The sequence below is a fragment of the Leisingera sp. XS_AS12 genome (assembly GCF_041224635.1).
Lineage (GTDB): Bacteria > Pseudomonadota > Alphaproteobacteria > Rhodobacterales > Rhodobacteraceae > Leisingera.
Genome location: NZ_JBGFGM010000093.1, coordinates 1 through 56374 on the forward strand (window position 1 = coordinate 1; position 56374 = coordinate 56374).

At 63.3% G+C, this 56374-nt stretch carries 53 protein-coding genes and 2 pseudogenes (1 of these 55 cut by a window edge); 37 read left to right on the forward strand and 18 right to left on the reverse strand.

Features of this window, described 5'->3' with window-relative positions; genetic code table 11:
* The 6 genes and pseudogenes from AB9K35_RS09530 to AB9K35_RS09555 all read right to left on the reverse strand — a co-directional run.
* Positions 1-291: pseudogene (locus tag AB9K35_RS09530) on the reverse strand (NAD(P)(+) transhydrogenase (Re/Si-specific) subunit alpha); the annotation flags it as partial.
* A gap of 19 nt (positions 292-310) precedes the next feature.
* Positions 311-1075 carry an SDR family NAD(P)-dependent oxidoreductase gene (locus AB9K35_RS09535; protein ID WP_369925595.1) on the reverse strand — a complete coding sequence of 255 codons (765 nt, stop codon included), beginning with the start codon at positions 1073-1075 and terminating at the stop codon, positions 311-313.
* A gap of 90 nt (positions 1076-1165) precedes the next feature.
* Positions 1166-2497, reverse strand: coding sequence for a histidinol dehydrogenase (gene hisD / locus AB9K35_RS09540; protein ID WP_369925596.1), 1332 nt, complete (start codon positions 2495-2497; stop codon positions 1166-1168).
* Positions 2498-2693: 196 nt separating this feature from the next.
* Positions 2694-4592, reverse strand: coding sequence for a TRAP transporter permease (locus tag AB9K35_RS09545; RefSeq protein WP_369925599.1), 1899 nt, complete (start codon positions 4590-4592; stop codon positions 2694-2696).
* A gap of 66 nt (positions 4593-4658) precedes the next feature.
* Positions 4659-5627, reverse strand: a complete 969-nt coding sequence (locus AB9K35_RS09550) for a TAXI family TRAP transporter solute-binding subunit (protein WP_369925601.1) — start codon at positions 5625-5627, stop codon at positions 4659-4661.
* Positions 5628-5737: 110 nt separating this feature from the next.
* On the reverse strand, positions 5738-6718 hold the full coding sequence (locus tag AB9K35_RS09555) for a LacI family DNA-binding transcriptional regulator (RefSeq protein WP_369925603.1): 981 nt from the start codon (positions 6716-6718) through the stop codon (positions 5738-5740).
* Positions 6719-7145: 427 nt separating this feature from the next.
* Between AB9K35_RS09555 and AB9K35_RS09560 the strand changes: the two genes are divergently transcribed.
* Positions 7146-7904 carry an HpcH/HpaI aldolase/citrate lyase family protein gene (locus AB9K35_RS09560; protein WP_369925605.1) on the forward strand — a complete coding sequence of 253 codons (759 nt, stop codon included), beginning with the start codon at positions 7146-7148 and terminating at the stop codon, positions 7902-7904.
* 67 nt (positions 7905-7971) lie between these two features.
* Here the strand turns inward: AB9K35_RS09560 and AB9K35_RS09565 are convergent, their stop codons facing one another.
* Positions 7972-8976 (reverse strand): ester cyclase, encoded by a 1005-nt coding sequence (locus tag AB9K35_RS09565; protein WP_369925607.1) that lies wholly within the window; start codon positions 8974-8976, stop codon positions 7972-7974.
* 115 nt (positions 8977-9091) lie between these two features.
* On the opposite strand from AB9K35_RS09565, the gene AB9K35_RS09570 reads away from it, so the two are divergent.
* The 13 genes from AB9K35_RS09570 to AB9K35_RS09630 all read left to right on the forward strand — a co-directional run bounded on the left by AB9K35_RS09570 (position 9092) and on the right by AB9K35_RS09630 (position 21855).
* Positions 9092-10144: an ABC transporter ATP-binding protein gene (locus tag AB9K35_RS09570; protein ID WP_369925609.1), complete on the forward strand. Its 1053-nt coding sequence runs from the start codon at positions 9092-9094 to the stop codon at positions 10142-10144.
* Positions 10145-10216: 72 nt separating this feature from the next.
* The gene (locus tag AB9K35_RS09575) at positions 10217-11461 is read left to right on the forward strand and encodes an ABC transporter substrate-binding protein (protein WP_369925611.1); all 1245 of its coding nucleotides are present in this window, start codon (positions 10217-10219) and stop codon (positions 11459-11461) included.
* A gap of 66 nt (positions 11462-11527) precedes the next feature.
* Complete coding sequence (locus tag AB9K35_RS09580) at positions 11528-12559, forward strand: carbohydrate ABC transporter permease (RefSeq protein ID WP_369925613.1); 1032 nt, start codon at positions 11528-11530, stop codon at positions 12557-12559.
* Positions 12560-12569: 10 nt separating this feature from the next.
* Positions 12570-13490: a carbohydrate ABC transporter permease gene (locus AB9K35_RS09585; RefSeq protein WP_222455446.1), complete on the forward strand. Its 921-nt coding sequence runs from the start codon at positions 12570-12572 to the stop codon at positions 13488-13490.
* A 136-nt stretch (positions 13491-13626) separates the two neighbouring features.
* Positions 13627-14157, forward strand: a complete 531-nt coding sequence (locus AB9K35_RS09590) for an ester cyclase (protein ID WP_369925615.1) — start codon at positions 13627-13629, stop codon at positions 14155-14157.
* 10 nt (positions 14158-14167) lie between these two features.
* On the forward strand, positions 14168-15481 hold the full coding sequence (hisD, locus tag AB9K35_RS09595) for a histidinol dehydrogenase (protein ID WP_369925617.1): 1314 nt from the start codon (positions 14168-14170) through the stop codon (positions 15479-15481).
* Complete coding sequence (locus AB9K35_RS09600; RefSeq protein ID WP_369925619.1) at positions 15478-16533, forward strand: ester cyclase; 1056 nt, start codon at positions 15478-15480, stop codon at positions 16531-16533. The genes hisD (AB9K35_RS09595) and AB9K35_RS09600 overlap by 4 nt, the downstream gene beginning before the upstream one ends.
* Position 16534: 1 nt before the next feature.
* Entirely contained in the window at positions 16535-17302 is a 768-nt protein-coding gene (locus tag AB9K35_RS09605) for an SDR family NAD(P)-dependent oxidoreductase (RefSeq protein ID WP_369925620.1), read from the forward strand.
* Positions 17302-18321: a LacI family DNA-binding transcriptional regulator gene (locus AB9K35_RS09610; RefSeq protein ID WP_369925622.1), complete on the forward strand. Its 1020-nt coding sequence runs from the start codon at positions 17302-17304 to the stop codon at positions 18319-18321. The genes AB9K35_RS09605 and AB9K35_RS09610 overlap by 1 nt, the downstream gene beginning before the upstream one ends.
* Positions 18318-19292 carry an ester cyclase gene (locus AB9K35_RS09615; RefSeq protein WP_369925624.1) on the forward strand — a complete coding sequence of 325 codons (975 nt, stop codon included), beginning with the start codon at positions 18318-18320 and terminating at the stop codon, positions 19290-19292. The genes AB9K35_RS09610 and AB9K35_RS09615 overlap by 4 nt, the downstream gene beginning before the upstream one ends.
* 157 nt (positions 19293-19449) lie before the next feature.
* Positions 19450-20409 (forward strand): cupin domain-containing protein, encoded by a 960-nt coding sequence (locus AB9K35_RS09620; RefSeq protein ID WP_369925626.1) that lies wholly within the window; start codon positions 19450-19452, stop codon positions 20407-20409.
* Between the two features lie 58 nt (positions 20410-20467).
* Positions 20468-21160 (forward strand): alpha/beta fold hydrolase, encoded by a 693-nt coding sequence (locus tag AB9K35_RS09625; RefSeq protein ID WP_369925628.1) that lies wholly within the window; start codon positions 20468-20470, stop codon positions 21158-21160.
* Complete coding sequence (locus AB9K35_RS09630; RefSeq protein WP_369925629.1) at positions 21160-21855, forward strand: RraA family protein; 696 nt, start codon at positions 21160-21162, stop codon at positions 21853-21855. The genes AB9K35_RS09625 and AB9K35_RS09630 overlap by 1 nt, the downstream gene beginning before the upstream one ends.
* Before the next feature lie 81 nt (positions 21856-21936).
* Here the strand turns inward: AB9K35_RS09630 and hutU are convergent, their stop codons facing one another.
* From hutU to repA, 7 genes are all read right to left on the reverse strand, one after another.
* Positions 21937-23619 carry a urocanate hydratase gene (gene hutU, locus AB9K35_RS09635; RefSeq protein ID WP_369925631.1) on the reverse strand — a complete coding sequence of 561 codons (1683 nt, stop codon included), beginning with the start codon at positions 23617-23619 and terminating at the stop codon, positions 21937-21939.
* Positions 23616-24401 (reverse strand): N-formylglutamate deformylase, encoded by a 786-nt coding sequence (gene hutG / locus AB9K35_RS09640; protein ID WP_369925632.1) that lies wholly within the window; start codon positions 24399-24401, stop codon positions 23616-23618. The genes hutU and hutG overlap by 4 nt, the downstream gene beginning before the upstream one ends.
* On the reverse strand, positions 24398-25921 hold the full coding sequence (gene hutH / locus AB9K35_RS09645; protein ID WP_369925634.1) for a histidine ammonia-lyase: 1524 nt from the start codon (positions 25919-25921) through the stop codon (positions 24398-24400). The genes hutG and hutH overlap by 4 nt, the downstream gene beginning before the upstream one ends.
* Entirely contained in the window at positions 25918-27138 is a 1221-nt protein-coding gene (gene hutI, locus AB9K35_RS09650) for an imidazolonepropionase (RefSeq protein ID WP_369925844.1), read from the reverse strand. Before hutI ends, hutH begins: the two co-directional genes overlap by 4 nt.
* A 311-nt stretch (positions 27139-27449) precedes the next feature.
* Positions 27450-28613 carry a plasmid replication protein RepC gene (gene repC, locus AB9K35_RS09655; RefSeq protein WP_369925636.1) on the reverse strand — a complete coding sequence of 388 codons (1164 nt, stop codon included), beginning with the start codon at positions 28611-28613 and terminating at the stop codon, positions 27450-27452.
* A 192-nt stretch (positions 28614-28805) separates the two neighbouring features.
* Positions 28806-29783 carry a plasmid partitioning protein RepB gene (gene repB, locus AB9K35_RS09660; RefSeq protein WP_222455460.1) on the reverse strand — a complete coding sequence of 326 codons (978 nt, stop codon included), beginning with the start codon at positions 29781-29783 and terminating at the stop codon, positions 28806-28808.
* Complete coding sequence (gene repA, locus AB9K35_RS09665; RefSeq protein ID WP_222455461.1) at positions 29783-30958, reverse strand: plasmid partitioning protein RepA; 1176 nt, start codon at positions 30956-30958, stop codon at positions 29783-29785. The genes repB and repA overlap by 1 nt, the downstream gene beginning before the upstream one ends.
* Positions 30959-31567: 609 nt before the next feature.
* Between repA and AB9K35_RS09670 the strand changes: the two genes are divergently transcribed.
* Genes AB9K35_RS09670 through nqrF form a run of 6 tightly spaced genes read left to right on the forward strand, consistent with a single transcriptional unit; the run spans position 31568 to position 37423 of the window.
* Positions 31568-32911, forward strand: coding sequence for a Na(+)-translocating NADH-quinone reductase subunit A (locus AB9K35_RS09670; protein WP_369925638.1), 1344 nt, complete (start codon positions 31568-31570; stop codon positions 32909-32911).
* A 5-nt stretch (positions 32912-32916) separates the two neighbouring features.
* Positions 32917-34125, forward strand: a complete 1209-nt coding sequence (locus AB9K35_RS09675; RefSeq protein WP_222455463.1) for an NADH:ubiquinone reductase (Na(+)-transporting) subunit B — start codon at positions 32917-32919, stop codon at positions 34123-34125.
* Positions 34118-34921 carry a Na(+)-translocating NADH-quinone reductase subunit C gene (locus tag AB9K35_RS09680; RefSeq protein ID WP_369925640.1) on the forward strand — a complete coding sequence of 268 codons (804 nt, stop codon included), beginning with the start codon at positions 34118-34120 and terminating at the stop codon, positions 34919-34921. The genes AB9K35_RS09675 and AB9K35_RS09680 overlap by 8 nt, the downstream gene beginning before the upstream one ends.
* A 1-nt stretch (position 34922) precedes the next feature.
* Positions 34923-35576, forward strand: a complete 654-nt coding sequence (locus AB9K35_RS09685) for an NADH:ubiquinone reductase (Na(+)-transporting) subunit D (protein ID WP_222455465.1) — start codon at positions 34923-34925, stop codon at positions 35574-35576.
* Positions 35576-36184 (forward strand): NADH:ubiquinone reductase (Na(+)-transporting) subunit E, encoded by a 609-nt coding sequence (gene nqrE, locus AB9K35_RS09690; protein ID WP_024092714.1) that lies wholly within the window; start codon positions 35576-35578, stop codon positions 36182-36184. Before AB9K35_RS09685 ends, nqrE begins: the two co-directional genes overlap by 1 nt.
* A 15-nt stretch (positions 36185-36199) precedes the next feature.
* Positions 36200-37423: an NADH:ubiquinone reductase (Na(+)-transporting) subunit F gene (gene nqrF, locus AB9K35_RS09695; RefSeq protein WP_222455466.1), complete on the forward strand. Its 1224-nt coding sequence runs from the start codon at positions 36200-36202 to the stop codon at positions 37421-37423.
* An 88-nt stretch (positions 37424-37511) separates the two neighbouring features.
* On the opposite strand, the gene AB9K35_RS09700 is transcribed toward nqrF, so the two are convergent.
* The 3 genes from AB9K35_RS09700 to AB9K35_RS09710 all read right to left on the reverse strand — a co-directional run bounded on the left by AB9K35_RS09700 (position 37512) and on the right by AB9K35_RS09710 (position 38830).
* Entirely contained in the window at positions 37512-37877 is a 366-nt protein-coding gene (locus tag AB9K35_RS09700; RefSeq protein WP_369925642.1) for a type II toxin-antitoxin system RelE/ParE family toxin, read from the reverse strand.
* Entirely contained in the window at positions 37867-38136 is a 270-nt protein-coding gene (locus AB9K35_RS09705) for a type II toxin-antitoxin system ParD family antitoxin (protein ID WP_369925644.1), read from the reverse strand. The genes AB9K35_RS09700 and AB9K35_RS09705 overlap by 11 nt, the downstream gene beginning before the upstream one ends.
* A 169-nt stretch (positions 38137-38305) precedes the next feature.
* On the reverse strand, positions 38306-38830 hold the full coding sequence (locus tag AB9K35_RS09710) for a CBS domain-containing protein (protein ID WP_369925646.1): 525 nt from the start codon (positions 38828-38830) through the stop codon (positions 38306-38308).
* Between the two features lie 107 nt (positions 38831-38937).
* On the opposite strand from AB9K35_RS09710, the gene AB9K35_RS09715 reads away from it, so the two are divergent.
* From AB9K35_RS09715 to AB9K35_RS09790, 16 genes and pseudogenes are all read left to right on the forward strand, one after another.
* Positions 38938-39126 carry a hypothetical protein gene (locus AB9K35_RS09715; protein ID WP_369925648.1) on the forward strand — a complete coding sequence of 63 codons (189 nt, stop codon included), beginning with the start codon at positions 38938-38940 and terminating at the stop codon, positions 39124-39126.
* 80 nt (positions 39127-39206) lie between these two features.
* A complete protein-coding gene (locus tag AB9K35_RS09720) occupies positions 39207-40229 on the forward strand; it encodes an FAD:protein FMN transferase (protein ID WP_369925650.1) in 1023 nt (340 codons plus the stop codon).
* Between the two features lie 21 nt (positions 40230-40250).
* Positions 40251-40490 (forward strand): (Na+)-NQR maturation NqrM, encoded by a 240-nt coding sequence (gene nqrM / locus AB9K35_RS09725; RefSeq protein WP_222455472.1) that lies wholly within the window; start codon positions 40251-40253, stop codon positions 40488-40490.
* A gap of 394 nt (positions 40491-40884) precedes the next feature.
* Complete coding sequence (locus AB9K35_RS09730; RefSeq protein ID WP_369925652.1) at positions 40885-41886, forward strand: Gfo/Idh/MocA family protein; 1002 nt, start codon at positions 40885-40887, stop codon at positions 41884-41886.
* A 4-nt stretch (positions 41887-41890) separates the two neighbouring features.
* Entirely contained in the window at positions 41891-43462 is a 1572-nt protein-coding gene (locus tag AB9K35_RS09735) for an acyl CoA:acetate/3-ketoacid CoA transferase (protein WP_369925654.1), read from the forward strand.
* Positions 43459-44226, forward strand: coding sequence for an enoyl-CoA hydratase/isomerase family protein (locus AB9K35_RS09740; protein ID WP_369925656.1), 768 nt, complete (start codon positions 43459-43461; stop codon positions 44224-44226). Before AB9K35_RS09735 ends, AB9K35_RS09740 begins: the two co-directional genes overlap by 4 nt.
* A gap of 2 nt (positions 44227-44228) precedes the next feature.
* Positions 44229-45746, forward strand: a complete 1518-nt coding sequence (locus AB9K35_RS09745) for an aldehyde dehydrogenase family protein (protein ID WP_369925658.1) — start codon at positions 44229-44231, stop codon at positions 45744-45746.
* Between the two features lie 78 nt (positions 45747-45824).
* Positions 45825-47042 (forward strand): ABC transporter substrate-binding protein, encoded by a 1218-nt coding sequence (locus tag AB9K35_RS09750; protein WP_369925846.1) that lies wholly within the window; start codon positions 45825-45827, stop codon positions 47040-47042.
* 75 nt (positions 47043-47117) lie between these two features.
* Entirely contained in the window at positions 47118-48038 is a 921-nt protein-coding gene (locus AB9K35_RS09755) for a carbohydrate ABC transporter permease (RefSeq protein ID WP_369925848.1), read from the forward strand.
* A complete protein-coding gene (locus AB9K35_RS09760) occupies positions 48038-48919 on the forward strand; it encodes a carbohydrate ABC transporter permease (protein WP_369925660.1) in 882 nt (293 codons plus the stop codon). The genes AB9K35_RS09755 and AB9K35_RS09760 overlap by 1 nt, the downstream gene beginning before the upstream one ends.
* A 69-nt stretch (positions 48920-48988) precedes the next feature.
* Positions 48989-50104 (forward strand): ABC transporter ATP-binding protein, encoded by a 1116-nt coding sequence (locus AB9K35_RS09765; RefSeq protein ID WP_369925662.1) that lies wholly within the window; start codon positions 48989-48991, stop codon positions 50102-50104.
* Positions 50104-51606: an FAD-dependent oxidoreductase gene (locus AB9K35_RS09770; protein WP_369925664.1), complete on the forward strand. Its 1503-nt coding sequence runs from the start codon at positions 50104-50106 to the stop codon at positions 51604-51606. The genes AB9K35_RS09765 and AB9K35_RS09770 overlap by 1 nt, the downstream gene beginning before the upstream one ends.
* Positions 51603-52361: a 3-ketoacyl-ACP reductase gene (locus AB9K35_RS09775; RefSeq protein ID WP_369925666.1), complete on the forward strand. Its 759-nt coding sequence runs from the start codon at positions 51603-51605 to the stop codon at positions 52359-52361. The genes AB9K35_RS09770 and AB9K35_RS09775 overlap by 4 nt, the downstream gene beginning before the upstream one ends.
* A 12-nt stretch (positions 52362-52373) precedes the next feature.
* Positions 52374-53966 carry a GMC family oxidoreductase gene (locus AB9K35_RS09780; RefSeq protein WP_369925668.1) on the forward strand — a complete coding sequence of 531 codons (1593 nt, stop codon included), beginning with the start codon at positions 52374-52376 and terminating at the stop codon, positions 53964-53966.
* Complete coding sequence (locus AB9K35_RS09785) at positions 53963-54307, forward strand: Dabb family protein (protein ID WP_369925670.1); 345 nt, start codon at positions 53963-53965, stop codon at positions 54305-54307. Before AB9K35_RS09780 ends, AB9K35_RS09785 begins: the two co-directional genes overlap by 4 nt.
* Positions 54308-54327: 20 nt before the next feature.
* Positions 54328-55494, forward strand: a pseudogene (locus AB9K35_RS09790) (dihydrodipicolinate synthase family protein).
* A gap of 121 nt (positions 55495-55615) precedes the next feature.
* On the opposite strand, the gene AB9K35_RS09795 reads toward AB9K35_RS09790, so the two are convergent.
* Positions 55616-56137, reverse strand: coding sequence for a winged helix DNA-binding protein (locus AB9K35_RS09795; protein WP_369925672.1), 522 nt, complete (start codon positions 56135-56137; stop codon positions 55616-55618).
* A 201-nt stretch (positions 56138-56338) separates the two neighbouring features.
* On the opposite strand from AB9K35_RS09795, the gene AB9K35_RS09800 reads away from it, so the two are divergent.
* Positions 56339-56374, forward strand: partial view of a TRAP transporter substrate-binding protein gene (locus tag AB9K35_RS09800; RefSeq protein WP_222455487.1) — the start only. The gene runs 936 nt beyond the window's last position; 36 of the gene's 972 nt are visible here — the first part of the coding sequence; its start codon is at positions 56339-56341; its stop codon lies beyond the right edge, outside the window.

The following is a 56374-nucleotide window of genomic DNA, read 5'->3' on the forward strand; positions in this document are numbered from 1 at the left end:
GGGATTGAAGAAGGAGATCAGCGTCTTGCCCTTGGTCAGCCGCTTCAGCTCGGTCTCATTGGGCTGGCGCACCTTGGCGATGATGTCGGCCGTCTTCCACAGCTGCGCCGCGGTCTTGACGATCTCGACGCCCGCCTCGGCATAGGCGGCATCCGAAAACCCCGCCGCCGCCCCGGCCCCGGTCTCAATCGCGCAAGCGTAGCCCAGCTTCTGCAACTGACGCGCAGAGTCCGGCGTCATCGCAACCCGGTTCTCGCCCGGAAATGTCTCTTTTGGTGTCCCTAATTTCATCTTTTCTTCCTTGCAGGAGTTACTCGGCGGTCCAACCGCCGTCGATCAGCAAAGAGGTGCCGGTGACCAGCGCCGAAGCATCCGAGGCCAGGTAGACGACAGCGCCCATGATGTCCTCGACCTCTCCGACGCGGCCCAGCTTGATCTTGCTTTCAATCCATTGGCGGTGTTCGGGATCGGCCAGCGTCTGTTCTCCCAGCGGGGTGCGAATGAAGGTCGGGCAGATCGAGTTGATGCGGATCCGGTTCGGGCCCCACTCGATCGCCATCGCTTTGATCATGCCCTCCAGCGCATATTTCGACGCGCAATAGACCGCGCGGTCGATGCCGCCCACATGCCCCATCTGGCTGCTTAGGTGGATGATAGAACCCGGTTTGCCGACTGCCGTCATGCGGCGTGCCGCGGCGGTGGAGAGGAAATAGGCGGCGCGCAGGTTCAGCCCCATCACCGCGTCATAATCTTCAGGGCTGGTGTCCAGCGCGGCACTGTGGCGCGCCATCCCGGCAGAGTTGACCACAACGTCAAAGGCCTCGCGCGCCGCCAGTTCGACCGCAACCGCCTTCACGTCCGTCAGATCCATCGGCAGCGACCGCGCGCTCAACCCCTCTTCGGCAAGTGCGCTGCAGAGCGCGTTGAGCTGGTCGTTGCTGCGCGCAAGACAATGCACCTCTGCCCCGGCCCGCGCCAGAGCAGTGGCAGCCCCCAGACCAATCCCCGAAGTGGCGCCGGTCACCAGCGCGCGTTTCCCGTCCAGCCGCAGGCTTGGCGTTTGCGGTAGTTTCATCTGTCTCTCCGGTTGGCCGCCCCCGGTCCGGAGGCAGAACAGGCCGGACCCTGGGCTCGCGCGGCCTGGGTCCGGCAATGGCAGGCGCGGCTATTCCGCGGCTTCGCGCCAGGCGGCGGCACCGGCGTAGGGCACCTCCACACCGCCATAGCGGCGCACGCGGATGTTGCACTGTTCGGCGTGGCCGACGAAGCCTTCGAGCATGCAGAGCCGCGAGCCGTACTCGCCGATCATGGTGGCGGCTTCGTCGGTGGTGACCTTCTGGTAGCTGTGGGTTTTCAGGAACTTGCCGACCCATAGGCCGCCGGTGTAGCGACCTGCCTTTTTGGTCGGCAGGGTGTGGTTGGTGCCAATCACCTTGTCGCCGTTGGCCACATTGGTGCGGGGCCCGAGGAACAGCGCGCCGTAGCAGGTCATGTTCTCAAGGAACCAGTCGTCGCGGTCCGTCATCACCTGCACGTGCTCGGAGGCGATGTCATCGGCGACCTTCAGCATCTCGTCGTAGGTGTCGCAGACAATCACCTCGCCGTATTCCTCCCAGGACACCTTGGCGGTGCCGGCGGTGGGCAGGATGCCCAGCAGACGGTCGATCTCGCTCAGGGTTTCCTCGGCCAGCTTGCGGGAGTTGGTCAGCAGCACGCACGGAGAATTGTATCCGTGCTCGGCCTGGCCCAGCAGGTCGGTCGCGCAGAGCTCGGCGTCCGCGGCGCTCTCATCCGCGATCACCATGGTCTCGGTCGGGCCTGCGAACAGGTCGATGCCGACGCGGCCGAAGAGTTGGCGCTTGGCCTCCGCCACGAAGGCGTTGCCGGGGCCGACCAGCATGTGTACCGGGTCGATGGTCTCGGTGCCGATGGCCATGGCGCCGATCGCCTGGATACCGCCCATCACGTAGATCTCATGCGCACCACCGAGGTGCATCGCGGCAATCACCGCGGCGTTGGGCTTGCCGTTGAAAGGCGGGGTGCAGGCGATGATGCGCGGCACGCCCGCGACCTTGGCGGTGGCCACCGACATATGCGCCGAGGCGACCATCGGGAACTTGCCGCCCGGCACGTAGCAGCCGACCGACTGCACCGGGATGTTCTTGTGGCCGAGGATCACGCCCGGCAGGGTTTCCACCTCGATGTCCAGCATCGAGTCGCGCTGCGCCTGGGCGAAGTTCATCACCTGCTCTTGCGCAAACTTGATGTCAGCCAGCTCGCGGTCGCTGAGCGAGGCGATCAGCTCGTCGATCTCCTGCTGGCTCAGGCGGAAGCTGGCGGGGCTATAGTTGTCGAACTTCTCGCTCAGCTCGCGCACGGCGGCATCGCCGCGGGTTTCGATGTCCTTCAGCGTGGCTTCCACCACCGCGCGGGTCTTGGCGTCGTCTTCGGCACGGTCCGCGTCAGACTTGCCGCGTTTCAGGTATTCGATGGTCATGGAAATCTCCTTTCAGAGCTTCGGAACTTGGCTTGGCAAAGGTTTCTGAGATCCGTCGACACGCTGCAATATTTTTCACTTTTGGTGAAAAATTTTCATCATGAGCGCTGGCAACACTGGCCCGGCAGGTACTCGAGCAATAAGCGAAGGATCAAAGGCCGGGCGCGTCGCTGCGCACCCGGCCTTTCTGTGATCGTCAGACGGCAGCGACTTGGGGCGACTGATCCAGCTGTCGGCGGGCAATCACCACCAGTGCAGCAAGGACCAGTGCGGCCGCGGCGGCGCTCCACCAGGGGCCGAGCAGTGCGAGGCCAGCGGGCAATGCCCACAGCAACCGCGAGGCACCGCCCCAAGGCAGCCGTGCCCCGCCCAGAAGATGCGCGATGGAGACCGCAAAGACGATGCCCGACAGGGCGGCCAACAGGATACCTTCGGTTCCGCCGCCGCCCAGCATGCCGGGATAGGCCAGGAACAGCATCGGCAGCGCATAGGCGGTGGCACCCAACCGTAGCGTCTCCACCGCCACCTTGAGCCAGGGCGCCTGCGCAATGGTTGCGGCCACGAAAACGCCCAGGCAAACTGGCGGCGTGATCACTGAAAGCGCCGCGTAGTACAGCACGAACATATGCACCACCAAGGGGTCGATGCCCTGCTGGATCAGCGCCGGGGCAAACACCGCGGCGACCATCACATAGGCCGCGGAGGTCGGCAGGCCCATCCCTGCAATCAGGCAGACCACCGCCATCAGCGCGGCGATCAGCCAGATATTGCCCTGACCTATCGCCAGCACCGCCGAGGTGACGGCAACGCCAAAGCCGGTTAGGTTGATCATCGCCACGAACACCTGGGCGCCAACCAGCAGGATGCCGACGATGACCACGCCCTTGCCGCCCGCCTCCAGCGCGCGCAGGATGATCGAGATCACCTCGCGCGGGTTCTCGCCGTTGGCAATGCGCGCCACCAGCACCGCCGCCAGCATTGCCAGCATGCCGTAGCAGGCGGTCAGCTCAACCGAGTTGCCATTCAAAACGCCGAAACCCAGCCCGCCAAGCGCCGCCGCGATGGGGGCAAGGCGGGTAAAATTCATCGCGCCGCGCCAGTCCGGCAGGTCATCGGCCGTCACCGGACGGAAACCCTGACGCCGGGCGATCACATGCACGGTGGAATAAATGCCAAGATAGAACAGCAGCGCAGGCAGCACCCCGGCAAGCGCAATGGACCAGTAGTTCACGCCCACCAGTTCTGCCATCACAAAGGCGGCGGTGCCCATGATCGGCGGCGCCAGCTGGCCGCCGGTGGAGGCAATCGCCTCCACCGCGCCGGCATAGGCGGGCGGGTATTTCAGCCGCTTCATCAGCGGGATGGTAAAATTGCCGGTGGTCGCAACATTGGCCACGGTAGAGCCGTTGATGGCGCCGAAGAAACCGGACGCAAAGGTGGCAATCTTGGCCGCACCGCCGGGGCGCGAGCCGCCAAGACGGGCGGAGAGATCAAAGAAGGTCTCGCCCGCGCCGGTGTGTAGCAGGATCGCGCCGAACAGCACAAAGGCCGCCAGCGTGGTCGAGGCCACATTGACCAGCATCCCCCACAGCCCACGGTCCGACAAGAAGATGATCTCGCTGAGGTAGGCGCTGTCAAAACCGCGGTGGCCGAACTGGCCGGGGATCAGATAGCCGAGGAAGGCATAAGCCACTGCCAGCGCCACGATCATCGGGAACACCCAGTTCGAGGTGCGCCGTGCCAGCTCCAGCACGCTCGCCAGCGTGCCAAAGGCCATGATCATGTCCAACGGCCCCGCCCAGGGCAGGTCGGTCATGATCGTCTCGTAGTTCGAGATGATGTAGCAGCCGGAGACCGTTACCATGGCAACGATGGCGGTATCGATGAGGATGCCCAGCCAGCGCAGCCGCGTGCCGTGCCACAACGGGTGCATCAGCACCGCCAGTGCTGCGATGGTCATCACGAACAGCGCCCGCTGCACCAGCGATTCAAATGGTCCGTTGAAGGAAGTGTAGAAGACAAACAGGCCCAGCATCACGGACAGAACCGCAATGGCCTTCTGGCGCAGGGATGCAAGCGAGGGGAACGCAATCATGGCAAAATCTCAATCGGCAGCGGACTGTGCGGCCGACACCAGACAGGCACCGGCCGCAGCTGCGGGTTACTTCAGGTGGTCCGGCACGGTCAGGCCGATCTCTTCGTAATAGCGCACGGCGCCGGGGTGCAGCGGGCTGGTGGCGTATTGCAGGGTCAGTTCGGGCAGGTTCAGCCCTTTGACCGTCGGGAAGGCCGCGGCCTGCTCATCCATCGATTCCATCACGGCCTTGGTCAGGTCATAGGCGGTCTGCTCATCCATGTCGGGGCGCGCGGAGACGCCGATCATGAAACCCCAGGCGGTGTAGGGGCCGGAGTTTTCCATCTCACCGCCCGGCATTTCCACGATCGACAGCTCCGGCAACTCGGCCCGGATCTTGTCTTCCTGCGCATCATCAATGCCCAGCACCTGCAGCGGGGTGAAGGCGGCGATGTCGGTGGTCAGCGCGTCAAACGAGGTGCCGACGGCGCTTTTGACGAACCCTTGCGAGCGGCCGTCCTTGATCGCGTTGGCCTGCTCGCCGTTAGTGCCGCGCACCCAGTCGGGTTCGATCTCGAGCAGCTTGAACACCTCCAGCGCTGTGGCCTCGGTGGAGGAGCCACGCATGCCGGGGCCAAACTTCTGCCCCGCCAGACCGGCGAGATCGGTGACACCGGAATCGCGCCGCACCACCACGTTCTGCGGTGCCAGCGAATAGGCCCACAGCAGCTTGGATTCGACCGGGCGACCGTCAAATCCTTTCACGCCATTGTAGGCGTGATACAGCGTCGAGGTTGTCACCAGGCCAATGTCCAGTTGTCCACGCGCCATCCGCTTGAGGTTGTCGACGGTGGCGCCGGTCTCTACCACCGACGCCTGATAGGTTTCCGGATAGGTGTCGTTCACGATCTTCGCCAGCGACGCAAAATAGGCGTAATGAGCGCTTTGGGAATTGGTCGCGCCGAACGCCAGCCGGGTTTCAGCCGAGGCGAGGCCACCAGCAACGGCGCCGGTCAGCGCCAAGGCCGCAGTCAGGGCAAGAGATTTGAGCTTCATGGAATATCCTCCCGATATTAAACGCGCTGAAAAAGCAGGCGTGTATCAGGAAGGGATGCGCAAATGCACCTCACCGCGCAATGGTTGCGATATTAAGTGAAATTTTTTCACTAAGCGCTGGCGCGCTGCTTCAGCTCTCCCGGCAGGATCCGGATGTCACCTTCAGCAGGATCGCTGCTGGGATCCGTCAGGATGTCGACCGCGAGGTTCAGCATCCGCCGGAGCGGCTGGCGCACGGTTGTCAACCGATACGCGTCCCAGGAGGCCATGGGGATATCGTCGAAACCGGCCACCGCGATATCTTCCGGCACCCGGATGCCCTGCATTCTGGCCGCATCCAGCAGCGCAATCGCCATGATGTCGTTGGCACAGAATACCGCCTCCGGCAGCGGTCGTTCAGCCAGCAGCATCTGCGCCGCCGCATGCGCCTGCCGATAGCTGTACCCCCCATCCAGCTCCACTGTCGGTCGCACATCATTCGTTGCCAGATGGTCGGTAAACCCGCGCATCCTCTCGAGATGGGTCGAGGTGTCACGCTGACCGCCGATGAAGGCAATCCGACGGCGATCGCTGCGGAGGAAACGATCTGCAATCATCCGCGCGCCCGCATAGTTGTCACAGCACACGGCCTTCATGTGGCTATCCGACTGCACCCGGTTCAGCAGCACGGCCGGGATCCGGTTCTGTCGGCACTTCACCGCCAGTTTGGACCCCATCCGTGAACTGGCGAGGATCACACCTTCGGTCCGGTAATCCAGCACCTGTCGCATCACCAGGTCCACATCCTCCCCGGTGGGCACCGCATGCAGGATCAGGCGCAAACCTCGCTCGGACAGCAGCCGGGCCGCCTCGTCCACGGCGGTCGGATAGAACGGATTGCGCATGTCGCCGACCACCATGGAAATGGTGTTGCTGGACTGGGACGACAGAATATGGTCGACGCGGCTGACGTACCCCAGCTTGGCCGCGGCGGCAAAAACCCGGCGCCGTTTGTCATCTGACAACGGCGCATCCGCCCGGTAGGCCCGCGACACCGCTGATACCGATACGCCCGCGAGCGCCGCGACGTCTTTTGAGGTCACTTTCTTCATGTCGCGATCATAGATCGGAAATTGCCCGCATGTGCAATTCCCCGCATCGCGTTCGCCCGACCATCCTAGTCAGGCGGACCAGAGCGCGAAAAACTGCACAACAACTGGGGCCAGCGCCGCCTGGATCTCCTTCGCGATGTGTCGAGCAGCGGGTGCGAGGCCATCCCCACCCCTTCATGAGTGCCCAACCTGCCGACCAAGATCCGTCGACGGCTCAGAGTGCTGGTGGCGAACGCAGCAACGACTGAAATTTTTCACTCTCATTGCGCGATATTGCGGCGGCGCGGGCGGTTTCCTAAGCAGGTCACCACCTACCGGCAGGCCCGGCAGCGCGGAGGGGCGCAGATATGGAGGGCAGGCCCTGCCCCGGCCCCGATCCACTGTCGTGACCTCCCCTTGCAGGTGAAACGCGATAGCAGAGGCGCAGATGACACTGAACGCAACCTTCAAGACCCGGCTCGCAGGCCGCGAGCAACTGCTCGGCCTGTTTGTGAAAACCCCGCACCCGATAATCACCGAGGTGCTGGGCCACGCTGGCGTCGATTTCGTTATCCTTGATGCCGAACACGCCCCCTTTGACCGCGCCGCCGTCGACACCTGCGCGATCGGGGCACGTGCGACCGGCTGCCCGCTTCTCGTGCGCATTCCCAACGACAATCCCGACACCATCCTGGGCATGCTGGACTGCGGCATCGCAGGCATCGTGGTGCCGCATGTGAAATCGGCGCAACAGGCGGCGGAAATCGTACGCAACACCCGCTACGGCCAGGGCCAGGGGCGCGGCTTCGCCGGTACCACCCGCGCCGCAGACTATGCCCGCCGCAGCCTGACCCAGCATTTCGACCTCGCAAACCGCGAGGTCAGCGTGATCTGCCAGATCGAGGATCCCGAAGGCTATGACGCCTATGAAGACATCGCCGCAGTCGACGGTGTCGATGCACTGTTCGTCGGCCGCGCCGACCTGGCGGTGTCCTATGGAGCCAATGATTTCCACGCGCCGGAAATCGGTCGGAAATGCGCCGAAGTGCTTGGTGCGAAAGACTCCGCCACTGGTCTCTACTGTGCCCCGGGCGAGGATATCAGCCGGTGGCGCGACGCCGGTGCCAGCCTGTTCGTGATCGGCTCCGAACATTCCCTGATGATGCAAGGCATTGCCCGCATCCGGCAGGATTCCTTCGGCGGCTGATCACGGCACGTCGCCGCGCCCGACAGCGGTGCGGCGGCATGGTGCCTTGGATCTCGGCTACATTCGATCAGCTGCGCGGGCCCTCTGCCATGCGAGCCAGGATGTCGACGCCCTGCTGCTTCCAGAAGTGCAAAAGGTCGATAAAGATCCAGTTCTCGGCCAACTTATCCCCCTGACGGCGATAAATGTCGATCACCCGGAACTCCCCAGCCTTGTCGGTTGCCGGCATGCCCATGAAGCCGCCGGTCGGACGGGCAGTGAAGTTCGGCCAGCCGAAGAAGCCGCCGAAATGGCCCTCGGCGAGGCGGCAGATGTGTTTCGTCTTGGATCGATCTGTGAACCCCGCTCGGAAGGGCCCGGAATGCTGCTTGGCATAGCGTTCAATGGTGTAGGTGGCGCCGATCCCGGCCGGTCCCCACCAGATCATGTCTTCTGCCCAGGTCTGACGCAGCTCGTCCTCAAGGGACAGCCCGCTGTTCCACTGGCCCAGGTCGGAGATCATCGCATTGATCGTCGCAAGCGTCTTTTCCCCTTCTTCCGGCGGCTGCGGGTCGTACATGAGACCATCATGGGTCATCGGACCGGGTTGCACGAGATGCGCGGCGGTCTGCGGCGGAAATGGCTGCAACCCTGCCTGCATCATCAGATGCGGGATGTCGAAATACATCGCCGTCTCGGTGATCTTGCCATCTTCGACGCGATTGAACTCGCAGTACCGCAGGAATGCCATCTTGCCGGTGGGGGCGATCCCCAACCAGGACGCGTCGAACAACCCCATCAAGTGACCCATCGACACAACCCATATCGAGGCAAAGCCGTCCATCTCGTTCAAGCCGGCAAAGAACACGTCTTCGCGCCGCTGCAGGTGACGCAAAGCCTTGTGCAAGGGCGTCCAGAACACTGCGGCAACCTCCTCGGCGCCCTGCTGTTCGTTGAAGGGATGGTACCCCCGCCAGATGTGATTCGAGGCATAGTAACGCGACAGAACCTCGGCCGCGCCCGCTCCGCCCGTCGCGTCGAGTTGGGCGTAAAGCTCCCTGACAACTTGTTTTTCCGATGAAAAATCCGGCATTCCAAACGCTCCCTGCATACGTGTGCAAAAAAGTCTTGCCAAAAACTTTGCCCCGAGTCTACCTTATTTGCAATCGTATGCAAAAGCGGCTGACAGCAGCCGGCAGGGAGACGTCATGGCCGAGATTCAACTGCGCAATGTGGGCAAACGCTGGGGGTCGTTCGTCGGTGTCGACAATTTCGACCTCACCATCGCGGACAAGGAATTTCTGGTGCTGTTGGGGCCTTCGGGCTGCGGCAAGACCACCACAATGCGGATGATTGCCGGGCTCGAAGAGGCCAGCGAAGGCGACATTCTGATCGACGGGCAGCGCGTCAACGACATGGAACCCAAGGACCGCGACGTGGCGATGGTGTTCCAGTCCTACGCGCTTTATCCGAACATGAATGTCTACGAGAACATCCGCTTCCCGCTGAAGGTCCGGGGCATCGACCCCAAGACCCACGACGAGAAGGTCCGCCGTGCCTCGGCGATGGTCGAACTCGACGACTTCCTGCACCGCAAGCCGGCCGAATTGTCGGGCGGTCAGCGCCAGCGCGTCGCCCTGGCCCGTGCCATCGTGCGGGAGCCCAACGTCTTCCTGATGGACGAACCGCTGTCGAACCTCGACGCCAAGCTGCGCGTCTCCACCCGCGCCCAGATCAAGAACCTCAGCCACGAGCTGGCGGTGACCACCATCTACGTGACCCACGACCAGATCGAGGCGATGACGCTGGCCGACCGTGTGGTGGTCATGAAGAAGGGCGTGGTGCAACAGGTCGGCAGCCCGACCGAAATCTACGACCGCCCCGCAAATACCTTCGTCGCCAGCTTCATCGGCAACCCGGCGATGAACCTGATGGAGGGCGAGGTCCAGGGCGGCACCTTCCGCGCCAAGAACGTCGAGATCTCCGGCCTGAGCGCCCCCAACGGCCCGCTGACCCTTGGCTTCCGCGCCGAGGATGCCGGCATCGCAGAGCCGGGCCACGGCCAGATCAACGCGCCGATCTACACGATGGAGCTGCTGGGCGACGCCACCATGATCTCGGTCCGCGTCGGCGGCGCGCTGGTCTCGGTCAAGGCGGACAAGACCTTCCGTGCGGAGATCGGCGAGATGGTGTCAATCGCCGTTCCGCAACACATCTGCCACCTCTTCGACGGACAAACCGGCGCGCGGATCGGAGGCTGATCCGCGCGGCACAGAAGGCACAAATGCCCCAGCCCAAGCCTCGGTAAAGCAAAAGCCAACAGGGAGATTACCATGCTACTGAAAAGACTTGCCACAGCGTCACTATTTGCCGGACTGATGAGCTCGGCCGCCTTTGCCGCCGATTGCGGCCCCGAGGGGCAGTCGATCCGCATTCTGGCCAGCGACTTCCCCGCGATTCACGCGGTGGTTGAAGCCGCGCAAGCGAATTGTGCCGCCGCCGCTGCCGAATTCACCGTCAACCACACCACCGAAGCGCGCCAGATCATGAACGCGGCGCTGACGCCGAACCCGGCGGAATACACCTCGGTGATCCTCGCCAACGCGACCCTGACCCAGCTGATGAACGACGGGCTGGTGCGGCCGCTGAACGATCTGGTTGAGAAGTACAAGGACAGCATCCCGCCGAACGTACTGATCACCATCGACGGCAAGGTGATGGCGGTCGCCTTCATGGCCAACTCGCAGCACCTGTTCTCGCGCAAGGACATCCTCGAGCAGGCCGGTGTCGAAGGCATCCCCGCATCCTATGAGGAAGTTCTGGAAGCGGCGGAGAAGATCCGCGCTGCGGGCATCATGGAACATCCCCTGGTGATGAACCTGCAAACCGGCTGGAATGTCGGCGAAGTCTTCAACATGATCTATCTCGGCCACGGCGGTGAGTTCTTCGCGCCCGGCTCTGCCGAGCCTTCGATCAACAACGAAAAAGGCATCGCCACGCTCAACACCATGAAGGCGCTGGTGGAATACGCCCACCCGGACCACCTGACCCATGCCTCCAACGAGACACAGGGCCTGTGGGAATCCGGCCAGGCGGCACTGGCTATCATGTGGGGCTCGCGCGGCGCGCCGATCCTGGATGACGAAGGCTCCACCGAAGAAGTGACTTCGAACACGGTTCTGTCGGCAGCCCCCACCGTCGGCGGCGGCTCAACGCCCGCGGCCACCCTGTGGTGGGACGGCATCTCGATCGCGGCCAACATCCCGGATGCAGACGCCGAGGCCACCTTCGCGGCCCTCATCAGCGGTCTCAACCCGGAAATGGTGGCGGCCAACAACGACGATGCTGTCTGGCTGCTGCCCGGCTTTGAGCCCGGCCCTGCCGCTGCAGGTGTCGCAGCGACCGCGCAGGGCGGTGCGCGCCCCTACCCGATGATCCCGCAGATGGGCCTGCTGCACGCAGCGCTCGGTTCGGAACTGACCGACTTCCTGAAAGGCGGTGAAAGCGCCGAACAGGCGCTGGCAGATGTCGAGACCGCCTATCGGACCTCGGCCAAGGAAGCCGGTTTCCTCAAGTAAACCTCCCCGACTGGAGGGGGCTCCGGCCCCCTCACCTTTTCCGGACAGAAGACTGAGACGCACGCCATGAAGCACCGCACCTTTTTCTGGTTCATCCTGCCGACGCTATCCGCGATGATCCTCTTCATCGCACTGCCCATCGTCTCGGTTTTCATCCAGTCCTTGTTCGTCGAGCACGAACAGGTTCTGGTGGTCTCCGAGAGCTGCGGCCCGTTCGGCTGCTCTCCCACCACCACGGTAGACGTCGCAGCCACCGAGAAACTGCGGCAGGAACAGCCGCTGGGCCAGTTCAACGGGCTCGGCACCTACATCAACCGCTCGCATCTGGCCTTTGCCGAGGTTGGCGAAGCCTGGCGGACCACCGAAACCTTCGGCGCCTTCTGGAAACAGGTCTCCAACCTGCCCTTCTACCGCGCGCTGATCTTTACGCTGACCTATACGGCGGTCGTCACGCCGGTGGTGATCGCCCTTGGCCTGGCGATTGCAGTGGGGGTGAACAACCTGCCCCGCATGCTCAAAGGGCCGTCGATCTTCATCTCGCTGCTGCCGTTCCTGGTGACCCCGCTGGTCGGCTCGCTGATCCTGTTCTGGATGGTCGACAGCGACGGCGTGATCGGCGCCACCATCCAGCGCGTCTTCAACGACCCGTCGCTCAGCCTCAAGGCCTCCACCACGCTGACCTGGACCATGCTGATCGTCTACGGCATCTGGCACACCCTGCCGTTCAGCTTCATCACCTTCTACGCCGGGCTGCAGACCGTGCCCGAGGACACCATGGAAGCGGCGATGATCGACGGCGCCTCCAAGTGGCAGCGCATGATCCACGTGATCGTACCGCACCTGTCGCCGCTGATGGCCTTCGTGACGCTGATGCTGCTGATGGACAACTTCCGCGTTTTTGAGCCGATCGTAAGCTTCAAGGCCGAGGCCCACGCAACCTCGCTCAGCTGGATCATCTACAACGACCTGCGCGAAAGCGGCAATCCGCTCTACGGCTCGGCCGGGGCAACCTCGATGATGACCATCATCGGCGTGGTGATCCTGCTGACACCGGTGCTGATCCGCACCTGGCGCGACTTCTCCCGCAAAGCACACTGAGGGCACGAACATGGCAACCAAGGCACAATCCTCCATCGCAGTCCCGGCAGTGAACCCCAAGTCCCGCTCCCGCGTCTCGCTGCTCACGGTGGTTTCCCTGGCGCTGGTGGCGCTCTGGCTGATCATCGCCGCCTTCCCCTTCTTCTGGACCTTCTGGGGCAGCTTCAAGGTGCAGTCGGACTTCTTCTCCAAGACCGACTGGCAGAACGCCATCTACGGGGTCAACACGATCCAGCAGACCGGCAGCGCCTTCACGCTCGATGGCTACCGCGGCGCCTGGGTGGAAGAGGAATTCTGGCGCAACGTCATCAACTCCGGCATCGTGGTGTTCTTCACCGTGGTGATCTCGCTCACCTTCGGCACGCTGGGCGGCTACGCGCTCGCCCGCTCCGGCCGCCGCTATGCCTTCTGGCTCCTGATGGCCGCGCTGGTGTTCCGCGCCATGCCGCATATCACCCTGGTCTCCGGCTACCTGCTGCCGTTCTTTGAATGGAACATCTGGGGCATCCTGCCGACCACCATCATCGTGCTTGTGGCGATCAACCAGCCCTTCACCCTGTGGATGCTGCACTCCTTCTTCCTCAACATCCCCAAGGACATGGACGAAAGCGCCATGGTCGACGGCTGCACCCGCTTCCAGGCCTTCCGCCACGTGATCATCCCGGTGATGTGGCCCGGCGTCATCACCACCGGCCTGTTCAGCTTCCTTCTGGCCTACAACGACTTTGCGGTGACCGCGATGCTCCTGAGCTCCGAGAATGAGACCATCATCCCCGCGATCAACAGCTTCCTCGGCACCACCCAGGTCGAAGGCAAGGTGATGTACGCCGTCGCCGCCGTGGTCTCCGCCACTGCCCCGCTGTTCGTGCTGATCCTGTTCTTCCAGCGCCAGATCGTCAGCGGCCTGACCGCCGGCGCGGTCAAAGGCTGATGAGCAGCGCCGCAAGACATAACGCCGTTGGGCGCCACCCGGCGCTCAACCGGATGCCAAGGGATTTTTTGACGGACGGTCGTCTCCTCCCCGTCTGACCACATCATCCCTTGGCAACAAATTGAAGGAATAGAGCATGAAAGGCTCCCGCCCCGAACAAGCCGTGTTGACCAAAGACACGGACATGAGCAAGACCGAAGAAACCCGCCGCGTGATCGAAAGCATGGTGGACGGGTTGAACGACCACCGGATCAGCGACATCGGCGAGTTCTTTGCCGAAGGTTTCCGCTGGATGGGCAACCAGGGCTGCGGCACCAAGAACGGGCTGAAGGAATTCCAGGACAACTGGCAGCGCCCCTTCCAGGCCGCCTTCTCCGACAAGGTCTGCATCGACGAGGCCCGCCTCTACATGGGCGAATGGGCTGCCGCCTTCGGCCGCCAGGAAGCCACCCACTCGGGCACTTTCCTCGGCATCGAACCCACCGGCAAGCGGGTCGAGATCCGTTACATGGACTTCTGGAAAGTCGTCGACGGCAAGATCGTGGACAACTGGGTGAACGTCGATTTCGCCCATGTCGCCGCCCAGCTCGGCGTTGACCTGTTCAACGGCGAGGGCTGGGAAGCTTTTGACCGCGGGGAGAAAACCCCTCCGCGCCCCGACAATTGAGGACCTGACCATGACCATCGAATACCTAAAACGCGGCAAGTCCGATGCCGACCGCGCCGAGGATGACGCCAAGACCCGCGCCGTGGTCGAAGCCACGCTGAAGGACATCGAGGCCCGCGGCGACGCCGCCGTGCGCGAGCTTTCCGAGAAGTTCGACAACTACAGCCCGGAAAGCTTCCGCCTCAGCCAGCAGGAGATCGACGATCTGATCGCCTCGCTCAGCGACCGCGAGCTGGCAGACATCAAGTTTGCGCAAGAGCAGGTGATGAACTTCGCCCAGGCGCAGCGCGACTCGATGCTGGACATCGAGGTGGAGACCCTGCCGGGCGTGATCCTCGGCCACAAGAACATCCCCGTGCAGTCGGTCGGCTGCTACGTGCCGGGCGGCAAGTTCCCGATGGTCGCCTCGGCGCATATGTCGGTGGCCACCGCCAAGGTGGCCGGCGTGCCGCGCATCATCGCCTGCACCCCGCCTTTCAACGGCAAGCCCAATGCCGCGGTGATTGCCGCGATGCACCTCGGTGGCGCGCATGAGATCTACGTGATGGGCGGCATCCAGGCGATCGGCGCCATGGCAATCGGCACCGAGACCATCGACCCGGTGCACATGCTGGTCGGCCCCGGTAACGCCTTCGTGGCGGAGGCCAAGCGCCAGCTGTTCGGCCGCGTCGGCATCGACCTTTTTGCAGGCCCGACCGAGACAATGGTGATCGCGGACGAGACTGCCGCGGACGCCGAGCTCTGCGCCACCGACCTCCTGGGACAGGCCGAGCACGGCTACAACAGCCCCTGCGTGTTGCTCACCAACTCCCGCAAGCTGGCCGAGGAAACCCTGAGCGAGATCGACCGTCTGCTGGGCATCCTGCCGACCGCCGGCACCGCCAAGGTGTCTTGGGAGGAATACGGCGAGGTGATCGTCTGCGACACCTACGAGGAGATGCTGCAGGTCGCCGATGACATCGCCTCCGAGCACGTGCAGGTGATGACGGACCGCGACGACTGGTTCCTGGAGAACATGACCTGCTACGGCGCGCTGTTCCTCGGCCCCCGCACCAATGTGGCCAACGGCGACAAGGTGATCGGCACCAACCACACCCTGCCGACCAAGAAGGCGGGCCGCTACACCGGCGGTCTGTGGGTCGGCAAGTTCCTGAAAACCCACAGCTATCAGAAGGTCATCACCGACGAGGCCGCCACCATGATCGGCGAATACGGCTCGCGCCTGTGCATGCTGGAAGGCTTCGTCGGCCACGCCGAACAATGCAATATCCGTGTCCGCCGTTATGGCGGCAAGAACGTGGCTTACGGAGAGGCAGCAGAATGACGACCGACGTCCACACCCGGAACAAGGCCCTGATCGCGCCGATGCGCGAGGCGATGCGCGACTTCAGCGAGAAGGGCGTGCGCGCCGCGCTGCAAGAGCTGATCGCGCCCGACGCAGTGGTGCATATGTGCCACCCCTTCGGCGACCTGACCGGCCCGGCGGAGCTTTATGACACCTGCTACGCACCGCTGCTGCAGTCCATGCCGGACCTCGAGCGTCGTGACTGGATCGTCATGGGCGGGCGCACCGAACATGGCGGCGACTGGATCGGCTGCGGCGGCCATTACTACGGCACCTTCGTGCGGCCCTGGCTGGACATCCCGCCGACCGGGCATCTGACCCACATGCGGTTCCACGAATTCTACCGGTTCGAGGAAGGCCGCGTGGTCGAGATCCAGACCATCTGGGACATCCCAGAGGTGATGATGCAGGCAAACGCCTGGCCGATGGCGCCCTCACTCGGTCTCGAGTTCTGCATCCCCGGCCCGGCCACGCATGACGGCATCGTGCCGGGTCCCTGGGACGAGGAGAAATCCCAGGCCTCCTGCGCGCATATCGTCGAGATGCTCAATCACCTGAAGAAACACCCGAGCCAGGGTGGCCCGGAGGTAATGGAGATGCCGAAGTTCTGGCACGAGCGGATGAACTGGTACGGCCCCGCCGGCATCGGCACCGGCCGTGGCATCGCGGGCTTCCGCAACTGGCACCAGATCCCGTTCCTGAACGGCATGCCCGACCGCGGCCAATATCTGGACGAGATCACCTACCACTTCTTCGGCGATGGCGAATATGCGGCCGTGACCGGCTGGCCCAACATGATCCAGACCGTCACCCATGACGGCTGGATGGGTATTGCGCCGTCGGGCAAACGCATCACCATGCGCTCGCTGGACTTCTGGCGACTGGAGAATGGCAAGATCCGCGAAAACTGGGTCACGGTGGACATTCTGGACGCCTACCGCCAGTTGGGCGTAGATGTCTTCGCCCGCCTGCGCGAGTTCAACAAGGCCCGCGTGGCTGGCGAGATCCCCTTCCCTGTCAGCGAGGTTTGACATGTCCACCTTCCCCAGCACTCCCAGTTTCAGCCTTGAAGGCAAGAATGCCCTGATCGCCGGCGCCTCGTCGGGGATCGGAATGGCCTGCGCCGTTGCATTGGCTGAACACGGTGCTGAGGTCACCCTTGCAGCGCGTCGCACGGAGGCGCTGCAAGACATCGCGGCAGAAATGACCGCACGCGGCTGGAAAGCACGCGTACTGCAGCTGGATGTCGCGGATGTCGAGGCAACGGCAGAAGCTGTCGCCGAAAATGGTCCCTTTGATATCCTAGTGAACTCCGCCGGCCTTGCCCGCCACGGCAAGGCCGTGGAGACCGCGCCGGAGGATTTCGACGCGGTGATGGGCGTCAACGTCCGCGGCGCCTACTTCCTGACACAGGCCGTGGCCAAGGGGCTGATCGCAGCGGGCCGTCCCGGTTCGCTCATCAACATCTCCAGCCAGATGGGCCACGTCGGCGGGCGCGAGCGCGCCGTCTATTGCGCATCGAAATTCGCGGTCGAAGGCTTCACCAAGGCAATGGCGCTGGAATTCGGACCCGCGAAGATCCGCGTCAACACGGTCTGCCCGACCTTCATCCTCACCGATCTCACCCGGCCGACGTTTGACGATCCGGAAAAACGCGCCTGGGTGCTGGACAAGATCAAGCTGGGTCGCCCGGGCGAGGTCGAGGACATCATGGGCGCGGTGGTCTACCTCGCGTCGGATGCCGCCAGCCTCGTCACCGGCACGGCGCTGATGGTCGACGGAGGTTGGACGGCAGACTGATGGCAACGAGCAAGGTCACCTCACTGGACGTTGCCCGCCTTGCGGGTGTCAGCCAATCCGCGGTCAGCCGGGTGTTCACCCCCGGTGCCTCGGCTTCAAAGAAGACCATCGAAAAAGTCCGCAAGGCAGCCGAGCAACTGGGCTACCGGCCCAATGTTCTGGCCCGCGCCATGGTCTCCGGCAAAAGTGGCATCATCGGGCTGGTGGTGGCCTATCTCAACAACCAGTACTATCCCGAAGCGCTGGAAAAACTGACCAATGCCTTGCAGGAGCGCGGCTATCACGTGCTCGTCTTCCTCGCCTCCCACTCTGCGGGCAACATCGACACGGTGGTTGACGAAATCCTGGATTTCCAGGTCGACGGTATCATCGCCGCCTCGGTTGCGCTGTCCTCGGATCTCTCCGCCCGCTGCCAGGCGGCGGGCGTACCGATGGTGCTGTTCAACCGGGCTCAGGACGATCCCTCGATGTCGGCGGTGACCTCCGACAATATCGCGGGCGGCCGCAAGGCAGCGGAATTCCTTCTGGCAGGCGGCCACAAGAAAATCGGTTATATCGCCGGTTGGGAAGGCGCCTCGACCCAGCGTGACCGCGAGGCGGGATTTCTTGCCGCCCTGCAAGCCGCGGGGATGCCGCTGCACGCCCGCGAGGTCGGCAACTTCGTCACCGAAGAGACACAGGAAGCCACCCGCCGCATGTTCGCGCAGGATCCGCCCGATGCGGTCTTCGTCGCCAACGACCACATGGCGATCACAGTGATGGACACGCTGCGTTTTGAACTGGGCCTGCGGGTGCCCGAGGACGTCTCGGTCATCGGCTACGACGATGTGACCGTCGCCGCCTGGCCCACCTACAACCTCACCACCGTGCGGCAGCCCGCCAACCGCATGGTGGCCGAAACCGTCGACATCATCCTGGCCAAGATTGAGGACGCCGAAGTGCGCCCGCGCCGGGTCGAGATCGACGGCCCACTAATTGTTCGCGGCTCCGCCCGCATACCTGAAGGATGGAAGACATGAAGGGATTTGACCCCAAGTTCAAGGATTTCCCCGATTACATCATTGGCATTACCAAAGAGATCTGGGAAGACCGCGGCATCGCCACGCTGCACGACTATTACGCGCCGGACATCGTCGTACGCTCGCCCGCCTCGGTGGTGGTCGGCAACGAGGGCGTAATCGCCGCCACCATGGCGACGCTGGCCGAGTTCCCCGACCGTACCCTTCTGGGCGAGGACGTGATCTGGTCCGGCACACCCGAAGAGGGCATGCTGTCTTCGCACCGCCTGCTGTCCACCGCGACCCACCTGGGTGATGGTGTCTATGGCAAGGCCACCGGCAAGAAGCTCACCTACCGCATCATTGCCGACTGCCATGCGATCAACAATCAGATCAACGACGAATGGCTGATCCGCGACCAGGGCGCCATCGTGCGGCAGATGGGCTGGGACCCCAAGGAATACGCCCGCGACCTGATCGCGCGGGAAGGCGGGCCGGACAACTGCGTGCAGCCCTGCACCCCGGCCAACGATCAGCCCGGCCCCTACAAGGGTCATGGCAATGACAACGAATGGGGTCAGAAATACGCCGATATCCTGACCCGGATCATGAATGCCGACATGCGGGTGATCGAAAGCGAGTACGACCGCGCGGTGCAGTCGGAATATCCCGGCGGCGTCACCGGCCACAGCTTTGGCCCGGTGGACCGCTTCTGGATGGGGCTGCGCGCCGCTTTCCCGAACGCCGAGTTCAAGATCCACCACCAGATCGGCCGCGACGACCCGATGATGCCGCCGCGCGCCGCGCTGCGCTGGACGCTGCATGGCAAGCACGACGGCTGGGGCGTCTTCGGCAAGCCGACCGGCGCCGAGGTGTTTGTGCTGGGCGCCAGCCACGCCGAGTTCGGCCCCTGGGGCCTGCGCCGCGAGTACACGCTGTTCGACGAAACCTCGGTCTGGAAACAGATCCTGCTGCAGACGGGCGATCTCTGAATGAGGCCCGGTGCCTCTCCTCTGGACGCCAGCGAGGCGGCGCGGCGGTTTCACACCCACCGCGCCAGCCTGCGCGCCCGGCGGCTGAACAACCGCCCGCCCGGGCGTGCGGTCTGAACCCGCTGCATTCAACCCGGATTTCAAGAGGATACCAGACATGACCACACTTCAGGACCGCATCGTCCGCTACGGCGAGCTGAAACCCTGCAAAACCGCCTTCATCGACGCCCACACCCCAGGCTCCGACCAGAAGGAGAACTTCACAATCATCGGCGGCGGCGTCAGCGAAAGCCCCGATCAGCACGTCCACATCACCGATCAGATCGGATTCAACATCGGCGCGGCCGGCCAGCCGCCGAAATGCCGCAACTCGCTGCACAGCCACACCACGGCCGAGGTCTTCTTCGTGCTGAAGGGGCGCTGGCGCTTTTTCTGGGGCCGCCACGGTGACGCAGGCGAATTCATCGCCGAGGAAGGCGACATTTTCAACATCCCCACCGGCATCTTCCGCGGCTTTGAAAACGTCGGCACCGATTACGGGATGATCATGGCGATCCTCGGCGGCGACGATGCCGGCGGCGGCGTGACCTGGGCCCCCCAGGTGATCGAGGAAGCCAGCGCTCATGGCCTGGTGCTGGGCGAAAACGGCGTGCTCTACGACAGCAAGAAGGGGCAGAGCCTGCCAGACCGCATCAAGCCGATGCCGCTGCTGACCGAGGAACAGCTGAAGGCCTACCCGGAGGTGCCGGTGGAGAACGTGGTGCGGGACTACGTGGCGCGCTACTGGGACCTGATGGCGCTGGCAGCCAAAAAGCCCGCCAAGGTGATCGGCGCGGACGGGCTGCTGAAGGACCGTCCCGGCTTCGAGGTCGAATTCCTGACCCGCGGGTCGCTGGATGGCACCCCGGTGGCCTGCGAAAAGCCTAATGTGCTGATGCCGGTGCGCGGCCACTGGCAGCTGCGCGCCGAGGGGCTCGACACCATCCTCAACCCCGGCGACACCGCGCTGCTGCTGCCCGGCGAGAGCTATCAGCTCGAACCGTCGATGACCGGCGAAGCCAGCCTCTACCGCGTGGTCGCAACCGACGATCCGGCCGGCGCCACCTGGCAAGGCTGACCTCGCGCGGGGTGGCCTTCGGGCTGCCCCGCACCACCGCCCCTTCGGAGGAGACCGGATGACCTCGCTTGTTCTGGTTCCGGGCATGATGTGTGACGCCCGGCTTTTCACCCCGCAGATCGCAGCGTTTTCCGCTCATCACGATCTGCATCTCGCCACTTTGACGCAGCCCGGCAGCATCAGCGACAAGGCGCGCGCCATTCTCGACACTGCGCCGCCGCGTTTTGCCCTGTGCGGCTTGTCGATGGGCGGCATCGTCGCAATGGAAATCCTGCGCCAGGCACCTGACCGGGTCAGCCGTCTTGCGCTTCTGGACACCAACCCGCTGGCCGAGAAGGACGAGGTCAAGGAACGACGCCAGCCGCAGATGGCAGAGGTGCGCGCGGGCGGGCTGGCTTCGGTGATGCAGCAGCAGGTCATGCCCAACTACCTGTCGCCGTCACATGAGATGCCGGAGGTTCTGGACCTCTGCCTGGACATGGCGCTGGCGCTTGGGCCGGATGTGTTTCTGGACCAGTCCGAAGCGCTCATGGCCCGGCCCGACCAGACCGAAACGCTCGCCTCGGCCGATCTGCCTGCCTTGGTGCTGTGCGGCCGTGACGACCAGCTGTGCCCCTTGGAGCGGCATGAGCTGATGGCCGGGCTGATCCCCGGCGCGACACTGGAAATCATCGAGGGCGCGGGTCATCTGACCACGCTCGAACAGCCCGAACACACCAATGCAGCGCTGGCGCGCTGGCTGGAGGCCTGATGGACGCTTCGCTTCTGAAACTGCTGAAATCCGTCGACACACCGACCGTCTGCAACGCCATCGAGGTGGCGCAGGGCAAGCGCGGCTTCGATGCCTTCACGCGCGGCACCATGCTGTGTTCCGACCCGGATGCCGGGGCGATGGTCGGCTACGCCCGCACCGCCAAGATCGCCGCCGTGAACCCTCCGGAGGAACCGCCGGAGGTGATCCGCAAGCGCCGGATGGAGTACTACCGGCACATGGCCACGGCCTCCGGCCCTGCCGTCACCGTGGTCGAGGATCTGGATTACCCCGAGTGCATCGGCGCGTACTGGGGGGAGATCAACACCACCGTCCACAAGGGCTTTGGCATCAGCGGCGCCCTGACCAACGGCGTGATGCGCGATCTTGGCGACCTGCCCGCGGACTTCCCGGTCGTGGCCGGGTCCATCGGCCCCAGCCATGGTTTCGTGCACGTGCGCGAGGTCGCAACCCCAGTCTCCATCTTTGGACTGACCATCCATGACGGCGACCTGGTGCATGCCGACCGCCATGGCGCATTGGTGATCCCGACCGAGGTGGTGCCAGACCTAGAACAGGCGATTCAGAAACTTCTGGAGACCGAAAAACTGGTGTTAGAGCCAGCCCGCCAACCCGGTTTCGATTTTGATGCCTTTGAGCGTGCCTGGCAGGCTTTTGAGGCCGCGCGCACCTAAACCTCAACGGAACACGCTCTGGCCAATCACAACCAGCGAGGCTGAAGCCCGGTTCGGGCTTCAGCCTTTTCTTTTTTAACGTCAGTCGAGGATGGCAGGCAGGTTCAGCCCATGCTCGCGCGCGCAGTCCTTGGCGATGTCATAGCCCGCATCGGCGTGCCGCATCACCCCCGTTGCCGGGTCATTCCACAGCACACGCTCGATACGGCGTGCGGCATCATCAGAACCGTCACAGCAGATCACCACACCTGAGTGCTGCGAGAAGCCCATGCCAACACCGCCGCCATGATGCAACGACACCCAGGTGGCGCCGGACGCGGTGTTCAGGAGCGCGTTCAGCAGCGGCCAGTCGGACACGGCATCCGAGCCGTCCATCATTGCTTCGGTCTCGCGGTTCGGCGACGCCACCGAACCCGAGTCCAGATGGTCGCGGCCGATCACAACCGGCGCCTTCAGCTCGCCATTCTTGACCATCTCGTTGAAGGCCAGACCGGCCTTGTGGCGGTCGCCCAGACCGATCCAGCAGATCCGCGCCGGGAGGCCCTGGAAGGCAATCCGCTCCTGCGCCATGTCCAGCCAGCGGTGCAGCCCCTCGTTTTCGGGGAACAGCTCCTTCATCTTGGCGTCGGTCTTCTTGATGTCCTCCGGATCACCCGACAGAGCCGCCCAGCGGAACGGGCCGATGCCGCGGCAGAACAGCGGGCGGATGTAGGCGGGCACAAAGCCGGGGAAGTCGAAGGCGTTTTCCAGCCCCTCCTCCAGCGCCATCTGGCGGATGTTGTTGCCGTAATCGACGGTGGGAATTCCCATCGCGTGGAAGTCGCACATCGCCTTGACCTGCACCTTCATCGAGGCACGCGCGGCCTTCTCGACCGCTTTCTTGTCGGTCTCGCGCTTTTCCTTCCACTCGGCCATGGTCCAGCCCTGCGGCAGATATCCGTTCACCGGGTCATGGGCCGAGGTCTGGTCCGTCACGATATCAGGCCGGATGCCGCCCGCCTTGGCGCGCTCCACCAGCTCGGCAAAGACATCTGCCGCATTGCCCAGAAGACCGACGGATTTCGCCTCGCCCGCCTTGGTCCAGCGCTCGATCATCTCCAGCGCTTTGTCCAGGGTTTCGGCCTTCTCATCGAGGTACTTGGTGCGCAGGCGGAAGTCGATGGAATCCGGGTTGCACTCGACTGCAAGGCAGCAGGCACCGGCAAACACAGCCGCCAGCGGCTGCGCCCCACCCATGCCACCAAGGCCGCCTGTCAGGATCCATTTGCCTTTGAGATCGCCGCCGTAATGCTGACGGCCGGCCTCTGCAAAGGTCTCATAGGTGCCCTGCACGATGCCTTGGGTGCCGATGTAGATCCAGGAGCCAGCGGTCATCTGGCCGTACATCATCAGGCCCTTCTTATCGAGCTCGTTGAAGTGATCCCAGTTGGCCCAATGCGGCACAAGGTTGGAGTTGGCGATCAGCACGCGGGGCGCGTCCTTGTGTGTCTGGAAGACGCCGACGGGCTTGCCGGACTGCACCATCAGGGTCTGGTCTTCTTCCAGGTTCTTCAGGCTCTCGACGATCATGTCGAAATCCTTCCAGGTGCGCGCGGCGCGACCGATGCCGCCGTATACCACCAGTTCATGCGGGTTTTCCGCCACATCCGGGTGCAGGTTGTTCATCATCATCCGCAGTGGCGCTTCAGTCATCCAGGACTTGGCGTTCAGCTCAGGGCCGGTGGGCGGGAAAATGTCGCGGGTGTTTTTGCGGGGATCGCTCATGCTGCGGGCCTCCAGTTTTTGAGATCAGTCAGAATTTGGGTGAGATGAGCGCGCAGTTTGTCTGCGCGCTCGGGGAGATAGGACCAGGGCGGGCTTTCCTGGCAGTAAGTGGCTTGCGCCAGCTCCATCTGTATCGCGTGCAGGCCCTCCGCCGGGCGGCCATAGTGGCGCGTGGTCCAGCCGCCCTTGAAACGGCCGTTCAGCACCGAGGTATAGCCCTCTGCCGCTTCGCAGCGGGCCACGGTCATCGCCTCAATCGCCGGATCGCAGGTCGCGCCCATGTTGGTGCCGATGCTGAAATCCGGCAGCCGCCCCTCGAACAGGAACGGAATGTCACCCCGGATCGAATGGCAATCGTACAGGATGGCAAAGCCGTGGATTGCCTTTACCCGCTCCAGCTCAGCCGCTAGCGCGGCGTGATAAGGCGCGTGATAGGTCTCGCGGCGACGGGTGATCTCCGCCTCGTCCGGTTCCTGCCCATCAAGCCAGATCGGCAGCCCGTCGAAATCGGTCAGCGGCACCAGCGTCGTGGTGTTCTGTCCCGGATACAGGCTGACACCGGCCGGGTCTCGATTGACGTCGATCACATAGCGATGGATGGGCGTGCGCACCGTGGTCACGTCGTCCGTCAAACCATCGTAAAGATCATGGATATGCCAATCGGTATCCGCCAGCGCGCGACCGGTCTCATTCAGGCGCTCCCAGACCTCGGGCGGCACATCGGTGCCGGTGTGGGGCAGCCCTAAAACCAGCGGCGAGTTACCTTTTCGAATTTCGATCATGCCGCAACCTCCACGCCAGCGACTGCCGCAACACGTCCCTCACGGACCATGGCGCTGGCGGCCTCGATATCCGGCGCCAGATAGCGGTCATCCCCCAGCGGCGGAATGTCGGCGCGCAGCAGCCCCAGCACATCCTGCAACCGCTCGGAGGTCTGCAACGGCGCGCGGGCCTCAACACCCTGTGCGGCGCACAGCATTTCAACGCCGAGGATGACCGACAGGTTGGCATTCATCTTGGCCAGCCGCAGCGCGCCATGAGCAGCCATCGAGACGTGGTCCTCCTGGTTGGCGGATGTCGGAGTGGAATCCGTCACGCAAGGATTGGCCAGATGTTTGTTCTCGCTCATCAGCGCGGCGGTGGTCACCTCGGCAATCATGAAGCCCGAGTTCAGCCCCGGGTTGGGGGTCAGGAACGGCGGCAGGTCATGGCTCAACGTCGGATCCACCATCAGCGCCACCCGGCGCTGCGCAATCGCGCCGATCTCGGCCACTGCCAGAGCGATCTGATCGGCGGCAAAGCCCACGTATTCCGCATGGAAGTTGCCGCCCGACACGATGCGCCCCTCGTCCACCAGAACCAGCGGATTGTCGGTGACGGCATTTGCCTCGATCTCCAGTGTCTTGGCAGCCATCCGCAGCACGTCCAACGCCGCACCCACAACCTGAGGTTGACAGCGGATGCAATAGGGATCCTGCACGCGGCTGTCGCCTTCGCGATGGCTTTCCCGGATTTCCGAGCCAGCCATGATGGCACGCATCTCGCGCGCCACATCGATCTGCCCGGCGTGACCGCGCAACGTGTGAATATCAGCGACCAACGGCGCAGTGGAGCCCATGATCGCATCCGTGCTAAGCGCCGAAATCACGATCGAGGCCTCAGCCATGCGCCAGGCATCAAACAGCCCAGCCAGCGCACAAGCCGTGGAAAACTGCGTGCCGTTGATAAGACCCAGCCCCTCTTTCGGACCCAGCTCGATTGGTTGCAACTCGGCCTTCTTCAGCGCCTCCGCACTGGGCATCCGGACGCCCTCATAAGTCGCCTCCCCTGCCCCGATCATCGCGGCCGCCATATGGGCCAACGGTGCCAGATCGCCCGACGCCCCGACCGACCCCTGCGACGGCACCACCGGCACCACGCCGCGTTCCAGCATCTGCTCGATCTGCTCGATCACCAGCCAGCGTACGCCGGATGCGCCGCGGCCCATAGACAAGAGTTTCAAGGTCATCATCAGCCTCGTCTTGTCTTCTGACAACGGCTCCCCGACCCCACAGCAATGCGACAGGATCAAATTGCGCTGCAGCGTTGCCGTGTCTTCGGGCGCAATCTTGGTCGAGGCCAACTTGCCAAAGCCTGTGTTGATACCATAGACGGCAGTCTCGCCCGCTGCAGCCTCGGCCACCATTCTGGCCGCGGCCTCAACCGGCGCACGGGCGCTGTCGTCCAGCCGCGCCGGGGTCAGGTTTCGGTAGACGTCCTGCAGGGTGGCAAGCGTCACCGTTCCGGGGATCATGTTGATCATTGTGCGCCCTCATAAATACGGGTGTGAAGCGGATTGAAGCCGATACGGTAAGCCAGCTCTGCCGGGGTCTCGACATCCCAGACCGCCAGATCCGCGCGCATACCTGCCTTGATTTGGCCTCGGTCCGTCAGTCGCAGCGAACGGGCAGCGTTGCGGGTAACACCGGCCAGGGCTTCCTCCGGCGTCATGCGGAACAGGGTGCAACCCATGTTCATTGTCAGCAGCAAGGACGTCAGCGGCGAAGAGCCTGGGTTGCAATCGGTAGCCAGCGCCATTGGCACGCCGTGCTTGCGGAAGTGCTCGATCGGCGGCATCTGGGTTTCGCGGATGGTGTAGAATGCCCCTGGAAGGATCACCGCGACCGAGCCGCTGTCCGCCATCGCGCGGGCGTCATCCTCGTTGGCGTATTCCACGTGATCGACTGACAATGCGCCATACTGAGCCGCTAGCGCAGTGCCACCCTGATGACTCAGCTGTTCGGCATGCAGTTTCACCGGCAGCCCCAGTTCCTGCGCCACCTTGAACACCCGTTCGATCTGCGCTGGGGCGAAGGCGATGTTTTCGCAGAAACCGTCGACCGCATCGACGAGACCCTCGGCATGGGCCGCGCGGAGGGCAGGGATACAGACCTCGCCGATGTATTCGTCGTCCCGCCCCTTGAATTCCGTCGGGGTGGCATGGGCGCCAAGAAAGGTTGTCTTGATGGTCACCGGGCGCAATTCGCCTAGACGGCGGGCGGCGCGCAGCATGTTCAACTCGGTCTCGAGATCCAGCCCGTAGCCGGATTTCACTTCCACGACAGTGGCACCCTCAGCAATCAGCGCATCCAACCGCGGCAGCGCATCGGCGATAAGCTCTTCCAGTGAAGCGGTACGGGTTGCCGTCACGGTCGAGACGATGCCGCCCCCTGCCCTCGCGACTTCTTCATAGGACGCGCCATTCAGGCGCATTTCGAATTCCATCGCGCGGTTGCCGCCAAAGACGATATGCGTGTGGCAGTCGATCAAACCCGGCGTTACCAGCCGTCCGCCGAGATCCCGTTGCGGCCAGTCAAAATTGTCAGCTGACAATTCCGAACGAGGTCCAACCCAGGCGATCTTACCTTGGGAAACGGCAACTGCACCATCGTCGATGAGGCCATAAGGAGCGACGTCACCTTGCGCCGGTTCCACCATCGTTGCCAACCTTGCCCCTGTCAGAACGTAGCTATCTGTCATTTTTTCGCTGGTCACGACACTGCGACTCCCCTTTTGACACGTTGCCGGATAAACTACGAAAAAAAGAGAATATGTCTAGTCATAAAAGGTCGTGGTCGAAGTTTGACACGCTGCCGATAAGTTTTGGCTCTCGGAGGACGTCCTAAACCGCCTGATGAAGACAACGACGAGCTATTTCGTGTCTTTCATTTCTGAGTGATCAAGAAGCGCCGACGACAGAACCCCAGAAATTGTCAGCTGACAATTTGCCAAACGGCGCATGAGGAGGCCTTCAGGTACACGCTGCCCGGGGCAGGCAACCAATTCAGTTGTCAGCTGACAATCGCGGCCGGTCTCTGGCTATGGAGAAGAGACTTCAGCATCGGTACTGGGGAAAATTGACCTTCACGCGCCTTCTGGGCCAAGCGTCGCAAATAGGCACCGGGGCTGCGAATAGTTCCCAACTTCTCCAACATGCACAGAACGACGGTGGTGGCATGTTTGCGCCCCATTGAAACCTGCGCATCATGTAGCACGGAGCCGTCAATTCCCATCATGGGGATCAGTTTCTCTGCAATCCTGTCGGCATCTTGCCAATTTCTAAGCTCATTCGGATAGAAATCTTGAACGCTAGGACAGGCTTGAACCAGCGCTGTGAGGTCAAGGGCAGGGGAGTTGGGTTCTGTGTCCAGTTCTTCCGAGAGCTGAGAAGATGGGTGCACTGCCTTTGTTGCGGTTCTGCCGGTTTCGGCGGCGTCTTCAGAGTCAAAATCATATTTAATTGATTCCTGTATGTGCCGCTCATTTTGGCTGTATGTGCCGCTCATCTGACCTGCAGTAATTTCATTAGCGGTCGCTTCGTTTGCCGATTGGTAGTGGGCGAGGGCCTGTGAGAGATCGGACGCAGCTTGGGCTAGGGCGTTTTCACAGGGTTTGCGACGCAACAGTTTGCGTACGGTCTCCAGCAACTCGGCAGCGTCGTCCGACGCGACATCCAGAAGCTTCTGGCGCAGAACCGCTACTTGGTCACGAAGGATCGCAAGCTGTTCCGCGCGGGACTGCACGGCTTGGGCGGTGTCATGGATCTGCGCGGCGTGTACGGCGAGGGGGGACAGGTCAAATCCGAAGGCAAGCTTGCAATCTCCGCCGCAGTGACGGGCGTAACGCTTACGGTTCGGGCTGCTGTGACGGCTGATGATGCCCATCTCCACAAGGCGCGCCAGATGACGCCGCAGTGTGCTTTCAGGCATGCCGTTCAGCCGCTCTGACAGCTTGCGATTCGAGGGAAACACGATCGCGCTGTGACGCTCTGGTGTGATTTCGCGATTCGGCAGAAATGTCAGCAAGGCCTTGAGCACACCTAGGGTGCGATGGCCAAGGTCAAATTCCGGGGCGGCAACGGTCAAGGCTGCCAGCAGTTCCCACTTGTCATGAGATACCACTGTCAGGGCACACTGATCCAGCCGCCCAAACAAGGTTTGGGACGCCGTTTTCATGTCATTTTTCACGAAAGGCCAAAAAATACCCACCCCCATGCAACGCATGGAGTTGACAGTCTCAACGGTGAAGGGCTATTCCAAGGGTGCTAAATCTGAGAACGGCCTTCTGGGATGTCATGTCCTGGGGGGCTTTTCTTTTGCCGTCTGTTCGTGCCTCCTGTTTTGGTTTGCTCTGCTCGTCTTTGGTCTTCAGCCGTCGGCCTGGTCTTGCTGCCAGCGATGGTGAAGTTCTTGCAGGATGGTTTCTGCGTTCTCGTCGAACCAGCTCCCGAATCCCGGCGTGTCTTTCTTCGAAATGGTCAGGGTGATGCTCTTGCCCGTGGTTTTCAGCCCGGCCAGCGCGGCTCCGTCATGCGAATGCAGCGTACGGTTGGTGGCCGGGGCAGGGGTTGGCTTGTCGGGCTGGTTGAGCGCGTCATAGGCCTCTTGCGCGCGCGCCAGCACAGCCTCGAAACGGCCGTCAGAGTCCAGAGCCTGAAATTCTTCGGATTTGGTGTAAACGGTTGCGCGGATACGGGGGCCTTCTTCCTGAAACAGCTTGACCAGAGTCATCCAGCGTTCGCGCCCGATGCTGGGTGCTGCGCCGATTTCGCGCAGAAAGGGCAGGTCGAAAGCCGTACCCACCTTCAGCATCCGTGATACCATTGGCAGGTCAATCGACAGGGCCGCTGCGATTGTCTGCCGGTCATACCCATCGGCCTGCAGCTGCGCTGCAAAAGAGGCCTTTTCGATGAAGCTGAGGTCGAGGCGCGCGGTGTTTTCCTGTCCTTGCGCCATTACCAGAGCGTGGTCGTCCAGCTGCCGCACCATTGCCTTGACCGGCAGGCCGAGCTGGCGCAGCGCCATCAGACGGCGGCGGCCATAGACGATTTCGTAGCGTCCTGGCGACTTGGGGTGGGGTCGCAGCAGAACCGGAACCTGCTGGCCATAGGTCTTGAGACTCTCGACCAGTTGTTCATGCGCTTCGCCACCAGTGGACAGGCGGTCCTCGTAGCCGGCATCGTCGATCAGACTGGTGTCGATCTCCTGCACCGCGCTTTCCTGCAACTTGCTCAGCGAGGATTGCAGAGCGCCAACTGCACCACGCGGCATCATCTTGGGCTTTGCCGCAGACGCTGCCGGGGTGCTGGGTTTCAGGGCGGAGTTCAGAATTCCTTTGCGTGCCATCAACGCCTCCATGCCTGTTGAAGGAGCGATTCTATCTCGTCGTTAACTTGATTGAGTGAATCGACCGCACGGTCATAGGTTGACCTGTGAAACTGGGATCTTTCGACCTCATAGACGGTTTGCTGGGTCAGGCCGGCGTCGGAGATTGCGGTTGATTTCAGCATCGGCGCGACCATGACTTCTTCGCCGAACAGCTGGCGCATGAAAGCGACCACCTGCTGCTGCGGTCCGTCGTTGGGCTCATAGCGGTTGATGAGGAACCGGAGGAAGTCGAACTCCAGCGCGGCGCCGGCATCAGAGACCACGTCCAGAAGTTCGGCGGCCATTTGCAGGAACTGCGACATCGAGGCGATGTCCAGCATGTTCGGCACGACGGTAATCAACACGCCGGTCGACGCACAGAGCGCCGACATCGTCAGATAGCCGAGCTGTGGCGGGCAGTCGAAGATGATGACGTCGTAGTCCTGCTCGACTTCCTGCAGCGCAGCCGCCATTCGGGCAAAGAAGGCGGGCTGCACATTGTTAAGCAGCGCCTGAGGCGTTTCGTGCTCGAACTCCTGCAGAATCAACCCGCCAGGGGCCAGGTCGAGACCGCAGAAATAGGTCTTCTGGATGATCTGGCGCATCGGCACCGGATCGTCATAGCGGATCGCATCATAGATGGTCCCTGTTTCCAGGAAATCGACCTCGGGGCGATAGCCAAACAGCGTTGTTAGAGACGCCTGCGGGTCAATGTCGACCGCCAGAACCCGGTAGCCCTTGAGGGCAAGGCGTTGGGCGGTGTGAATCGACGAGGTGGTTTTGCCCGAGCCCCCCTTGAAATTCAGAAACGACAAAACCTGCACCTTGTCGCCCTCGCGGCGACCGCGCAGGTAAGTGCCCGGGGTCTTGGCCGCGGCATCCAGGATCTTGCGCATCTCCATGAGGTCCGCAGCGGAGTAGTGACGCCGCCCCCCGGGCGTGGTGTGAACTTCGGGCAGCTTGCCATCGAAATGCAGCTTGCGCAGGAAGCTGGGAGAGATGCCAAGCATCTCGGCCGCTTCGCCCGCACTGAACAGGCGCAGTTCTTTCCTTGCGTCCGGCGCGAAACTCTGCAGCATGTGGCTTTCGAGGGCCGCGCTGAGGTTTTCCGCGTTCTCGCGGATACGTTGATTTATATGGAGTGCCTCTGCCACCTGCTGCCCTCTCGATAGTAACGCTGTTTTGCGTCAGCGCCTTATTTATCGTTTCTATACGCAATGCCGGCGGGTCGATGCAACAGATTCCTTGATTTTTCAATTGCCAAGCCGCGAGAGCAGTCTCGTCGGGGCTGTCACAGGTGCACGAACAACCTGCGTTAATTGTCTGAAAACACTAAGACAAGCAGTCCGAGTGCGACCCACAGGCGGCGCCTATGAGCATCGGGTGCCGACGAGAGCGCGTGCGAATTTGTCCCGTGCAGGCGAATCAAGCGGCGGCCGCGGGTGTGGGGCAGGGGTGGGCGCAAAACGGGGCCATTAATAGGAGTGGCCTCGACAGAGACCGGGGATGTGCGGCGCGCTACCGACGCCTTCGAGGCGCGGCAAACTGGCCCGTTTGCGGCGAAGTCTGTGGAAAACACGTCCTATCAGGGCGCGAACCCTTGCCATTCGGCGGCAAATTTGATTCGAGTGCGCGCGGGAAAAAAGGCCCGGCACCGCTGCGTTGCGTCGACCATGACCAATGCCGGCGTTTTCTTTGTCTCGACCGCCGGAAACAGATAAGAACCGCCACGGGAATCGGCCTCGGAAGGACGTAAGCCAGATATGAAAACATTTAACTTGAGGAAGGGGCTGGATCTGCCGGTGACAGGCGCACCGGAGCAGACCATCCAACCGGGCCCGGCCATCACGTCGGTGGCGGTGCTGGGACCGGATTACCTAGGGCTGAAGCCGCGCATGCTGGTACAGGAAGGCGACGAAGTGCGCCGCGGCACGCCGTTGTTCTGCCACAAGGACGCAGAAGCCGCGATGATGGTGGCGCCGCTGACCGGCAAGGTCGTGGCGATCAACCGTGGCGCGCGCCGAGTGTTGCAGAGCGTGGTGATCGCGGTCACCGACGCCGAGGATGCGGGCGTCGATTTCTCCGCCACCGGCGCTGCCGACAGTGCCGAAGGCCTGACGGAGAAGCTTTGCGCCGCGGGTCTGTGGACCTCCTTCCGCACGCGCCCCTATTCGAAGATGCCGCAGCCGGGCAGCAAGCCCAACGCGATCTTCGTGACCGCAATGGATTCCGAACCGTTGGCTGCCGATGCCGCGGTCATCATCAATGACGCGGCCGATGCGTTCGAAACCGGCTTGAAAGCGATCACGCTGCTGACCGAGGGCACAACCTTCCTGTGCCAGAAGGCAGGCGACAGCATTCCCGGCGGCGACATCGCAGGCGTCGAAGCTGCGGCCTTCTCCGGTCCGCACCCCTCGGGGCTGGCGGGCACGCACATCCACTTCCTGCACCCGCTGCAGGCGGAGGATGAAGTCTGGACGATTTCCTACCAGGACGTGATCGCGATCGGCCGCCTGCTGCAGACCGGTCATCTCGACCCGTCGCGAGTGGTAGCGCTGGCCGGTCCGGCCGCCCGCAATCCGCGGCTGGTCCGCACCGTGATGGGGGCCGCGATCGACGAGCTGACCCGCTGCGAGATCGCGGTGGATGGTCCCGTTCGGGTCATCTCCGGTTCGATCCTGTCGGGTCGTGAGGCCGCCGGGCCGCTGGCCTATCTGGGTCGCTTCGCCCGCCAGGTTGCCCTGATCGAGGAAGACCGCAAGCAGATTCCGCTGGGCTGGATCCGTCCGATGGCCAGCAAATTTGCCGTGCAACCGGTGCTTGGCTCGGCGTTGTCGCGCAAATTGTTCAACCTGACCAGCAACCTCAACGGCGGTCGCCGTGCAATGGTGCCCACCGGCACTTTCGAACAGCTGATGCCGCAGGACTACCTGCCGACGCAGCTGCTGCGCGCGCTGCTGGTCATGGACACCGATACCGCACAGGCGCTGGGTGCGCTGGAGCTGGACGAGGAAGACATGGGCCTCGTCGGCTTTGCCTGCCCGGCCAAGTACGAATACGGGCTCGCGCTGCGCGACTGCCTGACCAAGATTGAAAAGGAGGGCTGAGCCGGATGGGATTGCGCAGCTTCTTTGACAGAATCGAGCCGCACTTTGAAAAGGGCGGCAAATACGAGAAGTACTTCCCCGTCTACGAGATGGTGGAATCCTTCCTGTATACGCCAAAAACCGTCACCACCGTGGCCCCGCATGCGCGTTCTTACGTCGACATGAAGCGGATCATGACCTACGTGGTGATCGCCACCATTCCCTGCATTCTGTGGGGCATGTGGAATACCGGCTATCAGGCAAACTCGGCGATTGCCGCGCTGGGGGCCGATGCGGCAACCGGTTGGCGCATTGCCGTCCTGAACATGCTGGGCATTTCTCTGGATGCCGCGAACCCGATGGCGAACATCGCCCATGGTTTCCTGTATTTCCTGCCGATCTACATCGTGACGCTGGTTGCGGGTGGTATCTTCGAAGTGATCTTTGCCACCGTGCGCGGCCATGAGGTGAACGAGGGCTTCCTTGTGACCTCGATGCTGTACACGCTGATCATGCCGGCGTCGGCCCCGTTGTGGCAGGTGGCGCTGGGGATCATCTTTGGTGTGGTCATCGGCAAGGAAGTCTTTGGCGGTACTGGTAAAAACTTCCTGAACCCGGCACTGACCGGCCGCGCGTTCCTGTATTTTGCTTACCCGGCCAACATGTCCGGCGACTCTGTCTGGACCCCGGTTGACGGGTTCTCCGGCGCGACCGCGCTGGGTGTGTCCGCCGCTGAAGGCGTGCAGGCGCTGGCCGCGAAGGGTATTGAGTGGTCCGATGCCTTCTATGGCACGATCCAGGGCAGCTTTGGCGAAACCTCGACCCTCGCCTGCGCCATTGGCCTCGTGTTCCTACTGGCCACCAAGATCGCCAACTGGCGTCTGATCGTGGGCTGCCTGGGGGGCATGATCGCCTTCTCGATGCTGCTGAACCTGATCGGTTCGGACACCAACCCGATGTTCGCAATGCCCTGGTACTGGCACCTGGTGCTCGGCGGCTATGCCTTTGGCCTGGTGTTCATGGTGACCGAGCCGGTTTCGGCCAGCCACACCAACGTTGGCCGCTACATCTACGGTGCCCTCATCGGCGTCATGGTTGTGCTGATCCGGGTGCTGAACCCGGCCTTCCCCGAAGGCATGATGCTGGCAATTCTTTTCGGCAACGTCTTTGCACCGCTGATCGACTATTTCGTCGTGCAGGCAAACATCAAACGGAGGGCACGCCGCCATGGCTGATTCCGAAAGCAAGGGCCTGATTGGCCGTTTCCTTGCCGCATCGCCGGATTCGGTGGGCAAGACCGTGACCGTGGCGGTGGCAATCTGCCTCCTGGCCTCGATGATCGTCTCCGCCGCCGCTGTGAGCCTGCGCCCGGTTCAGGAGAGCAACAAGAAACGCGACAAGCAGCTGAACGTGTTGCAGGTGGCAGGGCTGTATCGGCCCGAGGAAAACGTGGCCGAGGCCTTCAAGGCCTTCGAACCGCGCATTCTGGATCTCGAGACCGGTGAGTTCACGGATCGCTTTGATGCGTCCAGCTTCGACGATCTGGCCGCCGCACAGGACCCCGAACTGAGCCGCGCTCTGGAGAACGACCCGGCCGGCATCGGCCGCCAGTCGCGCTACAAGACCGTTTACCTGCTGCGCGAGGAAAACGGCGATCTGGACAAGGTAATCCTGCCGATCCACGGCTATGGCCTGTGGTCGACCCTCTATGGCTTCATCGCTCTGGAAGAAAACGGCAACGACATCTTTGGTCTGCAGTTCTACCAACATGGCGAAACGCCGGGTCTTGGTGCCGAGGTCGACAACCCGCGTTGGAAGGCCCTGTGGCCGGGCAAGAAGCTGCGGGATGAAACCGGAGCGTTGCAGATTTCGGTTGCCAAAACGCAAGGACCGGCCGGACCGGAGCACCACATCGATGCCTTGGCCGGTGCAACGCTGACCTCCGTCGGCGTGGACAACCTGGTGAAATTCTGGATGGGCGAGGAGGGCTACGGTCCGTTCCTGAAAGCCCTGCAAGCGGGAGAGCTCTGATATGGCGCAGACCAAGAAAGACATGCTGGTCGACCCGCTGGTCGACAACAACCCGATCACCCTGCAGGTGCTGGGCATTTGTTCGGCGTTGGCGGTGACCTCCTCGTTGCAGGTGGCCTTCGTGATGACGCTGGCGGTGACCTTCGTGACCGCGTTCTCCTCGATGTTCATCTCCATCCTGCGCAACCAGATCCCGGGTTCGATCCGGATCATCGTGCAGATGGTGATCATCGCTTCTTTGGTGATCCTGGTGGACCAGGTGCTGAAGGCCTACGCGTTTGAAATCTCGAAGACCCTGTCGGTCTTCGTCGGCCTGATCATCACCAACTGTATCGTGATGGGCCGCGCCGAAGCCTTTGCCATGAAGAACCCGCCTGTGGCGTCCTTCATCGATGGCGTTGGCAACGGTCTGGGCTACGGGCTGATCCTGATGCTGGTCGGCTTCATCCGCGAGTTGTTCGGCGCTGGTTCGCTGTTCGGCGTAACCATCCTGGAGACCGTGAACAACGGCGGCTGGTATGTTCCGAACGGCATGCTGCTGCTGCCGCCCTCGGCGTTCTTCATCATCGGCCTGATCATCTGGGCGTTCCGCACCTGGAAACCGGCGCAGGTGGAAGAGCGTGAATTCAAAATCCAAACCGTGGAGGCGCACTGATGGAGGGGCTTATTTCCCTGGCCGTCAAGGCCATCTTTGTTGAAAACCTGGCGCTGTCCTTCTTTCTGGGCATGTGTACCTTCATCGCTGTGTCGAAGAAGATCTCGACCGCGCTGGGTCTGGGTATCTCCGTCATGCTGGTGCAGGCCATCACGGTTCCGGCCAACAACCTGCTGCTGACCTACCTGCTGAAACCCGGTGCGCTGGCCTGGGCAGGCTTTCCCGATGTGGATCTGACCTTCCTTGGCCTGATCTCCTATATCGGCGTGATCGCGGCGATGGTGCAGATCTTGGAGATGATCCTCGATAAGTATTTCCCGCCGCTCTACAACGCGTTGGGGATCTTCCTGCCGCTGATCACGGTGAACTGTGCGATCCTTGGCGGTTCGCTGTTCATGGTGGAACGCGACTACAACTTTGCCGAGGCGGCGACCTATGGTCTGTCCTCCGGCTTTGGTTGGGCTCTGGCGATCACCGCAATGGCCGGTGTGCGCGAGAAGCTGAAATACTCCGACGTGCCGGATGGTCTGCAAGGCCTGGGCATCACCTTCATCACCGCAGGTCTGATGGCGCTGGCCTTCATGTCCTTCAGCGGCGTCAAACTGTAAGGGAGCGCGGAAAACATGGAAACTTTCACGCTCGGCGTTGCGCTGTTCACGGTGATCGTGCTGGCGCTGGTGACCATCATCCTGGTCGCCCGCTCCCGCCTGGTCTCGTCCGGCAACGTCAACATCACCATCAACGGTGAGAAAACCATCTCGGTCCCCGCGGGCGGCAAGCTGCTGCAAACGCTGGCAGCCGAGAAGCTGTTCGTCCCGTCCGCCTGTGGCGGTGGCGGCACCTGCGCGCAGTGTCGGGTGCGGGTGCATTCCGGCGGCGGCTCGATCCTGCCGACCGAGGAAAGCCACATCACCAAGCGCGAGGCCGCCTGCGGCGACCGCCTGTCCTGTCAGGTTGCGGTCAAGCAGGACATGGAAGTCGAAGTTCCCGAAGAGGTCTTCGGCGTCAAGAAATGGCGCTGCAAGGTGCGCTCCAACGACAACGTGGCGACCTTCATCAAGGCGCTGGTGCTGGAGCTGCCCGAGGGCGAGGACGTCAATTTCCGCGCCGGCGGCTACATTCAGATCGAAGCGCCCGCGCATCGTCTGAAGTACACCGACTTCGATGTGCAGGAAGAATACCGCGAGGACTGGGACCGCTTTAACCTGTGGCAGTATGAATCTGTCGTGGATGAGCCGATCGAGCGCGCCTATTCGATGGCGAACTACCCGGACGAAAAGGGCATTATCATGCTGAACGTCCGTGTGGCGTCGCCCCCGCCGGGTTCGACGGATATTCCTCCGGGCAAGATGTCTTCCTACATCTTCAACCTGAAACCGGGTGACGAAGTCACCATTTCCGGCCCGTTTGGCGAGTTCTTTGCCCGCGATACGCAGAAGGAAATGGTGTTCATCGGCGGTGGCGCCGGTATGGCACCGATGCGCTCGCACATCTTCGACCAGCTGAAACGGCTGGAGAACCGCGACCGCAAGATCACCTTCTGGTACGGTGCGCGCTCGAAGAAGGAGATGTTCTTCGTCGAGGACTTCGACAAGCTGGCCGAGGAGTTCGACAACTTCGAATGGCATGTCGCCCTGTCGGATGCTCAGCCGGAGGACAACTGGAAAGGCTATACTGGCTTCATCCACAATGTTCTGTACGAGGAGTACCTCAAGAACCACCCGGCGCCGGAAGACTGCGAGTTCTACATGTGTGGTCCGCCGATCATGAACCAGTCGGTGATCAACATGCTGCTGGATCTTGGTGTCGACCGCGAAGACATCATGCTGGACGATTTCGGCGGTTAAACCTCCGAGCCATCAAGACTGCGAAAACCCCGGATGCTTGCGTCCGGGGTTTTTGGCATCGGAGGCCTGAGGCCAATAGGGGAGGGGATCAGCGCTCGCGCGCGGACTGGGCCGACAGCAGCCTCAGCAACATCTTTCGCTGATGGTCCTGCCCGCCAAAAAAGACCGCTAGCACGCGCAGCAGCTCTTCTTCTTCAGCAAGGTCGAAATAGAAGATAGCGCGCCCTTTGGTGACGGAGCGCAGCCCCGCCCCGAGTTCTGGGCGCAGTGTGCCCTGGAACGGTGCCTTGGCCAGATCTTCCATCGCGCTCTCGATCGCCTGAATCCGTGCCGACGCACGATCGAGTGCGGTTTGCGGGTCTTCGCCGAAGCTGAGCGCGGCATCGAACAGAAAATCGAAGATTGCATCGAGATCCCAGGCGACATCGGCCGCCGCAACGACCTTATAGGCCATACTGCGCTTTCTTGCGGGCAAGCATGGCGCGCGTGCCTTGGCGCATCTCATCCATGCCAGAGAAGGGTCCGGTCCGACGGTCGTCAAGGAGGGCGCGCAGCGCTTCGGTCTCTGCGGCGCGCGCCTCGGTTTCGGCGCGCAGAAGCTCCAACCCCTGTTGCATCACCGCGCTGACACTGGCGAACCGGCCTTGGGCCACCAGGTCGCGGGCAAAGGCATCCTGAGATTCACTGAGGGAAATGGAAGCTTTGACGCTCATGGGGCATTCTCCGACCAGATGGACAGATTGAATGTATGCTACTGAGTAGTATTTTCAAGCCCCACATGGAGGAACGCCCATTAGCGTTGGCGCCAATACGTCCTTCCATGCGCGGTGGTTCAGGCGCCTTCAGCGGGCGCCTGAAGGGTTGGCATGTGAGCTTCGGGGGTCAGCCAACGATCATCTGCTTCATGCGCAATGCTTCATATTCCAGCTCTTGCAGCCTGTAGTTCACGACATCGCCGATGGTGATCACGCCGCAGAGATGGCCATCCTCCATCACCGGCATGTGCCGGAATCGCCCCTCGTTCATGACCTTGGCCACGTCGATCAGGTAGTCTGACGGCGCGCAGGTCTTGACTTCGCGGGTCATCAGGTCGCTCACCAGTTGCGGCAGGGTCTGGCCCGGGGTTTCAGCCATGCGGCGCACGATATCGCGTTCGGACAGGATCCCCTGCATGGTGCCGTTCTGGTCGGTGACCAGCAGCGCCCCAATGCGCTTGTCGCGCAAGGCCTGGACCGCGTGGGCAATGGTGTCGCCAGGACGGATGGAAAAGACGGCGTCGCCTTTCTTCTCCAGCAGCTTGGCTACCGTCGACTGGTCATGGGACAGCGCCGAGTCGGCGGTCTGGCTATAGGTGTGTTTGTCTGTCTTGTCGCCCCGGGTGGGCGGCTGGTAAGAGAACGGTGCCATAACGGTTTCCTCCTGGTCTGTGTCAGGTCTCGAGATCATCTTAACGCGGGATTGGATTCCTGAAAGGGTTGAAATTTCGCGAGCGCTAACAACAGCAGGAAAACAACATGTTCGATACGCTTTATCTGACGCCGGCAACGGGTGCACTGTTGGTCTTCGTTGTGGTGGTTTGCGGCCATATGTATCGCAAGACCTGGAAGGATCAGCCGCCGGATGCGCGTCTGAAGGCCTGGCTGTTTGGCGTACCTGCGGCCTTGGGGTTGTTGGTGTTGGCTTTTGTACCGTTGAAGTTCTGAAGCGCGACGTGTCTCAGGTTTGACTCTGCCACGGGTCGCGGGCATACGTGCGCCAGCATTTTGTTGCGGAGGCTCGTCACATGCCCAGATGGTTCCTGTTTTCCCTGATTCTGCTCGTCCCGGGGTGCTGGTTCGACAGCGATCCAGAGGAATTGCGCCTGTCAGGCAAGACCATGGGCACGACCTACAATGTCACCGCGATAGGCGTTGATCTGGATGCCGAAGCGCTGTCGGAGGCGATCGAAGACACCTTGGCTGACGTCAACGCCAAGATGTCGAACTGGGACCCCAATTCGGAAGTTTCCACGTTCTCGGCGATGGAGAGCACCAATCCGGTCGCGGTATCGCCAGAGTTCGTCACCGTAATGGCCGCGGCCAATGACGTGCACGCCAAGAGCGGTGGCAAGTTTGACGTGACATTGGGTCCGCTGATTGAGTTGTGGGGCTTTGGTCCCCGCAAGCCGGAAGATCCACTGCCTTTGGAGGACGCGATCAAGACCGCGTTGGAGGGGGTCGGGCAGAGCCGACTGCTGGCTTTGGATACCGAGCAGAGCACTTTGGCGAAATCCGCTCCCGAGGTCGGCATCAACCTCTCTGCCATCGCCAAGGGCTATGGTGTTGATGCCGTGGCCGAGACCCTGCAAGAGTTCGAGATCGAGAACTACATGGTCGAGATCGGCGGCGATCTGGTCACAAAGGGCGAGAACATCAAGGGAGAGCCGTGGCGCATCGGCATCGAAAAACCGGATGCCTCGGCCCAGACCGTGCAGCTGGTGGTGCCGGTCAGCGACCTTGGGTTGGCAACCTCCGGCGATTACCGCAACTACTTTGAACACGACGGTCGGCGGTATTCGCACATCCTAGACCCGGTTTCCGGGCAACCGGTCACTCATGCCACCACCTCGGTCACTGTGATCGCGCAAAACGCCATGCTGGCTGATGCCTGGGCCACCGCAATGCTGGTCCTCGGGCGCGAAGAGGGGCTGAAGGTGGCCGAGCAGCATAAACTTGCCGTGTACTTCATCGATCGGGATGTGACCGCGGGCGAAGATGCCTATATCACCGCCACCAGCAGCGCCTTTGACGCGCTGAAAGCCAACTGATCCAACGAGCGGGAGACCGACATGAGCACCTTTCTTCTAGCCTTCATCCTGCTGCTGATCATTACGCTTGGCATGTCGCTCGGTGTGATTCTGATGGGCAAGAAGATCAAGGGCAGCTGTGGCGGGTTGAACGCGATTTCGGGTGCCGACAAATGCGTGGTTTGCGCCAAGGATATTGATCCCAACAGCCCGCTGCGCGACAAGCTTCAGTGCAAGCGCGCGCGGCAAATGGTTGAGCGGATGGAGCAGGCGCAAGGCTGATCGGTTCCGCCGAGCCGCTTCAAAGGCGCTCGCGCGACGATTGCTTTTCCTTTGTTGAAAGCATGATTGCGATGATGATCCAGCGGCGCAGCAAGATGCGCCGCTGACGCTTGCCCAATTGTCCCTTGGGCCAGGTATTGGCCCTGTCCGGGCGCACCCCCAATTGAAATCTGATAGCTGACCAAATCAGGACGCGTGCGTTTCCGCGTCCACGTCGTGTGGCTCGTGTTTCGGTCTCAAACTGCGCGGCGTGATTAATCGGCGCAACGGCTGATCGACCGTCCGGCAGTTTCGATTTCCAGCGATGCCTTCAGGGGAAGCGATTTTGGTCGCTTGACTTATGGAACGTTCCAATCTACGAATATGGAACGTTCCATAAGGCGGGAGGAATAAGATGCAATGGGGACTCATCGGCGCCAGCACAATCGCGGCAGAGCATATGATCGGCGCGATACGTGCCCAGAATGGGCATTCTGTTAAAGCTGTCCTCAGCGCCAACGCGGAGCGGGGAGCGGGTTTTGCAAGCGCACATGGAATTCCGTCCTCCACTGCCTCTCTGGACGAGATGCTGTCGGACGATGACATCGGCGCGGTCTATATCTCTGCGACCAACGAAAAGCACCTGCCGCAGGCCATGGCGGCGATCGCGGCGGGCAAGCACGTGATGTGCGAAAAGCCGCTCGCAATGAGCGCGGCCGATGCGGCCAAGATGGTGTCCGCGGCCGAGGAGGCCGGTGTGCTGCTTGCCACCAACCACCACCTGCGAAACGCTGGGTCGCATCTGGCCATCAAGGCGTTGATCCAGGACGGCAAGCTGGGAGAGGTGTTGAGCGTCCGCATTTTCCACGCGGTGCTGCTGCCCGAACATTTGCGCGGCTGGCGGCTGAGCGACTCTGCCGCGGGTGGCGGCGTAATTCCCGACATCGTGGTTCATGACGCCGACACGGTGCGCTTTCATCTGGAGGAAGATCCGCAGGAGGTGGTTGCCATGGAATCTCACGGCAGCCTGTCACGGGGCGCGGAAGACGGGGCTATGTCGGTCTGGCGGATGCCATCGGGCGTGCAGGTGATGACCCATGAAAGCTTCACCCATCCCTTCGCGCCATCTGGTTTCGAAGTGCATGGCACCAAGGGGAGTGTAATCGCGCGCAACGTGATGACGCAGCGCCCGGTTGGCGAGATCGCCTTGATCACGGCCGCAGGCAGTCGCGAGGTCAGTTTTGCGAACCACGGGCTTTATGATCGGTCGCTGGCCCTGTTCGCGGATGCACTGAATGGCAACGGTCAGCCCTCCGCCACCGGGGTGGACGGGGTGAAGTCTCTCGCCGTGGCCGAAGCGGTGAAACAGGCTGCGGTCACTGGCCGCGCGGTCACAATCGATTACCACGGAGTTTAAGGTGATGAGCAAGGTTGTCCCGGCCGCCGAGGCGGTGGCCCGCATTGAAGACGGGCAGGTCGTGACCGTCTCCTCCTCCTCGGGGCTCGGCTGCCCGGACCTGGTGCTGAAGGCACTGGGAGAGCGTTTCGACGCCACTGGCCATCCGCAGGGGCTCACCACGCTGCACCCGATCGCGGCGGGCGACATGTACGGCATCAAGGGCATCGACCACATCGCCAAGGACGGGCTGCTGAGCCGCATCCTCGCGGGAAGTTACCCCTCCGGGCCGTCCTCCTTGGAGATGCCGGAGATCTGGAAGATGGTCACCGAGAACCGCGCTGCGGCCTACAACGTGCCCTCCGGCATTCTGTTCGACATGCACCGCGACGTCGCCGCGCGTCGGCCGGGCGTGCTGACCAAGGTCGGGCTGGACACCTTCGCGGACCCCACCCGCGAAGGCTGCGCAATGAACGCCCGCGCCGCCGAAGACCCGATCGTCTTCCGCCACGAGATGGCGGGCGAGACCTGGCTGCATTTCCCCAACCTGGTGCCGGACGTGGCGATCCTGCGCGCCACCACCGCTGACGAGCACGGCAACCTGACGTATGAACACGAAGGCGCCTACCTCGGCGGGCTGGAGCAGGCCATCGCGGTGCGCAACCATGGCGGGCTGGTGATCGCCCAAGTGAAGCGCGTGACCGCACGCGGCAGCCTCAACCCCCATGACGTGCGGGTGCCGGGGCATCTGGTGGATCTGATCGTGGTCGACCCGGACCAGAAGCAGACCACGGAAACCCAGCATGACCCGGCAATCTCGGGCGAGATCATGCGCCCGCTTGATGGCTTCGCCATCCCGGAACTGTCAGTGGAGAAGGTGCTCGCACGCCGCGCCGCGATGGAGCTGAAGGCTGGGCAGACCGCGAACTTGGGCTTTGGCATCTCGGCGCAGGTGCCGCGCATCCTGATCGAGGAAGGCCAGGCGCAGGCCGTCACCTGGGCCATCGAGCAGGGCGCCGTGGGCGGTGTGCCGCTGACCGGCTTTGCCTTCGGCTGCGCCTCCAACGCCGATGGCTACGTGCCCTCGCCGCAGCAGTTCACCTACTTCCAGGGCGGCGGCTTTGACGTCTCCTTCCTGTCCTTCCTCGAGGTCGACGCGGCGGGCAATGTGAATGTCTCGAAGCTCGCCAAGAAACCCTATCTGACCGCGGGCTGCGGCGGCTTTGTCGATATCGTTTCCCACGCCCGCAAGATCGTCTTCTCCGGCTATTTCGAGGCCGGCGCCAAGCTGGAAATCACAGATGAGGGGCTGCGCATCGCCCAGCCCGGCAAGTTCACCAAAATCGTTGAGCAGGTCGAGCAAGTCACCTTCTCCGGCAAGCGGGCGCTGGAGACCGGGCAGGACATCGTCATCGTCACCGAGCGCTGCGTGATGCGGCTGACCGAACGCGGTCTCGAAGCCTTCGAGATCATGCCCGGCATCGAGCCTGCGCGCGACATCGTGGCGGCCTCCGGCGGGCGGGTACAGATCGCGGAGAACGCAGCGCTGATGCCCATGGCCTTGCTGCGGGACGAACCGATGGGGCTGAAGCTGTGAGCGCGGTGCATCTGGATATCGAGGGCGCCGTGGCGGTGCTCAGGCTCGACAATCCGCCCAAGCTGAACGCGCTGACGCCGGACATGCTGTCGGCCCTCGCCGGGCACTGTGACACGCTGGAGCAGATCGCCGAGGTGCGCGTGGTGCTGCTGACCGGGGATCACCCCAAGGCGTTTTGTGTCGGGGCGGACATCTCCGCTTGGGCCGGGCTTCCTCCCGCGGGCTTTGCCCGGACTTGGGTGCGGGGCGGTCATCGTGTCTTTGACCGTCTTGCACGCCTGTCAAAGCCGACGATTGCGGTGTTGAACGGCCACGCCTTCGGCGGCGGGCTGGAGCTGGCGGCGGCCTGCGACATCCGGGTGATGGCCCCGAAGGCCCGCATCGCCCTGCCCGAGGCTGGCGTCGGCGTGGTGCCCGGCTGGTCCGGTACCCAGCGCCTGCTGCGGCTCCTGCCCGAGGGTGCGGTGAAGGAAATGGCCCTGTTCGGCCGCCAGCTGGGTGCCGCGCGCAGCGCCGCGCTGGGGTTCGTCGCTGAAGTGGCCGAAGACCCGATGGCGTTGGCGATGGAGATCGCGGGGGCCGCCGCGCAGCTCTCCCCGCGCGCCACCGAGATCAGCAAGAACATGATCCACGCAGGAGCAGGCGAGGACAGCGCCGCCCTGATCGAGGCCCTCGGCGGCGGTCTGATCGCGGGATCGGACGACAAGGCCGAAGGCGTCGCTGCCTTTGCGGCCAAACGGACACCGGACTTCTCAGGAAAATAACCATGGACACCCCCTACACTCTGATCCCGGCAGAAACCCTGCCGTCGGACGCCGTGAACACTGTGCAGCACCTGATCAACGGCGAATGGCGCGGCAGTGAAGGCGGCGCCACCTTCGAGCGGCACTCGCCCGCCCATGGCACTCTGGTCTCCCGCATCGCCCGCGGCAGCGCCGCCGAGGCAGAGGCCGCCATCCGCGCCGCCCGCGAAGCCTTTGACGGCGGAGAATGGGCGGGGCTTTCGGGCAAGGAGCGCGCGGCGTTCCTGCTAAATGTCGCCGACCTCATCATCGAGAACCGCAGCCGCATCGCCCGGCTGGAGGTGCTGGAAAGCGGCAAGCCGATCAGCCAGGCGGAGGCCGAGATCGAAGGCGCCGCCGACATCTGGCGCTATGCGGCTGCGCTGGCGCGCACGCTGCATGGCGACAGCCACAACAGCCTTGGCAAGGACATGCTGGCGGTGGTTCTGAAAGAGCCGATTGGCGTTGTCTCCATCGTCACGCCCTGGAACTTCCCCTTCCTGATTGCCAGCCAGAAGATCCCCTTTGCCCTCGCGGCCGGCTGTACCTGCGTGGTGAAGCCCTCGGAGCTCACGCCGTCGACCACCGCCATCCTCGGCGAACTGCTGATGGAAGCCGGTTTGCCCGCGGGCGTGGTCAACATCGTGCAGGGCTTCGGCGACCCGGTCGGCCACGTGATGACCACCCATGAAGCGGTCGACATGGTGAGCTTCACCGGCTCTACCCAGGTCGGCAAGGCGATCGAGAAAGCGGCGGCGGATACGCTGAAGAAGGTCTCCTCGGAACTCGGGGGCAAGAACCCGCAGGTGCTGTTCCCCGATGCGGACCTCGACAGCGCAATCGATGCCATCGTCTTCGGCATCTATTTCAACGCGGGCGAATGCTGCAACTCCGGCTCCCGCATCATCGTGCACGAGGACATCGCCGAAGAGGTCACCCGCCGCGTTGCCGAGTTGAGCCGCAAAGTGCCCTTTGGCGATCCGCTGCACCCGGACACCAAGGTCGGCGCGATCATCCACCAGGGGCACCAGGACAAGATCCAGAGCTACGTACGCGATGCCGAAGCGGCCGGCGCAAAGGTCGACCTGGGCGGCGCGCCCCTCGAGGTGCCGGGGCTGGAAGGGGCCTTTTTCGCGCCCACCGTCGTCTCCGGCCTGACGCCGGAGATGCCGATTGCGCGCGAGGAGGTCTTCGGCCCGGTGCTGGCGGTGCTGACCTTTAAGACCATGGATGAAGCCATCGCGCTGGCCAATGGCGCGAGCTACGGCCTGTCGGCGGGCGTGTGGAGCGAGAATATCCACACCTGCCTCGAATTCAGCCGCCGGGTGCAGGCGGGCACGGTCTGGACCAACACCTGGATGGACGGCTTTGCCGAGCTGCCCTTTGGCGGGGTCAAGGAAAGCGGCCAGGGCCGCGAGCTGGGCCGCTACGGGCTGGAGGAGTTTCTGGAAGTGAAGACGGTGCAGATGCGGATCGGCCGCACCCGCGCCAAGTGGGTCTGAACCGCGACAGACGGATCACCCAAGTTGCAACCAAGGGAGGAACTGATGACCAAATCGATCTTGAGGACCACGGCAGCGATGCTGGTTGGCCTGGTCAGCATGAGTGCCGCATCCGCGAGCGATGTGGAGGTGCTGCACTGGTGGACCGCGGGCGGTGAAGCGGCGGCGCTCAACGTGCTGAAGGAAGACCTGCAGGGCCAGGGCATCAACTGGAACGACATGCCGGTGGCCGGCGGCGGCGGCGAAAGCGCGATGACCGTGCTGCGTGCGCGCGTCACCTCCGGCAACGCGCCGACGGCGGTGCAGATGCTGGGCTTCGACATCCTCGACTGGGCCGGGCAGGGCGCATTGGCCGACCTCAACGCGGTCGCCGCCAAGGAAGGCTGGGACGAAGTGGTGCCGCAGGCGCTGCAGGCCTTTGCCAAGCATGACGGCAAGTGGGTCTCCGCCCCCGTGAACGTGCATTCGACCAACTGGGTCTGGGCCAACAAGAGCGTGCTGGATGCCAACGGCATCGATGTTCCGGCCACCTGGGAGGAGTTCGAGGCCGCCCTTGCCAAGCTGTCCGAGGCCGGCGTGACCCCGATTGCCCACGGCGGCCAGCCCTGGCAGGACGCCACCGTGTTTGACGCCATCGCCATGTCCACCGGCGGCCCGGAGTTCTATAAGGCGGCCTTCGTCGACCTCGACGAGGAAGCGCTGGGTTCCGACACGATGGTCGAAGCCTTCCGCCGCATGGAGGTGATCCGCGCCAATGTGGATGACAACTTCTCCGGCCGGGACTGGAACCTCGCAACCGCGATGGTCGCGAATGGCGAGGCTGCCTTCCAGCTGATGGGCGACTGGGCTAAGGGCGAATTCCTGAACGCAGGCTTGGTGCCCGGCTCGGACTTCCTGTGTTTCCGCTTCCCCGGCACCCAGGACCAGGTCACCTTTAACGCAGACCAGTTCGCGCTGTTCGACCAGGGCGGCGACGTGTCGGCAGAGCAGGCGGCGCTGGCCAGCGCGATCCTGTCGCCCTCCTTCCAGTCCGCCTTCAACGTGGTCAAGGGCTCGGCGCCCGCCCGCACCGACGTGAGCGACGAAGCCTTCGACGTCTGCGGCAAGCAGGCCATCGCGGATCTCGCCAATGCGGCGTCCACCGGCAACCTCTACGGCTCGATGGCGCATGGCCACGCAGCACCCGCCAGCGTGAAGAATGCGATGTATGACGTCATCACCGCGCATTTCAACGGCGTATTCGACGCCGAAACCGCCGCGGCAGAGCTCGTCGATGCGGTCTCGATTGCCAAGTAACGCGCAAGCGGCGGGCCGGGGCGGCACAGCCCCGGCCTCCAGGACCAACGCAAGCAAAGGGGGGATGCCATGACCATGCAGATCACTGATCCTGCGGTCAGGCGCACGGCACGAGCCAGGCCCGACTACCGCACCCGACTGCAGAACTGGATACCGAAGCTGGTGCTCTCGCCCTCGCTCGCGCTGATCCTGGTTTTTGTCTACGGGTTCATCTTCTTCACCGTCTACCTCAGCTTCACCGAGAGCCGCCTGCTACCGACCTTCGGCTGGGTGGGTTTCGAGAACTACGAAAAACTGTTCCGCCTGCGGCACTGGGATATTGCCGTCACCAACCTGGTGATCTTCTCGGGGCTCTACATCGCGCTCTGCACCGCCATCGGCCTGATGCTGGCGATCTTCCTCGACCAGAAGATCCGCGGCGAAAGCGTGCTGCGGCCGATCTTCCTCTACCCGATGGCGCTGAGCTTCATCGTCACCGGCACCGCCTGGAAATGGTTCCTCGATCCCGGCATCGGGCTGGAGCACACCATGCACCTCTGGGGCTGGGAGAGCTTCAGCTTCGACTGGATCAAGAACCGCGATTTCGCGATCTACACGGTGGTTCTTGCGGCGGTCTGGCAGTCCTCGGGCTTTGTGATGGCGATGTTCCTGGCCGGTTTGCGCGGCATCGACAACGAGATGCTGAAGGCCGCGCAGATGGATGGGGCGAGCAACTGGCAGCTTTACCGCCGCATCATCATCCCGCAGCTGCGGCCTGCCTTCCTGTCGGCCTTCGTGATCCTCAGCCACCTGGCGATCAAGTCCTATGACCTTGTCGTGGCACTCACCGGCGGCGGGCCTGGCCGGGCCACCGAAGTGCCCGCAACCTTCATGTACTCCTACACCTTCACCCGGAACCAGATGGGCATCGGCGCAAGCTCGGCCGTGATCATGCTGCTGACCATCGTCGCGATCATGGTTCCCTACCTCTACTCCGAGCTGCGGGAGAAAAAGTGATGTCCGTTGCAAGCTCCGACACCGCCGTGCGCACCGGGCGCATCACCCGCACCTTCCTCTACCTCGTGCTGCTGCTGTTTGCGCTTTTCTACCTGCTGCCCTTTGGGGTGATGCTGGTGAACTCGGTGAAACCGCTCGAGGAGATCACCGGCGGCAACATGCTGGCGCTGCCGCAGACGCTGACCCTCCAGCCCTGGTTCGAAGCCTGGGCCACCGCCCAGATCGGGGTCGAGCCCACCGGCCTGCGCCCCTACTTCTGGAACTCGATCAAGATGGTGGTGCCGGCGGTTGCGATCTCGACCATCCTGGGCGCGCTCAACGGCTACGTGCTGACCAAGTGGCGCTTCAAGTATGACACGCTGATCTTCGGCTGCATGCTGTTTGCCTGCTTCATCCCGTTCCAGATCGTGCTGATCCCGATGGCCCGGATGCTTGGCCTCAGCGGGCTGGCCGGATCGACCGCCGGGCTGGTGTTCGTGCACGTGATCTTCGGGCTCGGTTTCACCACGCTCTACTTCAAGAACTACTACCAGGTGTTCCCGACCGAGCTGATCCGCGCGGCACAGATCGACGGGGCCGGCTTCTTCCGGATCTTCCAGCGCATCCTGCTGCCGAGCTCGGGCCCGATCATCGTGGTCAGCGTCATCTGGCAGTTCACCAACATCTGGAACGACTTCCTGTTCGGCGCCTCCTTTGCCGACCTGGACAGCCAGCCGATGACCGTGGCGCTGAACAACCTGGTGCAGTCCTCGACCGGGGTGAAGCAGTACAACGTGCACTTCGCCGGCGCCATCCTCGCCGCCCTTCCAACCCTCATCGTCTACATCGTGGCCGGCCGCTACTTCGTGCGCGGGCTGATGGCGGGCTCGGTCAAGGGCTGACGGCAACACCAATCCGCGGCCGGGCACCTCACCGCCCGGCGGCTTCGGCAACCAATCGGGAGAAACCCCATGGGCTTTCTTGACATCAGCAACGCGACCAAATCCTACGGCGCGCTCGAAGTTCTGCACAAGGTCGACATCCAGGTCGAGGAGGGCGAGTTCCTGGTCCTCGTCGGGCCGTCGGGCTGCGGCAAATCCACCCTTCTTAACATGATAGCGGGGCTGGAGGAGATCACCACCGGCGAAATCGCGATCAAGGGCACGGCGATGAACGGCGTCCACCCTTCCAAGCGCAACATCGCGATGGTCTTCCAGTCCTACGCTCTCTACCCCAACATGACGGTGGGCGAGAACATCACCTTTGGCCTCGAAATGCACGGCGTGCCCAAGCCCGAGCGGGAGAAGGCCAAGGCGCAGGTGGCGAAGCTGTTGCAGATCGAGCAGCTCCTGGACCGCAAGCCCGGCCAGCTGTCCGGCGGCCAGCGTCAGCGGGTTGCGATGGGCCGGGCACTGGTGCGCGATCCGGACGTGTTCCTGTTCGACGAGCCGCTGTCGAACCTCGATGCCAAGCTGCGCGTCGACATGCGCACCGAGATCAAGAAGCTGCACCAGGAGCTGGGCACCACCATCGTCTATGTCACCCACGACCAGATCGAGGCGCTGACGCTCTCGACCCGGATCGCGGTGATGAACGGCGGCTACGTGCAGCAGCTCGGCACGCCCAAGGAGATCTACGACACCCCCGCGAACCTGTTCGTGGCGACCTTCATGGGCTCGCCCTCGATGAACCTGGTGCCGGTCAGGATCGTGGAGCAGGGCGGCGGGCTCGCGGCGGAGACCTTCAATGCCGCAGGTGAAACTGTGTATCTGCCGTTCTCCGCGCCGTCGGCCGAGCTGAGGTCTTACGCGGGCCAGACCATCACGCTTGGCTTCCGGCCCGAAGCCTTCACCGACCCGGGCGGCGCCGACCGTGATGCCGGCAACATCGTCGAGCTGGACAGCGAGGTGGTGGTGACCGAACCGGCGGGCTCGGATACCTTCGTAATGACCGTACTGGGCGGCACCGAGTGCAACGCGCGGATGCGGGCGGACGTGCAGGTGCGGCCGGGCGACATCACCCGCTTTGCGCTCAACATGGACAAGGCGGTCGTCTTCGACCCCAAAACCGAGAAGCGTATTCCCTGATGAGCCTGCCTGCGGATATCGTGATCATCGGCTCGGGGATGGGCGGCGCCACCATGGCGGCGGCGCTAGCCCCCTCGGGACGGCGGATCGTCATCCTCGAACGCGGGGAGGCGTTGGCCGACACCCCCGCGGCGCGCGATGACGTGGCGATATTCCGCGACGGGGTGTTCCGCCCGGAGGAGCAGTGGCTCGACGGGCAAGGGCAGCCCTTCAACCCCGGCAACTATTACTGCGTCGGGGGCAACAGCAAGTTCTACGGCGCGGTGCTGCTGCGGTACCGGGCCGAGGATTTCGCCGAGATGCACCACCTCGGCGGCATCTCCCCGGCCTGGCCGGTGGCATATGCCGAGTTCGAGCCCTGGTATCAGGCGGCGGAGGAGATGTTCCAGGTGGCAGGCGACGCGGGCGAGGACCCGACCGAGCCGCGCCATTCCGGGGCTTACCCGCGCCCCCCCGTGGCCGACGAGCCGTCGATCGCACAGTTGCGCGGATACCTTCAGAAGGCAGGCGTCACTCCGTCCTCGCTACCGCTTGGTGTGGACATTGAAGCTTGGCTGGAACGCGCGAAGACCCCCTGGGACGCCTTTCCTGACACCACCGGCGCCAAGAAGGACGCGCAGACGGTGCCGCTGCAACACGCACTTTCATACCCCAATGTCTCGCTTGAAACTGGCTGTCTGGTAGAGCGGCTGGCGGCGGATGCGGACGGGCGGATCAGCAAGGTTCTCTATACGCAGGGCGGCAAAGCCCGGACGCTGGAGCCGCAGCTTGTGGTGCTGGCGGCGGGTGCTGTGAACTCCGCGGCACTGCTGCTGCGCTCGGTTGATGACGCGAGGCCTGACGGGCTGGCCAACAGCTCGGGGCAGGTCGGGCGCAACTTCATGAACCACAACTGTACCGCCGTCCTCGCGCTGCACCCGTTCCGCCAGAACACCGCCGTCTACCAGAAGACGCTGCAATTCAACGACTTCTACCTCTCCGGCGGGCCGGAGAACGCGCCCTTGGGCAATGTGCAGCTCCTGGGCAAGATCTCCGCCAATATCCTCGCGGCACAATCCGGCCTGCCGCGCTGGATGGCGGGATTGATCGCCCGGCGCTCGGTCGACTGGTACGTGATGAGCGAGGACCTTCCCGACCCCGAAAGCCGCGTCACGGTCGAGAACGGCCAGATCCGGCTCGACTGGAAACGCTCCAACTGGCCCACCCACGAGGCACTGGTAACGCGCGCCAAGGAAGTGTTCCGCAAGGCGGGCTACCCGCTTGTCCTGTCGCGCGCCTTCGACCGGCGCACGCCCTCGCATCAATGCGGCACCGCCCGCTTTGGCGCGGACCCGCGCCAAAATGTGCTCGACCTCTATTGCCGGTCGCACGACCACAAAAACCTCTACGTGACGGACGCAAGCTTCCTGCCGTCGTCCGCCGCCGTGAACCCCGCCCTGACCATCGCCGCGCAGGCCCTGCGCGCCGGGGCGCATATCAAGGAAAGGATGCAAGCCGCATGAGCAGTTTGGCTTTGATCACCGGAGGCCAGAAAGGCATTGGCCTCGGCATCGCGCGCAGGCTGGTGGCCGACGGCTGGCGAGTGGCGCTGGCCTCTTCCTCCGCGGCGGACACGGACGCCGTGCATTCCGCGCTGGAGGAACTGGGACCGGACGCGCGCTACTACCAGCACGACCTGCGCGAGACCGCCCGCATCCCGGATCTGTTCGCGCGCATCAAGGCGGAGCAAGGCGCGGTGCAGGCGCTGGTCAACAACGCAGGTGTGCCCGCCCGGGTGCGCGGCGACATGCTGGAGGTGAAGCCCGAAAACTTCGACTTCACCATGGACATCAACCTGCGCGGCGCCTTCTTCCTTGCGCAATATGCTGCCCGGCACATGCTGCAGCAGGGCCGAGACGCCTACCGCTCGATCGTCTTCGTGACCTCGGTCAGCGCGCAGATGGCCTCGGTCGAGCGGGCGGAGTACTGTATCTCCAAGGCCGGTGCCGGCATGATGGTGCAGCTCTTTGCCGCGCGGCTGGCGGGCGAGGGCATCGGCGTTTTCGAGATCCGGCCGGGCATCATCCAGACCGGCATGACCGAAGGCGTGAAGGACAAGTATACCGCCCGGATCGAGGACGGGCTGGTGCCCGCGCGGCGCTGGGGGATGCCGTCGGACATTGCAGAAGCGGTGCTGCCGATGGTCGAGGGGAAGATGCAATTTGCCAATGGTGCGGTGGTGCCGGTCGATGGCGGCCTGTCCATCCACCGGCTGTAAGGACGTCCGGAAATGGCAGAAGAATATGATTTCATCGTGGTCGGCGGCGGCTCTGCCGGATGCGTGGTGGCCGCGCGGCTGAGCGAAGACCCGGATGCCCGGGTACTTCTGCTGGAAGCGGGCGGGCGCGACTGGAACCCGCTGTTCCACTTCCCGGCCGGTTTCGTCAAGATGACCAAGGGCATCGGCTCCTGGGGCTGGTCGACCGTGCCGCAGCGCCACATGAAGAACCGGGTGTTCAACTACACCCAGGCCAAGGTGATCGGCGGCGGCTCGGCGATCAACGCCCAGATCTACACCCGCGGCAACGCGCAGGACTATGACGAGTGGCGCCAGATGGGCTGCGACGGCTGGTCCTACGAGGACGTGCTGCCGTATTTCCGGAAGGCCGAGGACAACGACACCTACAACGACCGCTACCACGGCCAGGGCGGCCCGCTCGGCGTATCGCAGCCGGTGGCGCCGCTGCCGATCTGCGAAGCCTATTTCGCCGCCGCGGCCGAGCTGGGCATTCCGCTGAACAAGGACGTGAACGGGGAGCGCCAGGACGGGGTCGCCTATTACCAGCTCACCCAGCGGAACGCGCGCCGGTCTTCTGCGGCGATGGCCTATCTCGCGCCGATCCGCTCCCGCCGCAACCTCACCCGCCGCACCGGTGCCCAGGTCGCGCGGATCAACGTGGAGGCTGGCCAGGCGCGCGGCGTCACGCTCACCGACGGCACGCGCCTGCGCGCCGCAAACGAGGTGATCCTCTCGGCCGGCGCCATCGGCTCGCCGCGGCTGCTGCAGCTCTCCGGCATCGGGCCTGCGGACCATCTGCGCAGCCTCGGCATCTATGTGGTGCTGGACCAGCCCAACGTGGGGGAAAACCTGCAGGATCACCTAGACCTCTACGCGATCTGCGAGGTCACCGGCCCGCACACCTACGACCGCTATGCAAAGCTGCACAACACCGCGCTGGCCGGGCTGCAATACCTGCTGACCCGCAAGGGCCCGGTCGCCTCCAGCCTGTTCGAGACCGGCGGCTTCTGGTACGCCGACCCGGACGCGCGCTCGCCCGACATCCAGTTCCACCTCGGGCTTGGCACCGGTATCGAGGCCGGGGTGGAGGAGATGCCGAACGGCGGCGTCACGCTCAATTCCTGCTACCTGCGCCCGCGTTCCCGCGGGACCGTGCGCCTGCAAAGCGCCGACCCCGCGGCCGCGCCGCTGATCGATCCGAACTACCTGCAGGATCCGCAGGACCGGGAAATGTCGATCCGGGGGCTGAAGTTGACGCAGGAGATCCTCGCCCAGGAGCCGCTGAAGCCTTTCATCCGCCGCGAGCATCTGCCGGGGCCGGAGGTGAAGACGGATGACGAGTATTTCGATCACATCTGCCAGCACTCCAAGACCTCGCACCACTGCGCGGGCACCTGCCGGATGGGATCGGACAATGGCGCGGTGGTGGACACGCAGCTGCGCTTCAACGGGATCGCCGGGCTCCGGGTCGTGGACAATTCGATCATGCCCACGGTGATCTCCTCCAACACCAACGCCGCCGCCATCATGATCGGCGAGAAGGCCGCGGACATGATCTCACAGCAATACGGAATGGCCTCATGATCCGGCACATCGTTCTCATCCGCTTTCGCGAGGACATCACGACGGCGGAAGTTGCGGATATCTTTGCGGAGCTGCACCGCATTGAAGGCAAGATCCCGGGCCTCCTGTCGATCACCTCGGGCCGCAGCGAAAGCCCCGAGAAGATCGAGCGCGGCTACATGCACGGCTTCATCGCCGATTTCACCGATTGGGCCGCGCTGGAGGCCTATCAGGTCCATCCCGCCCACAAGAAGCTGGGCGCGCGCCTGGTGGAGAACGCGGTGGGCGGGCTGGACGGCATCCTCGTTTTCGATCTGCCCGCCGATCTTCCGGCTGGTCTGCCTTCTGGCGCACCGGCATGACGCCTGCGAAAGGACTTACCATGACCCTCACACTGCCCACCTACGACAACGGCCTTGCACCCTACCAGCTCACCGGCACGCCCCTGCAGCCGCGCGCGCCGAAAACCGCCTGGACCCGCACCGCCTTTGCCGCCGCGCATGTGGTCTCGGACCCCTTGGCCGAGCGCGCCCCCTGGCAGGGCCGCCCCGCGGTCAACTGGGAAAACACGCTGCGCTTCCGTCATGGGCTCTGGGACCAGGGGCTGGGGCTGGCCGAGGCGATGGACACCGCGCAGCGCGGCATGGGCGTGGACTGGCTCACCGCGAAGGAGCTGATCGAGCGCACGATGGCTGAGGCCAAGGCGCACCCGCTGAAGCCGCGCGTCGCTTGCGGGGCGGGTACCGATCAGGTCTCGGCGGAAGATCTCACCTCCGAGGACGCCATCGTCGCCGCCTATGCCGAGCAGATGGAAGCGATCGAGGCCGCGGGCGGGCAGGTGATCCTGATGGCAAGCCGCGCCATGGCCGCGCTGAAGGGCGAACCGGAGGTCTACGCGCGTGTCTACGACCGGCTGATCTCGCAGGCCTCAAGCCCGGTGATCCTGCACTGGCTCGGCGACATGTTCGACCCGGCGCTCACCGGCTAGTGGGGGGCGGCGGACCTTGATGCGGCGGCGGACAGCGTGCTGTCGATCATCGAGACCCACGCGTCTAAGATCGACGGCATCAAGATCTCTCTTCTGGAGCAAAGCCGCGAAGAAGCCTTCCGCGCTCGCCTGCCCAACGGCGTGCGGCTTTATACCGGGGACGATTTCAACTACGCCGCGCTGATCGAGGGCGACGGCCGCCACTATTCCCACGCGCTGCTGGGCATCTTCGCCGCCATCGCACCGGCTGCGGCGCAGGCGCTGGACGCGCTGGCCGAGGGCGATACCGCCACCTTCAACGCGCTCTTGGAGCCGACGGTGCCGCTCTCGCGCGAGATTTTCAAGGCGCCGACGCAATTCTACAAGGCGGGCATCGCCTTCCTCGCCTGGCTCAACGGCTGGCAGAGCCACTTCATCATGCCCGCAGGTTTCCAGTCCGCGCGCGAGATCACCCACTACGCCGAGGTCTTCCGCCTCGCCGACCGCGCCGGGCAGCTGCGCGACCCGGAGCTGGCCACCGCCAGAATGCGCCAGTTGCTTCAGCTTCACGGTATCGAATAGGACACCGGCGTGAAGCCCGGCTGCGACTTCCGCCTGCGGGGTTTTGATGACACGAAGTGGCGCAGCAGACTGTGCCGCTTCTTTCACGGCACACCTGCCCGCAGGTCGAGATTGGGGCTGTCTAGAGGGAAGCCGCGGCGCGGCTTGCCTGGTCGTAGTGACCCGACAGCGCCCGCAAACTGCGCGCCAGTTCCCGCAGGTCCTTGCCCTGCAGTTCGGTGCCGACGAGCCCGTCGAGCAGGCATTGCCGCCGCACGTCGCGGTAGGCGGCACAGAGGGCAGCGCCTTCGGGGGAGGTGCGGTAGAACACTTCCTTTCCGCGTTTCTCGGAGGTCAGGAGTTCGGCTTTCAGAAGCTTGCGCAGGCCGTAATTCACCGTATGGCTGTCTTCGATGTTCAGAAGGAAGCAGATGTCGGACAGACGCTTGTCCTTGCTGCGGTGATTGACGTTGTGCAGGATCAGAATTTCCAGGGGACTCAGGTCCGGCTGGCCGGCCGCCGCCATGCAGCGGGTGGTCCAGCGCGAAAACGCGTTGAAGGCGACAATCAGGCCGTATTCCAGCTCCGACAGCTCCCAGCCCTCGCCGTCGGCGAGATGGCGGGACGAGACGATTCGGCGAGACTCCGGTTTATTTTCATCCATTGATTGCCCCTTTTTTGTCGGCAAAACCCCGGCGTTTTGCTGGCGTCATTTATAAAACGACAAATAATCAAGGAGATCAAGCAGCCGCGGAGCGGGCTGAGCTGGCTTGAAGGAGGCGGTAAAAACGGATTCGGGCCATAACGTTGACAAAATGTCAGCGTTATGGGTACGATATGGCAATAACCGTATTGGGAGGTAAAAATGCAGATTACACGTATGCTGGGCGGCGCCCTCGCC

Excerpts from the sequence above, each read along its gene's own strand:
- AB9K35_RS09535 (WP_369925595.1), bottom strand. The coding sequence starts at position 1,075 with ATGAAACTACCGCAAACGCCAAGCCTGCGGCTGGACGGGAAACGCGCG.
- hisD (WP_369925596.1), bottom strand. The coding sequence starts at position 2,497 with ATGACCATCGAATACCTGAAACGCGGCAAGTCTGACGCGGACCGTGCC.
- AB9K35_RS09545 (WP_369925599.1), bottom strand. The coding sequence starts at position 4,592 with ATGATTGCGTTCCCCTCGCTTGCATCCCTGCGCCAGAAGGCCATTGCG.
- AB9K35_RS09550 (WP_369925601.1), bottom strand. The coding sequence starts at position 5,627 with ATGAAGCTCAAATCTCTTGCCCTGACTGCGGCCTTGGCGCTGACCGGC.
- AB9K35_RS09555 (WP_369925603.1), bottom strand. The coding sequence starts at position 6,718 with ATGAAGAAAGTGACCTCAAAAGACGTCGCGGCGCTCGCGGGCGTATCG.
- AB9K35_RS09560 (WP_369925605.1), top strand. The coding sequence starts at position 7,146 with ATGACACTGAACGCAACCTTCAAGACCCGGCTCGCAGGCCGCGAGCAA.
- AB9K35_RS09565 (WP_369925607.1), bottom strand. The coding sequence starts at position 8,976 with ATGCCGGATTTTTCATCGGAAAAACAAGTTGTCAGGGAGCTTTACGCC.
- AB9K35_RS09570 (WP_369925609.1), top strand. The coding sequence starts at position 9,092 with ATGGCCGAGATTCAACTGCGCAATGTGGGCAAACGCTGGGGGTCGTTC.
- AB9K35_RS09575 (WP_369925611.1), top strand. The coding sequence starts at position 10,217 with ATGCTACTGAAAAGACTTGCCACAGCGTCACTATTTGCCGGACTGATG.
- AB9K35_RS09580 (WP_369925613.1), top strand. The coding sequence starts at position 11,528 with ATGAAGCACCGCACCTTTTTCTGGTTCATCCTGCCGACGCTATCCGCG.
- AB9K35_RS09585 (WP_222455446.1), top strand. The coding sequence starts at position 12,570 with ATGGCAACCAAGGCACAATCCTCCATCGCAGTCCCGGCAGTGAACCCC.
- AB9K35_RS09590 (WP_369925615.1), top strand. The coding sequence starts at position 13,627 with ATGAAAGGCTCCCGCCCCGAACAAGCCGTGTTGACCAAAGACACGGAC.
- hisD (WP_369925617.1), top strand. The coding sequence starts at position 14,168 with ATGACCATCGAATACCTAAAACGCGGCAAGTCCGATGCCGACCGCGCC.
- AB9K35_RS09600 (WP_369925619.1), top strand. The coding sequence starts at position 15,478 with ATGACGACCGACGTCCACACCCGGAACAAGGCCCTGATCGCGCCGATG.
- AB9K35_RS09605 (WP_369925620.1), top strand. The coding sequence starts at position 16,535 with ATGTCCACCTTCCCCAGCACTCCCAGTTTCAGCCTTGAAGGCAAGAAT.
- AB9K35_RS09610 (WP_369925622.1), top strand. The coding sequence starts at position 17,302 with ATGGCAACGAGCAAGGTCACCTCACTGGACGTTGCCCGCCTTGCGGGT.
- AB9K35_RS09615 (WP_369925624.1), top strand. The coding sequence starts at position 18,318 with ATGAAGGGATTTGACCCCAAGTTCAAGGATTTCCCCGATTACATCATT.
- AB9K35_RS09620 (WP_369925626.1), top strand. The coding sequence starts at position 19,450 with ATGACCACACTTCAGGACCGCATCGTCCGCTACGGCGAGCTGAAACCC.
- AB9K35_RS09625 (WP_369925628.1), top strand. The coding sequence starts at position 20,468 with ATGACCTCGCTTGTTCTGGTTCCGGGCATGATGTGTGACGCCCGGCTT.
- AB9K35_RS09630 (WP_369925629.1), top strand. The coding sequence starts at position 21,160 with ATGGACGCTTCGCTTCTGAAACTGCTGAAATCCGTCGACACACCGACC.
- hutU (WP_369925631.1), bottom strand. The coding sequence starts at position 23,619 with ATGAGCGATCCCCGCAAAAACACCCGCGACATTTTCCCGCCCACCGGC.
- hutG (WP_369925632.1), bottom strand. The coding sequence starts at position 24,401 with ATGATCGAAATTCGAAAAGGTAACTCGCCGCTGGTTTTAGGGCTGCCC.
- hutH (WP_369925634.1), bottom strand. The coding sequence starts at position 25,921 with ATGATCAACATGATCCCCGGAACGGTGACGCTTGCCACCCTGCAGGAC.
- hutI (WP_369925844.1), bottom strand. The coding sequence starts at position 27,138 with ATGACAGATAGCTACGTTCTGACAGGGGCAAGGTTGGCAACGATGGTG.
- repC (WP_369925636.1), bottom strand. The coding sequence starts at position 28,613 with ATGAAAACGGCGTCCCAAACCTTGTTTGGGCGGCTGGATCAGTGTGCC.
- repB (WP_222455460.1), bottom strand. The coding sequence starts at position 29,783 with ATGGCACGCAAAGGAATTCTGAACTCCGCCCTGAAACCCAGCACCCCG.
- AB9K35_RS09670 (WP_369925638.1), top strand. The coding sequence starts at position 31,568 with ATGAAAACATTTAACTTGAGGAAGGGGCTGGATCTGCCGGTGACAGGC.
- AB9K35_RS09675 (WP_222455463.1), top strand. The coding sequence starts at position 32,917 with ATGGGATTGCGCAGCTTCTTTGACAGAATCGAGCCGCACTTTGAAAAG.
- AB9K35_RS09680 (WP_369925640.1), top strand. The coding sequence starts at position 34,118 with ATGGCTGATTCCGAAAGCAAGGGCCTGATTGGCCGTTTCCTTGCCGCA.
- AB9K35_RS09685 (WP_222455465.1), top strand. The coding sequence starts at position 34,923 with ATGGCGCAGACCAAGAAAGACATGCTGGTCGACCCGCTGGTCGACAAC.
- nqrE (WP_024092714.1), top strand. The coding sequence starts at position 35,576 with ATGGAGGGGCTTATTTCCCTGGCCGTCAAGGCCATCTTTGTTGAAAAC.
- nqrF (WP_222455466.1), top strand. The coding sequence starts at position 36,200 with ATGGAAACTTTCACGCTCGGCGTTGCGCTGTTCACGGTGATCGTGCTG.
- AB9K35_RS09700 (WP_369925642.1), bottom strand. The coding sequence starts at position 37,877 with ATGGCCTATAAGGTCGTTGCGGCGGCCGATGTCGCCTGGGATCTCGAT.
- AB9K35_RS09705 (WP_369925644.1), bottom strand. The coding sequence starts at position 38,136 with ATGAGCGTCAAAGCTTCCATTTCCCTCAGTGAATCTCAGGATGCCTTT.
- AB9K35_RS09710 (WP_369925646.1), bottom strand. The coding sequence starts at position 38,830 with ATGGCACCGTTCTCTTACCAGCCGCCCACCCGGGGCGACAAGACAGAC.
- AB9K35_RS09715 (WP_369925648.1), top strand. The coding sequence starts at position 38,938 with ATGTTCGATACGCTTTATCTGACGCCGGCAACGGGTGCACTGTTGGTC.
- AB9K35_RS09720 (WP_369925650.1), top strand. The coding sequence starts at position 39,207 with ATGCCCAGATGGTTCCTGTTTTCCCTGATTCTGCTCGTCCCGGGGTGC.
- nqrM (WP_222455472.1), top strand. The coding sequence starts at position 40,251 with ATGAGCACCTTTCTTCTAGCCTTCATCCTGCTGCTGATCATTACGCTT.
- AB9K35_RS09730 (WP_369925652.1), top strand. The coding sequence starts at position 40,885 with ATGCAATGGGGACTCATCGGCGCCAGCACAATCGCGGCAGAGCATATG.
- AB9K35_RS09735 (WP_369925654.1), top strand. The coding sequence starts at position 41,891 with ATGAGCAAGGTTGTCCCGGCCGCCGAGGCGGTGGCCCGCATTGAAGAC.
- AB9K35_RS09745 (WP_369925658.1), top strand. The coding sequence starts at position 44,229 with ATGGACACCCCCTACACTCTGATCCCGGCAGAAACCCTGCCGTCGGAC.
- AB9K35_RS09750 (WP_369925846.1), top strand. The coding sequence starts at position 45,825 with ATGCTGGTTGGCCTGGTCAGCATGAGTGCCGCATCCGCGAGCGATGTG.
- AB9K35_RS09755 (WP_369925848.1), top strand. The coding sequence starts at position 47,118 with ATGCAGATCACTGATCCTGCGGTCAGGCGCACGGCACGAGCCAGGCCC.
- AB9K35_RS09760 (WP_369925660.1), top strand. The coding sequence starts at position 48,038 with ATGTCCGTTGCAAGCTCCGACACCGCCGTGCGCACCGGGCGCATCACC.
- AB9K35_RS09765 (WP_369925662.1), top strand. The coding sequence starts at position 48,989 with ATGGGCTTTCTTGACATCAGCAACGCGACCAAATCCTACGGCGCGCTC.
- AB9K35_RS09770 (WP_369925664.1), top strand. The coding sequence starts at position 50,104 with ATGAGCCTGCCTGCGGATATCGTGATCATCGGCTCGGGGATGGGCGGC.
- AB9K35_RS09775 (WP_369925666.1), top strand. The coding sequence starts at position 51,603 with ATGAGCAGTTTGGCTTTGATCACCGGAGGCCAGAAAGGCATTGGCCTC.
- AB9K35_RS09780 (WP_369925668.1), top strand. The coding sequence starts at position 52,374 with ATGGCAGAAGAATATGATTTCATCGTGGTCGGCGGCGGCTCTGCCGGA.
- AB9K35_RS09785 (WP_369925670.1), top strand. The coding sequence starts at position 53,963 with ATGATCCGGCACATCGTTCTCATCCGCTTTCGCGAGGACATCACGACG.
- AB9K35_RS09795 (WP_369925672.1), bottom strand. The coding sequence starts at position 56,137 with ATGGATGAAAATAAACCGGAGTCTCGCCGAATCGTCTCGTCCCGCCAT.